The following is a 52,879-nucleotide window of genomic DNA, read 5'->3' on the forward strand; positions in this document are numbered from 1 at the left end:
ACTGCGGGCCGGCGGGCACATCCCGGTCCGACGCGGTACGGCCCGGGCGGGCGCCGCCCTCGACGTCGCCGCCGCGGCGCTCGCAGCGGGCCGGGTCGTGCTGATCTACGGCGAGGGCGGCCTGCCCAAGCGCAGGGATCCCCGGGACACCGAGCCGGGTGCGTTCCGGACCGGCCTGGCCCGGCTCGCGGCAGCGACCAACGCCCCGGTGGTGCCGCTCGGCCAGTGCGGCGCCCGCCGCCTCAGCTCGGGCAGCACCGCCAAGCAGCTCGCCGGCTTCGCCACCGCCCCGCTACGCCGCCCCGCCCTGCATGTGCACCTCGGCACCCCGATCCGCCTGGCGGGCGACATCTCCGAGGCGACGGCCGCCGCCCACCGTGCGGTCACCCTGGCCTGGCACACCGCCGAACAGCACCTGCCCTGACCTCGGCCCGGTCGGCCTGAGCACCCGTCAGCCGGCGAGCGGCAGCACCCGCTGAGCCGGCCGTTACTGCTCCTGCGCTTTTCGGCGTGCGCCTTCATTTCGGAGGACGGACCATGAAGCCGACGAGCGGAGTAACTGTGAGCAACGAAGATCCCACCGCCGGCACGGGCGATCTGGTGGTGCTGAGCAACGTCAACAAGCACTTCGGCGAGCTCCATGTCCTCCAGGACATCGAGTTGACCATCGCCCGTGGCGAGGTCGTCGTGGTGATCGGGCCTTCGGGGGGCGGGAAGTCCACCCTGTGCCGGGCCATCAACCGCCTGGAGACCATCGACTCCGGCGAGATCGTCATCGACGGCAGGCCGCTGCCCGCCGAAGGCCGTGAGCTGGCCGCACTGCGGGCCGATGTGGGCATGGTCTTCCAGTCCTTCAACCTCTTCGCGCACAAGACCGTGCTGCAGAACGTGACGCTCGGTCAGGTCAAGGTCCGCAAGAAGGACAAGAAGGAAGCCGACGAGCGGGCCCGCCACCTGCTCGACCGGGTCGGTGTCGCCTCCCAGGCGGACAAGTACCCCGCACAGCTCTCCGGGGGACAGCAGCAGCGCGTCGCGATCGCCAGGGCGCTGGCCATGGACCCGAAGATCATGCTCTTCGACGAGCCGACCTCGGCGCTCGACCCCGAGATGATCAACGAGGTGCTGGAGGTGATGCAGCAGCTCGCCCGGGACGGAATGACCATGGTCGTCGTCACCCACGAGATGGGCTTCGCCCGTTCGGCTGCCAACCGCGTGGTGTTCATGGCGGATGGCCGGATCGTGGAGGAGACGACGCCCGATCAGTTCTTCAGCAATCCGCGCAGCGAGCGCGCCAAGGACTTCCTCTCGAAGATCCTTCACCACTGACCGACCCCACCGCACTAGGGATGAACACCATGAAGCTTCGCAAGGCCACCGGCGCGACCGCCGCTGCGCTCGTACTGACCCTGACCGCCGCCGGCTGCAGCTCCGACGGTGGCGGCGACAAGAGCGGCGAGAAGATCACCGTCGGTATCAAGTACGACCAGCCGGGCATCGGCCTGAAGACCCCGGACGGCAAGTACACGGGGTTCGACGTCGACGTGGCCACGTACGTCGCCAAGCAGCTCGGCCACGATCCTGGCGACATCGTCTGGAAGGAAGCCAAGAGCGCCGACCGCGAGACACTGCTGCAGCGCGGCGACGTCCAATTCATCGCCGCCTCGTACTCGATCACCCCCGCGCGCTCGGAGAAGGTCGACTTCGCCGGGCCGTACCTCCTGGCGCACCAGGACGTGCTGATCCGGGCGGACGACGAATCCATCAAGACGCCGACGGACCTGAACAACAAGAAGCTCTGCTCGGTCACCGGCTCCACCTCGGCACAGAACGTCAAGACGAAGATCGCGCCGAACGCCCAACTCCAGCAGTACGGCGGCTACTCGGAGTGCCTGACCGGCCTGGAGAACAAGGTCATCGACGCCCTGACCACCGATGACGTGATCCTCGCCGGCTACGCCTCGCAGCCGGAGTTCAAGGGCAAGTTCAAGCTCGGCGGCTTCAAGCTGAGCAACGAGAACTACGGCATCGGTGTCCAGAAGGGCAGCGAGCTCAAGGCGAAGATCAACACCGCTCTGGAGAAGATGGTCAGCGACGGCTCGTGGGAGGCGGCCGTCAAGAAGAACTTCGGCTCGGCCAACTACCAGCCCGAGCCCGCCCCGAAGATCGGCGTCATCGTCAGCTGAACCGGACGACCCACGGCGGCCCGTGGGTCGTCACTGCTGCGGAAGGGCCGGGAGACCGTGTTCGACTTTCTTGAGGGTTACGACCTGCTCGGGGCGTTCTGGGTGACGGTGCAGCTCACCTTCTACTCCGCCATCGGCGCCCTGATCTGGGGGACCGCCCTGGCGGCCATGCGCGTCAGCCCGGTACCGCTGATGCGCGGCTTCGGTACCTCCTACGTCAACGTGGTCCGGAACATCCCGCTCACGGTGATCATCGTCTTCACCTCGCTGGGCCTGTTCCAGACGCTCGGCGTCACCCTCGGCGCCGACAACTTCACGACGATCAACTTCCGGCTCGCCGTACTCGGTCTGATCGCCTACACCGCGGCGTTCGTCTGCGAGGCGCTGCGCTCCGGCATCAACACGGTGCCTCTCGGTCAGACCGAGGCGGCGCGAGCCATCGGCCTGAGCTTCCCTCAGGTGCTGCGGCTGATCGTCCTTCCGCAGGCCTTCCGCTCGGTGGTGGGTCCGCTGGCGAACGTGCTGATCGCGCTGACCAAGAACACCACCGTGGCGGCCGCGATCGGTGTCGCCGAAGCCGCGTCCCTGATGCGGGAGATGATCGAGAACGAGGCTCAGCTCATCCTCATCTCCGCCATCTTCGCGTTCGGATTCATCTGCCTCACCCTGCCGACCGGGCTGTTCCTCGGCTGGGTGAGCAAGAAGGTGTCGGTGAAGCGATGAAGTCCGCGTCCACCCTGTACGACGTCCCCGGGCCGCGGGCCAAACGGCGCAACGTACTGCTCACGGTGCTGTTCCTGGTCGCCCTCGCCGTCGTGGTCTGGTGGGTGGCGCAGAGCCTCTCCGACAAGAACCAGCTCGAATGGGTCAAGTGGCGGCCTTTCTTCACCAACTCCGGTGCCTGGGAGACGTACCTGCTGCCGGGGCTCAAGAACACGCTCATCGCCGCCGCGCTCGCCATGGTCATCGCGCTGCCGGCCGGCGCGCTGTTCGGCATCGCCCGGCTCTCCGAGCACAGCTGGGTGCGGGGTGCGGCCGGCACCGTCGTGGAGTTCTTCCGCGCCATCCCGGTGCTGATCCTGATGCTCTTCGCGAACGCGGCGTACGCCGAGTTCACCGACGTCAGCCCCGACAGCCGACCGCTCTACGCCGTGGTCACCGGCCTCGTCCTCTACAACGCCTCCGTGCTCGCCGAGATCGTCCGGGCCGGCATCCTGTCCCTCCCCCGGGGTCAGAGCGACGCGGCCAAGGCGATCGGCATGCGCAAGAACCAGGTCATGCGCCACGTACTGCTGCCGCAGTCGGTCACCGCGATGCTGCCGGCGATCGTCAGCCAGCTGGTGGTCATCGTGAAGGACACCGCGCTGGGCGGCGCGCTGCTCGGCTTCTCCGAACTGCTGGCCTCGGTCCGCCCGATGAGCGCGAACTACGGCGCGAACACCATCGCCAGCTTCACCATCGTTGCGGTGATCTTCGTCGTGGTGAACTTCTCGCTCACCTCCTTCGCGAGCTGGCTGGAAGGCCGGCTGCGGCGCGGCAAGAAGTCCACCGGCGCGGTGGTCCGGGCGGACGCGGTCGCGGAGCTGGCCACGCCGGGCGAGCACGTGAGCCGCGACGACCTCGGCGGACCGGGGAGCACCTCCGGCAAGTGAGCGCGGTCCTGCCAGGCCGGTTCGGCGGCGGGCGCTCCCGGCCTGACGCCCCGGAGAAACGCCTGGAGCCCCGGACCACTGCTCGGTCCGGGGCTCCAGGCGTTCGGCGGGCGGTTACTCGACGACGAGCTCGACCTCGATGTTGCCGCGGGTGGCCCTGGAGTACGGGCAGACCTCGTGGGCCTGCTTGACCAGCAGCAGGCCGGACTCGCCCTCGAGGGCGTCGGGCAGCTCGACCCGGATGACCACGGCCAGGCCGAAGCCGGCGCCGTCCTTGCCGATCGAGACCTCGGCGGTGACCGAGACCTCGCTGGTGTCCACCCGGGCCTGCCGGCCGACCAGGCCGAGCGCGCTGGCGAAGCAGGCCGCGTACCCGGCGGCGAAGAGCTGCTCGGGGTTGGTGCCCTGACCGGACAGCGGTGTACAGCGCGTCCATGGTGACCCGTCCCTTCGTACCTCGGCGGCCGGTGTCCGGCTCGCCCTCTGCAGAGAATCATTGCACACAACTCAGTTGTGCACAATTAGACTGCCCGCGGCTATTCTGGAGACATGACCGAGCTCACCGAGGTGTCCGACGCCGAGCTGCTGCGCCTGGACCGCCAGATCTGCTTCACCGTGCAGGCCGCCTCCCGGGCCTTCAACGGCGTGTACCGGACGCTGCTCAAGGACCTCGGGCTGACCTACCCGCAGTACCTGGTGATGCTGGTGCTCTGGGAGCACGGCGACCTGCCGGTGAAGCAGATCGGCGAGTACCTGCGGCTGGACTCCGGCACCCTCTCCCCGCTGCTCAAGCGCCTGGAGACGACCGGCTACGTACAGCGCACCCGCAGCGCCGAGGACGAACGGTCCGTCACCATCCGCCTCACCGACACCGGGGCGGGCCTACGCGACCAGGCGCTCTGCGTACCGCGCGGCATCATCGAGGCCAGCGACCTCTCCGCCGCCGAGGCCGCCACCCTGCGCGCGCTCCTGGTCCGGGTCACCGGCTCGCTGGACGCCGCGGTGGACACGCCGGGGGCGGCTGCGACCGCGGGATAAGCGCCGCCTAGGCTGACCCTCGAAGCAAAACGGACGAACCGGACCCGCAGAGCGGCCCGGCCCGACCGGAACTGACGAGGGAAAGCAGGACCCGCCGATGGGCGACGGCATGACCGGGATGCACCACCACGGCGGGATGGCGCCTCTCGGCCCGTTCACCGCCGACTCCGCGCTGACCTGGTCGCCCGACTGGCCGTTCCTGATCGGCTGCCTGGTCGCCCTCGGGCTGTACGGCGCCGGCGTGGTCCGGCTGGTCCGGCGCGGCGACCGCTGGCCGGTCGGCCGCAGCATCGCCTGGCTCCTCGGCCTCGGCACCGTCCTGCTGGTGACCTGCACCGGGCTGAACGACTACGGCATGGTGCTGTTCAGCGCACACATGATCCAGCACATGGTGCTCTCCATGCTCTCCCCCATCCTGCTGCTGCTCGGCGCCCCGATCACACTCGCCCTGCGCGCGCTGCGCCCGGCCCGCAAGGGCAGCGGCAAGGGCCCGCGCGAGCTGCTGGTGGCACTGCTGCACAGCCGGTACGTCCGGGTGATCTCGCACCCGGCCTTCACCATCCCGCTGTTCGTCGCGAGCCTGTACGCGCTCTACTTCACCCCGCTGTTCGACTTCCTGATGGGCTACCGGGTCGGGCACATCGGGATGATGCTGCACTTCCTCGCGGTCGGCCTGCTGTTCTTCTGGCCGATCATGGGCGTCGACCCGGGCCCGCACCGGCCCGGCTTCGTGATGCGGATCATCGAGCTGTTCATGGGGATGCCGTTCCACGCCTTCTTCGGCGTGGCGGTGATGATGGCGACCAGCCCCCTGGTGACCACGTTCAAGACCCCGATGGCCCCGCCCGGCACCGACCTGATCACCGATCAGAAGCTCGCGGGCGGCATCACCTGGGCGTTCGGCGAGATCCCGACCGCGATCGTGCTGATCGCACTCACCCTCCAGTGGGCCAAGTCGGAGGAGCGCCAGGCCCGCCGCCGCGACCGGGCCGCCGACCGGGACGGCGACGCCGAGCTGGTCGCCTACAACGCCTACCTGGCCTCACTCGACAAGCGCGGCGCCAAGGTGGCCGACGCCGGCTGACCCACCACCACTTACGGAGCCCCCGCCTCGGCGGGGGCTCCGTACTTTCCGCCGACGCTCTGTCAGACCCGCCGTCAGACCCGCCGGGCCAGCCCGGCCACCAGGATGTCCAGGCCGAACTCGAACCGCTCGTCGCCGACGTCCCGGGTCAGCTCCCCGGCCAGCGAGACCACCAGCGGGTAGCGGTCGGCGGGCACCGCCTCGAAGAACGCCCGAATCCGCTCGCCATAGGCGGACGCGTCCTCGGCGGACACCTGCCACCGGCTGCTCTCCTCGAAAGCGGTGGCGGTGACCAGCAGCGAGAGCACATCCACGCCGTACGAAGCGGTCCGGTCGTCCAGCCCGCCGGCCTTGAGCAGGCCGAGCACCGCCTCGGCGCTGTCCAGCGCGTGCGGGGTGACGGGCACGTTGGCCGCCATCGCGGCCCGGGCCAGGTCGCCGTGGCTGATCAGCACCTTGCGGGCGCGGCGCATGTGGTCCTTCACCTGCTCCTGCCAGCGCGCCGGATCCGGCGTCTCGATGGTGATCTCCGAGTAGACCAGGTCGAGCACCTGTTCCAGCAGCTCGTCCTTGTTGCTGATGTGCGCGTAGAGGCTGGCCGCCCCCGTTCCGAGCTCCTGGGCGACCCGGCGCATCGAGAGCGCGTCCAGGCCCTCGGTCTCGATGATCGCCAGCGCGGTCGCCACGATCCGCTCACGGCTGAGCGGCTGCCGCCTGGGCGCGGGCTTCTCCCGGCCGGGCCAGGTCTCGGGCCAGCTGGTCATGCGGAACCTCCGGAGTAGGCGACCGTCGAATCCTACCTTGACACGAACGCCGTTCCAGTCGTAGAACAGTGTTCGTCACAACAAACACTGTTCGCCAAGGCGAACATCGTTCCACCGAGGGGATCCGCCATGACCGCCGTGCTCGACGCACCGACCGAACGACCACTCCACCGCTACCGCTGGGCCGCCCTCGGCCTGATCCTGCTGGTCGAGGCGATGGACCTGCTGGACGCCACCATCACCGGCGTCGCCTCCCCCGCGATCCTGCGCGACCTGGGCGGCAGCGAGTCCCAGATCCAGTGGATCGCCGCCGCCTACACGCTGGCCTTCGCCATGCTGATGGTCACCGGCGCCCGGCTCGGCGACATCTTCGGCCGCAAGCGGCTGTTCCTGCTCGGCGTCGCCGGGTTCACCCTCGCCTCGGCCGCCTGCGCCGCCGCGACCGACCCTGGCCTGTTGATCGGGGCCCGCGCCGTCCAGGGCGGATTCGCCGCCCTGCTGATCCCGCAGGGCCTCGGCCTGATCCGGCTGATGTTCCCGCCCCAGGAGATCGGCGCGGCCTTCGGCCTGTTCGGTCCGGTGCTCGGCCTCTCCTCGGTGCTCGGCCCGACCCTGGGCGGCTTCCTGGTGGACGCCGACTGGCTCGGCGCCGGCTGGCGGATGGTGTTCCTGGTCAACCTCCCGCTCGGCCTGCTGGCCGTGCTCGGCGCCGCCCGGCTGCTGCCCGCCAACCGGCTGACCCGGGCGGACGGCGCCGTCCGGCTCGACCTGCCCGGCATGCTGCTGGTCGGTCTCGCCGCGCTGCTGCTGGTCTTCCCGCTGGTCCAGGGCCGCGAGCTGGGCTGGCCGCTCTGGACGTACCTGAGCATGGCCGCCGCCCTGCCCGTCCTGCTGGTCTTCGCCCGCTACCAGCAGCGGTTGAAGCGCCGCGGCGGCTCCCCGCTGGTCGAGCCCTCACTCTTCGCCCGCCGCGCCTTCACCGGGGCGCTGGCCACCGGCGTGGTGTTCTTCGGCGCGGTCGCGGGCCTGATGCTGGTCTTCACTCTCTACCTCCAGCTCGGCCTCGGCTGGACCCCGCTGCACGCCGGTCTGACGATGATTCCGCTCTCGCTCGGCCTGGTGGTCGGCGCGATCCTCTCCGGCGCGGTGCTCGGCCCGCGGTACGGCCGCCGGGTGCTGCACCTCGGCCTCGCAGTCGCCATCCTGGGCTCACTCACCCTGTGGGCCACCCTCGAACACGGCGGCGCCGAACTGACCAGCCTCCAGCTGATCCCGGCACTGGTCCTCTCCGGTCTCGGGCTCGGCCTGATCATGGCGCCGTTCTTCGACATCGCCCTGGCCGGCGTCGAGGAGCACGAAGTGGGCTCCGCCTCCGGCGTCCTGAACGCCGTTCAGCAACTCGGCGGCTCGGTCGGCGTCGCCGTCCTCGGCACCTCCTTCTTCGGCTGGGCCACCTCCGACGGCTTCCGCCCGGCAGCCGGCTGGACCCTCGGCCTGACCGCCACCGGCCTGCTGCTCGCCGCCGGGCTCGCCTTCCTGCTCCCCGAGCGGGCCCGCCCGCAGGAGGACGGCGAGTCCTGACGGCCTCAGCTGGCAAGCTCGTCCACGACAGTCGCCGCCGAACCAGAGGGGGATCATGAACCACGCCGCACACCGCCCCGTCCATGGCGACGAACGCTTCACCGGCCTCGAGGTCAAGTCCAGTGGGCTGGTCCAGGCATGGCCGACGCCGAAGAAGCCCACGCCTCCCTCATGGCCCATCGCCCGGACCGTCCCGTACGACGTCATCCCCTACAACGCGGCCGACGCGGCGTTCCAAGCCGATGTGTACGTTTTCGCCCTGCACGTCGAACCCGACCCGGAGCGCTATGACGCGCTGGACACGACTCAGTGGATCTTCCACGTCCTGACCGGGGCGCAGGTCGCAGAGCTGCCACGCGGCGCCAAGGGCCATGCTCTCGCCACGCTGCGCCGGGTCCAGGAAGCCGCTCAGCCGGTCACCTACCAGGACCTGCGCGCCACCATCGAGAGCGCCGCCCGGGGCTGACCCCGTGTCAGCCGATGCCCTGGCGGTCCGGGGCCAGGGCGAAGGCACGGTTCGCCGGGTCCGGCACGTTCTCGGCCACCGCCCGTTCCAGCAGCGCCCGTTGGGCCAGCAGGGGCGGGCGGCGGTCCTCCGGGGTGATTCGCAGCAGGTCGTCCATGGCGGCGGCCAGCCGCCGGGAGACCTGCGGCTGGCCGCCACCGCAGATCCGGATCTCGGTGAAGGCCAGGTCGATGGTGCACTGCCAGTCGGGGATCGGCTGGACCAGCCGGACCTTCCCCTCCCGGTCCCGGTAGCGCAGCTCCCCGAACGGGTAGCCCGCCAGCATCGCCAGCAGCTGGTGGATCCGGTCGATCGCCTGCACCGCCGTGGTCGGGTCGTTCACCGCCGGAGAGAGCGCCCGGATCGCGATGTCCACCAACTGCCGGAACCCGAAGCTCAGATCCTGGTGCATGGTGCGGTCCACCCCGATGTTCAGGGCAGAGGTGATCCGGTGCGGACGGGGCAAGCTGCCGCCGGCCACCACCACGGTCGGGGTGCCCGGGGCGATGAAGTCGCCTATCCGGGGCACCAGGTGGAACACCGCGTCGTGCCGCCGGGCGGCCCGGACCAGCCGGGCCAGGTTGACGTCCCGCAGCACGCCCGAGTTTCCCGCGTGCAGCAGCGTCACGCTGCCCTCCGGTGGCTCCATCCGGGGGCCGGTCTCGGGCGCCATCCAGCGGTACGTGGTGAGCACTCCCACCGACTCCCGGGTCACCCGGTCGATCACGTGCGGCACCCGCAGCAGCCGCTGGGTGGACTGCACGTACAGCACGAACAGCGTGAGACTGAGCAGCACCAGCAGCACCGCCACCGCGGTGGACACCAGCGGGACGGAGGTGACCTTGGTCGGGTCGGTGGTGTCGTCGTAGCCGAGCTGCACCAGCAGCGTGAACAGGAAAGTGGCCAGGCAGACCGAGAAGGTGGCCTTGGTGATCCGGCTCCGGACGTACAGTCGCAGCACCCGGGGGCTCATCTGACTGGCCGCCATCTGCAGGGCCACCAGCGAGATCGAGAAGACCACACCGATGAAGGTCAGCATCGCCGAGCTGACCGTGGAGACCACGGACTTCGCCCCGCTGCTGAACGCCAGCAGGTCGGAGGCGTCGCCGGTCTCGGCGATCTGCTCGYACACCACCTCGGCGTCCAGCCAGGTGGTCGCCCCGGCCATCAGCACCGCCGCCAGGCAGGTCAGCAGCGGGGCGAACCAGAACGAGTCCCGCAGGTGCTCGCGCAGCGGAGAGAGCGGTCGGTGGCGCAGTCGCTTTGGCCTCGGCGGCTGACGGTCGGTCATCTCGCCAGCCTAGGTCCGCGGCTGCACCCGGTCGGCGTGCCGTACGGCCGACCGGGTGAGACGGTGCGTCAGAAGCTGATCGTCCGGCCCTCGGCGGCGGCCTGGCGCGCGGTGTACGAGACTCCGTGCACCTTCAGGCCCGCCGGGTCGAGCAGGGTGATCACGCCCCCGTGGTTGCCGAGCTCGAAGCCGCGGCGGCCGTTCACGGTGAGCAGGGCGCCGGGGGCCAGCCGGGTGGCCGGGATCGGCAGCCGGTGCTTGGCCTGGTCGGCGAGCTGCCAGCCGGTCAGGTCGACCGGGACGGCGGAGGCGTTGAGCAGGGTGACGGTCTCCCGCTCCGGGGCCGGACCGGCCGGGTTGACCAGGGCTGCGACGATCCGTACCGCCTGGTCGTGCGGTTCGGTCGGGCGGCCCGGCGTGCTCGGCAGGGTGTGGCCGGTGGCGTCGTCGGTGTGCCAGCTCTGCGACTGGAAGGCCAGGAACACCGCCACCCAGCGGTTCTCGGCGGGCAGGTGGATGATCAGCCCGCCGTCCTGGTGGACGCCGTCGTCCTTGCTGAACCGCCCGCTGTTGCCCTGGTTCATGTGGATGTCGTGGACACCGTTGCCCGGCAGGAAGCCGAACACCTTGTCCGGGACCTTCGCCTCGGGGCCGAAGCGCTCGCCGATCAGGTAGACCGCCGCGGCCGGGTCGCCGATCGCGCGCTGCACGTAGTGGTCCAGCAGGTCGGCCAGGTCGTTGTCCACGCCCGGCAGTTCGGGCGGCAGGGTCCGCAGCGCGGCGGGGTCGAACAGGTTGCCCCGGATGAAGTCGAGGGCAGCCGTACCGGGCTTGGACGCCAGCTTGGTCCACCCGCTGCCGGCTGCGGGCAGAAGGCCGGTGAGCGGGTGCCGGAAGTCGTCGACCACCACGTACAGCAGTTCCGAAGGCGCCTGCTGCGACTGGACGTTGACGGCGGCCCGGTAGTCGGTGCCGTGCGCGTCCCGCAGGTGGATCTGGTAGTGCGGCGTGTCGGTGGCGCCTTCCCGGCGCCGGTCCACGGCGGTGGCGGCGAGCACGCCGTAGTTCTTCAGGGGCATCGGTGGGGTCCTTCGGTCGGCTGCGTGGTCCCCACCGTTATCCCGTACCCGACCGCCGCCGGGCCCTGGCATCATCGGATGTTCACCCCACGGCCACCGGCCGACTCAACCTGCCGCCGGGACCTTCCACTCCTGGAACTTGTTACCGGGCGTGCAGGTCTCCATGGTGACCGCCTTGCCGGAGCCGTTGTCGGTCAGGCAGGTGGAACTCATGTACTCGCGCAGGGTCACGTTGCCCGACGCGGCACTCACCACCGTCCACCTGGTCGTGAAGCTGAATCCCGTGGACAGTGAGACGCCCTTGTTGTCCGTGTTCTGCACCAGCACCGGCTTGCTCAGGCTGCACGGGGAGAAGGTGTACCACTGGCCCGGGTCGGGGGCCGAGCGCGCCCAGCCGTACGCGGTGTATCCGCCCATCACCGCCGCCGTGCCCCCGGCCATGCCCGCGCTGGCCAGGCCGAGCCTGATCCCGCTGCCCACGCCGGTGATGTAGCCCCAGCCGTCGCCGCCGCAGCCCTGCGGAACCGGCGGATCGGGGGTGGGCGTGGTCCGCGTCGGCGCCGGCGCCGGAACGCTGCCGCCGCCCCCGCCACCGGGTGTGCCACCGCCGATCGCGGCTGCACCGCCGGCCGCCGCCGCTCCGCCGTTGTTGCTGGTGCCGGTGCCGGTGCCGGAGCCGGTGCCCGTGCCGCCCGCGTTGCCGCCGCCGGTGTTGGGGACGGTGCCGCCGCCCGGCTGGTTCGCGGTGCCCTGCCCGGCGTTCGGGTCGGCCGCCGGTGCGCTTGCCGGGGTGGACGGCGTGGTGACCGCCGAAGCAGATGCCGAACCTGCCTGCGTGGAGCCGGAGTTCGTCCCGCTGCTCACCGGGGCGGACGGGCTCGAGCCTGACCCCTTGGCCCGGCTGTGCAGCGCGCCCTGGTCGATCAGCACGACAGTGCCGGCACCGGCCGTGATGACGATCGGGATGATCAGGGGTATCAGGACCCGGGAGCGCCGCCGCTTGGGCTCGATCTGGGTACGGCGCTCGTCCCGTACCGCGGCCACCACCGTGACGGGCGTGGCCATCAGCGCCGGGGGCAGGCCGACGGCGGTGGCGGGCACCGTCGCCGGTCCGCTGGTCCCGCCGATGGCGGCCCGGGCGGCGGCCGCCATCGCGGCGGCATCGGAGTGGCGGTGCTCCGGCTGCTTGGCGAGTGCGGTCGCGACGAACTGACGGACCGCCGGGGAGAAGTTCGGCGGCAGCCCCGGTGCGGGCTCCCGGACGTGCTTGAGCACGATCTCGAACACCGACTCACCACCGAACGGCACCTGACCGGTGAGCAGTTCGTAGCAGACGACGCCGATCGAGTACAGGTCGGAGAGCGGCGTGGTGACCGCGCCCTCGGCCTGCTCGGGGGCCATGTACAGCGCCGTTCCCAGCACCGCATGCGACGATGTGATCTTCGTGCTGGTAGCAGCCGTGGCGATACCGAAATCGGTCACCACCACCCGGTCGTCGGGGCGCACCATCAGGTTGGACGGCTTGATGTCCCGGTGCACGATGTCCCGCTGGTGCGCGGCGTGCAGCGCGTCCAGCGCACCGGCGAGCAGCCCGAGCGTGCGCTCGGCCGACATCGGACCGTCCTCCGCCAGGACCTCGTTCAGCGGGCGGCCGTCGATCAACTCCATGACGATGTAGGCGACCTGGCCGCCGGGGCCGTCCGCGCTCTCGCCGTAGTCGTGCACGTCGACGATGCCCGGGTGGCTGAGCGCGGCCAGCAGCCGGGCCTCGCGCCGGAACCGCTCGGCGAACTGCTCGTCCTCCAGCAGCGCCGCATGCAGCACCTTCACCGCGACCTGACGCTCCAGCACCCCGTCATCGGCGCGCCAGACGTCGCCCATACCGCCGCCACCGATGCGCTCGGTCAGCGTGTAACGACCACCGAGAACGGTCCCCCGACCCCACATGCCCCGACTCCCTTGTCATGCCCGGCCCCAACGGACCGTCAGTCGGGCACAGTCTGCCAGAGCCCTCCGAGAGGTCCAGACCCCGGGCCCGGGCCGTTACCTCCCTGGTGCAAGCTCCGTACGTACCGGAAGCCTTGACGCTCCGTCGGCGGCTAGGGGACCCGCCACTCCTGGTTCTTGTTGCCGGGCGTGCAGCTTTCCATGGTCACCCGGTTGTTCGCACCGTTGGCGGTCAGACAGAGCTGCTCCACGAAGTTCCTGAGCTGGACGGCCCCCGCCGTACTCGCGGACGCCGCCCGCCAGCCCATCGGATAGCCGAACCCACTGAAGAGTTGCACCTCGCCGGTCATCTGCGACTGCTCCAGTTCCGGCTTGCTCGCGTTGCAGGGATAGAACTTGATGACCTTGTCCGAAGTGACGCGCAGCCAACCGTAGGCGGAGTACCCACCCATCACCACGGCGCCTCCCCCGACCGGGCCGTCGACCGCCAGGCCGAGCCTGAGACCGCTGCCCACGCCGGTGATGTAGCCCCACCCGGCACCACCGCAGCCCGCCGGGACGGTGCCGACGGGCGCCTGCGTGGCTGCGGGCGCCGGCGTGGCTGCGGGCGCGGTGTGGGTCGGGGCAGGCGGCTTGGGCGCCGGGGTGGTGACGGTCCCGGGGGCGGTGGCCTGACCGCCGCTGCTGGGTACCGTGCCGCCCGACGGGCTCCCGGAACTGGCAGCGGGCGCGGCAGATGTACTGCCACCGAGCTCCGTAGTCTGCGCAGCCGGCGACGAGGCCGGGGCCGAACCGGACGGTGAGGCAGTGGAGTTCAGCTGTTCGGACCTGGAGACCGACGGAATCGGACCGCCGGATCTGGCGTCGGACTGCCAAGGTTGCCAGTCGGCCAGCAACGCCGTACCCGCACCCGCACCCGTGGTGATGATGACCGGGATGATGACGGGCACCAGGGTACGGCGCCAGTTCCGGCGCGGTTCGCGCTCGATCACGACGGTCTTCGGCTCGTCGGTACCGGGCGGGACGACCGGCTCGGCCACCGGCACGACGACCGGCACCGGGACTGAGCGCGGCCCGGGCGGCGGCCGCCATCGCGGCGGCATCCGGGTAGCGGTCCTCGGGCTGCTTGGCGAGCGCGGTCGCGACGAAGTCACGGACCACCTGGGGGAACAGGCCCGGCAGCTGCGGCGCCGGCTCCCGGATGTGCTTGAGCACGATCTCCAGCACCGTCTCACCGGTGAACGGCGGCTGTCCGGTGAGCAGTTCGTAGCAGACCACCCCGACCGAGTACAGATCGGACAGGGGTGTGGTCGCACCGCCCTCGGCCTGCTCCGGGGCCATGTACAGCGCCGTCCCCAGCACCGCGTGCGAGGCGGTGATCTTCGTGCTCGCAGTCGAGCGCGCGATCCCGAAGTCGGTCACCGTGACGCGGTCGCCACTCCGCAGCATCAGATTGGAGGGCTTGAGGTCACGGTGCACGACGTCCCGCCGGTGCGCGGCATCCAGTGCGTCCAGCGTCTGGGCCACCAGGGCGAGCGCCCGCGAGGGCGGCATCGCCCCCTCCGCCGCCAGGATCTCGTGCAGCGGCTGCCCGTCGATCAACTCCATGACGATGTAGGCGCGTTGCTGGTCGGAGCCGGGATCACCCTCGCCGTAGTCGTACACGTCGACGATCCCGGAGTGGCTGAGCGCGGCCAGCAGCCGGGCCTCCCGCCGGAACCGCTCGGCGAACAGCGCGTCCTCCAGCAGCGCCGGATGCAGCACCTTCACCGCGACCTGACGCTCCAGCACCTCGTCGTCGGCCCGCCAGACGTCACCCATCCCGCCACCGCCGATCCGCTCGGTCAGCGTGTAACGCCCACCCAGAACGGTCCCCCGACCCCACATGCCCCAGGCCCCCTTGTCATGCCCGACCCCAACGGGCCGTCAGCCGGGCACAGTCTGCCAGAGCTCCTGGTCGGCTCCACCCCCCTGCACCCGAACCGTTGCAGGGATCGTACGTGTCAAGAAGCTTGGCCCGCCATCAGTCTGCGCAGCACCAGCGCGTCGGGTGCCAGCGCGGTCAGCAGCGCGGCCCCCTCCCCCGGCAGCGCCAGCAACGCGGCATCCCCGGTATCCGGCGCCGCCTGGGCGGGCAGCCCGACCGTGAGCAGCTGACCGATCGCGCGGTGCCCACCCAGGCAGGCCGGGCCGTCCCAGCCGGGGGCGCCGGGGCCGAGGTCGGTCTGCTGGTCGAGGATCACCCGGCCCGCCTGACGTACGGTCAGCCTGGAGGTCAACCGTCCAGGACCAGTACCCCGGGTCCAGTCGTGCAGCCGCCCGAGCACCTGCTCCTCGCGGTACCGCAGCCGGGCACCGGCGGCCAGGTCGATCCGGGTCGTGAGCACCAGATGACTCCCGGCAGCGGCGATCACCGGCTCCGGCGACCAGTCCAGCAGGGCTCCCGCACCCACCGTCAACCGCTGTTCGTAGTAGGCAACTTCGGTCTCGGTCCCCGGCAGGCTGATGGTGGCCGCCGCGCTGGTCAGCCGCAGCTCGGCGCCGGGGCGGACCTCGGCGTGCACGGCGAGCCGGTCGCCGCCCAGCGGGGCGGCCATCGAGCCGATCAGCACCACGTGCGCGCCGGTTCCGGCGCCCAGCGTGCGGCGCAGCGCGAACGGTCCGCCGCCCGCCAGTACGGGAAGGGCCGTGCCGCCCCGCCCGTCCGGCTCGGCGGTGACCCGGGCGGCGGCCGCCAGGGTGGCGGTCAACGCACCTGCCAGTCCGCCAGCCGCTCGCGGACCCAGGCGACCACGGGGGCGATGCCGTCGGGGGTGGAGAGGGCGGTGAAGACGGTGGGCAGCGCACCCCGCTGGGCCTTGGCGTCCCGGGCCATCACCGCCAGGTCGGCGCCGACCAGCGGGGCCAGGTCGGTCTTGTTGATCACCAGCAGGTCGGAACTGGAGACGCCGGGGCCACCCTTGCGCGGGATCTTGTCGCCGCCGGAGACGTCGATGACGAAGATCTGGTGGTCCACCAGGCCCCGGCTGAAGGTCGCGGTCAGGTTGTCGCCGCCGGACTCGACCAGGATCAGGTCGAGCGGGCCGACGGCGGCCTCCAGTTCCTCGACGGCCTCCAGGTTGGCGGAGATGTCGTCCCGGATCGCGGTGTGCGGGCAGCAGCCGGTCTCCACGGCGGTGATCCGCTCGGGCGGCAGGACGGCATTCCTGAGCAGGAACTCGGCGTCCTCGGTGGTGTAGATGTCGTTGGTGACCACCGCGAGCGAGAGCTCCTCGCGCAGCACCCGGCACAGCGCGGCGACGGTGGCGGTCTTCCCGGAGCCGACCGGCCCGCCGAGGCCGATCCGCAGCGCGCGCGGCTGCGGTGCGGTGTGGGTGTGCTGGACGGAGACGTCGTAGGGGTCGACGTGGTCACGATGCAAAGAGTCGTACCTTCCAGGAGCTGTGCTGCTCGGCGTAGATGTCGAGCAGCGGTGCGGAGGCGGCGGGCAGCTCGCCGGAGCGGGCGGCGTCCACCGCCCGGGCGGTGACGGCGTCCAGCGCCGGGGCGAGCCGGGCCAGTTGGGCGGTGACCTGGTACGGGTCCAGGCCGAGCAGCCGTACGCAGGCGGTGGCCGGGCCGTTGACGCTCTCGTACGCGGCGACGGCCGCCGCGTCGGCCGGGGTGAGGCCGGCGGCGTGGGCGGTGGCACCGAGGACCACCGGCTGGTGGGCGCCGCCCGGGTGACGGGCCTTCAGTTCGTCCAACAGCGGGTGCGGCCAGGTGGCCCGGGCGGCCCGGAGCAGTTGGCGGCCGAGCCGGCGGCTGGCGGCGCGCTGGGCCGGGGACGGGGTACGGGCCTCGGCGGCCTCGTCCACGGCGTCCAGCGCTTCGGGGTTCAGTGCGGCGGCCGCCGCGAGGGCGGCGGTGGTCAGGCCGGTGGTGTGCAGGCGGCCGGTGAGGAAGGCCGCCATCGACACGTGGTCGTGCACCCGACCCGACTTGACCGCCGCCTCGGCCCCGCCGGAGTGCGCATGGCCTCCGGCGGGGAACCGTCCATCGGCGAGCAGGAGCAGCGTTGCCGACATGGTCAGAACAGGAAGTACCGCTGGGCCAGCGGCAGTTCGGCAGCAGGGGCGGGGGTGACGGTCTCGCCGTCGATGGTGACGGTGAAGGTGTCCGGATCGACCCGGACGTCCGGCCGGGCGGTGTTGTTGACCAGGTGGTCCTTGGTGACGCCCCGGGTGTTGCCGATCGCGGTGAACGGCTTGGCCAGGCCGAGCCGTTCGGGCAGGCCGTGCTCGATCGCCGCCGGGGCGGTGAAGTTGAGCGAGTTGGCGGCGGGGGCCCGGCCCCGGGCACCGAACATCGGCCGGGGCAGCACAGGTTGGGGAGTCGGGATGGAGGCGTTGGCGTCGCCCATCTGGGCCCAGGCGATCTGGCCGCCCTTCACCACCAGGTCGGGCTTGACCCCGAAGAAGGCCGGGCTCCAGAGCACCAGGTCGGCCAGCTTGCCGGGCTCCACCGAACCGATCTCGTGGTCCATGCCCTGGGCGATCGCGGGGTTGATGGTGTACTTCGCCACGTACCGTCGGGCCCGCTGGTTGTCGGCCCGGCCGTCGCCGGGCAGCGCGCCCCGGCGGGCCTTCATCACGTGCGCGGTCTGCCAGGTGCGCATCACCACCTCGCCGATCCGGCCCATCGCCTGGGCGTCGGAGCTGATGATGGAGATCGCGCCGAGGTCGTGCAGGACGTCCTCCGCCGCGATGGTGGCGGGCCGGATCCGGGACTCGGCGAACGCCAGGTCCTCGGGCACGTGCGGGCTCAGGTGGTGACAGACCATCAGCATGTCGAGGTGCTCGTCCACCGTGTTCACGGTGTGCGGCCGGGTCGGATTGGTGGAGCTGGGCAGCACGTTGAGCTCGGAGACCACCGTGATGATGTCCGGAGCGTGCCCGCCGCCGGCGCCCTCGGTGTGGTAGGCGTGGATGCCCCGCCCGGCGATCGCGGCCAGCGTGTCGGCGACGAACCCGGCCTCGTTCAGGGTGTCGGTGTGCAGCGCCAGTTGGGCGCCGGACTCCTCGCAGACCCGCAGGCAGGCGTCGATCGCGGCGGGGGTGGCACCCCAGTCCTCGTGGATCTTGAAGCCGAGCGCCCCGGCCCTCAACTGGTCGTGCATCGAAGCGGTGTTGACGGTGTTGCCCTTGCCGAGCAGCCCGAGGTTGAGCGGCACGCCGTCCATCGCCTCGAACATCCGGGCCAGGTGCCATGCACCCGGGGTGATGGTGGTCGCCTTGGTGCCCTCGGCCGGGCCGGTACCCCCGCCGACGATGGTGGTGATGCCCGAGGAGAGCGCCTCGTCGGCGAGTTGAGGGCAGATCAGGTGCACGTGCGCGTCGATCGCGCCCGCCGTGAGGATCTTCCCGTTGCCCGCTATCACCTCGGTCTCCGGGCCGATCACCAGCCGGGGGTGCACACCGTCCATGGTCTCCGGGTTGCCCGCCTTGCCGAGCGCGGTGATCCGGCCGTCCCTGATGCCCACGTCGGCCTTGACCACACCCCAGTGGTCCAGCACCACCACGCCGGTGATCACGGTGTCCGGTGCGCCCTCGGCTCGGCTGGTCCTGGCCTGGCCCATCGACTCCCGGATCACCTTGCCGCCGCCGAACACCGCCTCGTCCCCGCCAGCGCTCCGGTCCTCCTCGACCTCGATCAGGAGGTTGGTGTCGGCCAGCCTGATCCGGTCCCCGACCGTCGGGCCGTACAGCGCGGCGTACCGCTGCCTGCTCAGCCGCAGTGCGTACTCAGACATCCAGCCCACCCCCGGTTTCGCCGCGCAGCCCGTACACCTCGCGCCGGCCGCCGATCGGCACCAGCTCGACCTCGACCGGGATGCCCGGCTCGAACCGCACGGCCGTCCCGGCCGGGATGTTCAGGCGCAGCCCGTACGCCGCCGAACGGTCGAACTCCAGGCCGGGGTTGGCCTCGGCGAAGTGGTAGTGCGAACCGACCTGGACCGGTCGGTCGGCGCCGTTCACGGCGGTCAGCGTGGTGACCGGCAGTCCGGCGTTGAGGCCGATCTCGCCCTCGCCGTACAGGACTTCACCGGGCCTCACTGGATCGGCCCGTGCACGGTGACCAACTTGGTGCCGTCCGGGAAGGTCGCCTCCACCTGGACGTCCGGGATCATCTCGGCGATGCCCTCCATCACGTCCTTGCGGCCGAGCACCTCCCGTCCCGAGGCCATCAGTTCGGCGACGGTCCGGCCGTCCCTGGCGCCCTCCAGCACGTGCGAGGAGATCAGGGCGATCGCCTCGGGGTGGTTGAGCAGCAGGCCGCGGGCCTGCCGGGAGCGGGCCACGTCGGCGGCGACGTGGATGAGCAGGCGTTCCTGCTCATGGGGGGTGAGCCTCATGGCGCGCACCTCGGGGGAGTTCGGGTGGTGCGGGCACAGCACTGTGCCACGGGTGGGGTTTTCGGCACGGGGTCGCGGTCCGTCCGGCACACCGTAGCGGACCGGCCGGGCACGAAGCGGGTGCCGGTCCGCAGCCTTCCGGGCCATTTTTGACGACTGTTTTCCGGGTGGTTTCCGCAGGGTTTCGGATCATCCCGAAACGGTGGATTCCGACCACTCGTACGAGGCCGTCCGGGCGTGGCCTGTTTCGGCGCTGTCCGCCGGAGCTTTCCGTAAGGTTCGGCGGACGGCCACCGCACAGCGTCCCCCTTGCTCCTACCGTACGGACGGTATGCACACCGCGCCGACCCGGGAGACGACATGACGGACCATCACAGCCCTGCGAGCACCGACGCCTCGCGCCGCTGGTTCCTGCGCACCAGCGGCGCGCTCGGCCTCGGGGCCGCCGCGCTGAGCACCGCTGGTGTCGGCGAGGCCCTGGCGGCCAGCGACGGCGACGGTGAGGGCGCCGCCGCCGAGCGCCGCCCCACTGGCACCCGTCCGCCGGTGCGCACCGGCACCGGCCTGGACCGGCTGCCGCACCCGCTGGTGGTCGGCCACCGGGGTGCCAGCGGCTACCGCCCGGAGCACACCCTCGGCTCGTACCAGCACGCGCTGGACCTCGGCGCCGACGTGATCGAGCAGGACCTGGTGCCGACCAAGGACGGCCACCTGGTGGTCCGGCACGAGAACGAGATCGGCGGCACCACCGACGTCGCCGACCACACCGAATTCGCCGCCCGGAAGACCACCAAGACCATCGACGGCAAGTCGGTCACCGGCTGGTTCACCGAGGACTTCACGCTGGCCGAGCTGCGCACCCTGCGCGCCAAGGAGCGGCTGCCGCTGCAGCGTCAGCACAACATGCTGTACGACGGTCGCTGGGCGGTGCCGACCTTCCGCGAGGTCGTCGAGTTCGCCCAGCAGCGGGCCCGGGCCGCCGGCCGCGAGGTCTGGCTCTACGTCGAGACCAAGCACCCCAGCTACTTCCGCTCGATCGGCCTGCCGCTGGAGGAGCGCCTGGCCACCGAGCTGCGCCGGGCCGGTCTCGCCGGGCGCAACGGCCGGGCCATCCTGCAGTCCTTCGAGCCGAGCAGCCTCCAGCGCCTGGCCAAGCTGGTCGACAACCCCCGGATCCAGCTACTCAGCGACCGGGGCACCCAGCCGTACGACTTCGTACTCGCGGGCGACAAGCGCACCGTCGCCGACCTGGTCACCCCGGACGGCCTGCGCTGGATCGCCGGCTACGCCCACGGCCTCGGCCCCACCACCAACCTGATCGCCCCGGTCGACCCGGCCACCGGCAAGCTGCTCCCCGTCACCACGCTGGTCGCCGACGCCCACGCCAAGGGCCTCCTGCTGCACCCGTACACGCTGCGCAACGAGAACGCCTTCCTCCCCGTCGACTTCCGCCGCGGCACCGACCCGAACGCCTACGGCGACTCGATCGCCTGGGCCCGCTTCCTGATGGAGCAGGGCGTGGACGGCTTCTTCACCGACCAGGCCGACACCAGCGTCCTGGCCCGCGCCGACTTCTGGGCCGCCCACCACACCGACTGACGACCGGTCGGCCCAGCCGACCGCCTCGGGGCCCGGCACTCCATCGCCGGAAGCTGGGCTCCCGAGGCGACGGCGCACCGGAGTTCCTCCGCCCGCCACCCTCGCCGGCCTGGCGTGCGTAAGGTCAGACCGGTGCGGTCAGGGCGGGCACTCCGGCACGGTCCAGGAGCCAGTGCATGTCCTCGGCCGGGAGCTGCGGACTGCCTGCGGCGGCAACGGTGGTGTCCGAGGCCTCGATCAACTCGCGCAGCCTGGCCAGTGGCAGCCGCGGGTGCCTGGCCGCCGTACCTCGCGTCTCGGGGTCACGGCTGAGCCGGTCCAGGACCTCCGGCTCCATCTCCGGATCGCGCAGCGCCAGTCGGCGACGCTCCGGATCGGCCGAGTCGGCGAACCGGGCCGCCAGCCCCGCCGAGGGGAAGCGCTCGTGGACGACGAGCATCCGGGCGGCCCGGTGGCCGCCGCCCAGGTACAGGTCGAGCAGCAGCTCGGGCGGCGGCTCCGGATGGAACTCGCACAGCAGCAGCCGCACGGCGAAGTCCTCGTCCTCCGCGAGCCGTTCGACCAGGTCCGGCGGGAGCGTGGGGCAGACGGCGGCGCTGCGCCGCAACCACGGATGCGCGGAGGTCGCGCACCGCCGCAGCACGTCCGGGTCCTCGCGAGCCCGCCAGACCCAGTCGAGGGTGCCCAGGCGGGCCTCGGGATCGACGGCGTAGTCGATCGAGGCACGTTCCGATTCGCCCAGCTCCGCCCGCGCCGAGATCCGCAGTCGCACCTGCGGGTCCGGGTGGACCGCCAGCCGCGCCACCAGGTCCGGCGGCAGTGAGGGGTTCGCGGCAACCGCGGACAGGCGCTCGCCCTCGGCGACCAGCCGCTCGGCCAGCTCGCGGCCGAGCCGTCCGTGCTCGAGCACATCGGACAGCTGCCAGGATCCCGCGAGTTCCTCGACCAGCTGTGCGGTCAGCCCCTCGTCCTCGGGGCACGCGCGCAAGGCGGCGGCCTGCCGTACCTCCGGCTCCTCGTCCCGCAGAAGCGCCTCCCGCGCGGAGTCGGAAAGTGACCCCCAGGCCCGGCAGGACGCCCGGCGCAGGAAGGCCTCCGGACTGCTCACGAGGCCGGCCAGTACGTGCTCCGGCACGCTGCCCGAGACGGCCGTCTCACCGCGAACCAGCTCCCGGGGATGCGCGAGCAGCCGTTCGTAGGCCCAGTCGGGCAACGGCTCCACCCGGCCCCGGTACGGAGTCGGCCCGATCGCGAGCATCAGAACCGCCCTGGGTGACGGATCGTCAAGGAGCCGGGCGCGCTGGGCCGGGTCGGCGCGCTCACTCTCCCCGAAGTTCAGCCGGACCTTCAGGTCCGGGTGCGCGAGGATCGCCTCGACCACGTCCACCGGCAGGTCCCGGCGCCGCGTCACGTTCTGCCGGACGTACTGGTGTTCCTGTCCGAGCAGTCGCAGCAGCACGCCGCTCGGTGAGGCCTCGTTCCCGGACAGCGCCATGAGCACGCCCACCCACCAGTCGTCCATCCCCGCCCCGTTCCGTCGTCAACGAACGCGCAATCTATCAATGCCACGTGTGCGACGGCGGATCGGACGGTGAGCGCCCCGGCCGCCTGCCGCAGGGCAGGCGGCCGGAGCCGGGCTCAGAACTGCTGGACGAAGTACGGCTCGACAGTCATCCAGCCGTTGCCGCGAGCCCCGTTGAGGCGGCCCGAGCTGGTGCGGGCGAGGGTGTACCAGGACTCAACGTAGTCCGGGTCGTCGGTCCACCACGACTCGGGCAGAGCAGCCAACACGGCGTTCACCAGCGGGATGTAGGCGCCCTGGTCGGCGATGGTGAGCAGGACGGCGGCGACGGCCTGGGCGAGGGCGAGGTAGTTGGTGTCACCGTCGTCCTCCATCAGGACGACGTCCGCCAGGTTGTACTTGTAGCTGGACCAGTTCACCAGGATCTGGTTCGGGTAGTAGGTGGTGCCGTCGTACTGGAGGTACGGCATGGCGACCGAGTCGACCCGGACCTTGCCGTCCTGGCCGAAGCCACTCACCAGGGCGAACATCTCGGCGGCGCCCTTGAACCAGGGCTCCTCGTCGTCGTTCACCCGGACCGAGGTGATCTTGGTGCCCCACCAGCCGCCGGCCGCCTGTGCGGCGGCAGCCCCTTCCGTGGACGCCGCCGGCGTCGCGGCACCGAGCCCCCGGGCTCGCAACTCCCGCTGGAGCACGTCGATTCCGGCCGTCAGGGTCTTGGCCACGTCGAGGTCGACCAGGTAGACCGGCCGGGCAGGCAGAGTCCCGGTGTCGAGGGTGTGCACCCGGCCCGTGGTGTCGTACGCGCGCACAGTGCGGGCGTGCTCGTCGGTGGCGGCGGTCGCCACCAGCGGTGCGGCACCGGCATCCACGGCGGCCCGCATCGAGGGGTCGGCCAGCTGGACCCGCAGCAGCGGGCCCAAGTCCGAGCCGAGCCCCTTGGCGGTGGCGATGCCGCGGTCGGCCCGCGCGGTGCTCTCGGCGAGCCTCCGGGCGGCGGGGCCGGGGACGGCGGCGGCCAGCGGGGCGAGCGCAGTGGGGGCGCCGTCGGCGGTGGTCGTGGCGCGCAGCCGCTCGCGCAGGGCGGGGTCGGCGAGGGCGGTCGCCAGGGTGCGGGCGACCTCGTCCTCGATCACCGACACCCGGGTGGCGACCGGGGCCTGACCGACCGTGGCAGGAAGCGGAGCAGGTTCGGCCAGGGCCTGACCGGTGCCGAGCGCGAGAAGGGGCAGGGCCACGAGGGCGACGATGGTGCGCCTCAGGCGGAAGTGGGGCATGCGGGATCTCCAGACTCGTCGGGTGAGGTGTCGGAGCATCGGAACGCGGTGCGGTGGAGCGTGCGGAACAGCGCCGTCGCGGTCAAGTCGCGTCGGCGCCATGACAAGTGAAGGGCCTCCCCGGCTCCGGATCAACCCCCGTACGGCGAACTGCCGGTCCGTACCGCGTGAACGCAGCGCGGCCGCCGCCGGGCCATCAGCACCGACCCCGGCCGCCCGAGCCCGATTGACCAGAATATGCAGACCGGTCTATTCTCCCTGCCATGGGAGCCAAGGGTGATGAGACGCGGGCCCGACTGGTGCGTGCCACCCGGGATCTGTTGGAGGCTCAGGGGTACGCCGCCACCGGGCTGAATCTGGTGCTGGCCGAGAGCGGGACACCACGCGGCTCGCTGTACTTCCACTTCCCCGAGGGCAAGGACCAGTTGGTGGCCCAGGCGCTCACCGAGGCCGGGCGCGAGGTCGGCGACCTGATCGAGCTACTCCAGGACACCCGGACGGCGGGGTCGGCCCAGGTGATCAGCGCGCTGATCGGCCTGCTCGCCGACCGGATGGAGCAGTCCGACTACCGCAAGGGCTGCCCGCTGGCCACCGTCGCCCTGGAGGTCTCGGCCTCGAACGAGCCGCTCCGCCGCCTGTGCGCCGACACCTACGCCGCCTGGCAACAGGCCCTGGCGGGGCTGCTCGTGACGGAGGGTCACTCCCCCGCCCGAGCGGATGCCGCCGCCGGCGGCGTGCTCTCCCTGCTCGAGGGCGCCCTACTGCTGGCCCGGGTGCAGCGCAGCCGCCTGCCGCTGGACCAGGCCGCCCGCTCGGCCGAGCTGCTGCTCGCCTGAGCCCGCCCCGGGCCACCACCCGCGCACCTCCCTGTCCATAAATTATGTAGACCGGTCTATTCAAGGAGAACGCATGACCGCGACCACGCTCGTCCTCGGCGCCAATGGCTTCATCGGCCGCTGGCTGGTGCGCGAACTCCTCGACCAGGGCCACCCGGTGGCCGTCGGCGTCCGGGCCGGCCGGGACACCGAGCTCCGCCACTGGCTGAGCGGGCACGGCACCGCGACCGACACCCTCAGCACGGTCACCGCCGACATCACCCGCCCCGACCTCGGCCTCTCCCCCGCCGACCTCGAACAGCTGGCGGACGTCCGCGACATCCACAACCTCGCCGCCCGCTTCCGCTTCGGCCTCCCCCAGGACGAGGCCCGCACCGCCAACCGGGACGGCGCCGTCCACGTGCTGCGCTGGGCCGCCGCCCGGCCCGCCACCCGCCGCCTGGTGCACCTCTCCGGCTACCGGGTCGCCGGCCACCCGTCCCCCCTGCCCCCGGCCCACGCCGCCCGCCTGTACCGCCGACTCGGCGCGTACGAGGCGTCGAAGATCGAGGGCGACAGCGCCGTCCGCGCCCTCGCACCCGAACTCAGCGTGCCGCTCAGCGTGGTCAGCCCCAGCACCGTGATCGGACACTCCGTCACCGGCGAGGCGGGCCAGTACATCGGCCTGGCCCCGCTGGTCGAGCAGCTGTACCGGGGCCGCCTCCCCGCCCTCGCCGCGCCCGCTTCCTGGCCGCCGTCCCGCAGCACGACCACGGCCCACTGCACCAGCACACCGTGCTCGACCCGGCCACCCCCGAACTCCCGGCCCTGATCGCCCTGTTGGCCGACCACCTGGGCGTCCGCGCACCCCGCCTGCGAGTCCCGGTCGGCGTGGTCCGACGCCTGCCCCGTGCTCTCACCGGCGCCGACCCGGAGACCCTCTCGTTCCTCTCCGAGGACCGCTACGACACTGCCTCCGCCGACCGGCTCGCCACCACCGCCGGACTCAGCCACCCACCGGTCGCGGACGCCCTCCGCCGCTGGGCCGACCGCCTGGTCGCCGACGACTTCGGCCACAACTCCTGATCCCCAAGTACGTACCTGACAGTAGGTCTAGTTCAAGCCGAGTTCATCGAATGCTCTCCCGACGTCTTGAAGCACGTGAACAAGCCCGAGTTGACTAGCCAACACCTCGTCGCTTGACGAGCCCCCGTCACCCTCATTCCGGAGCTTCGATGCCCCACACGTCCGTCCGCCGCGCGGCCGCCCTCGCCGCGGCCGCCCTGCTCGGCTCGCTCGCCGTCGCCCCCGCCGCGCAGGCCGAGCAGGCGCCCGTCACCGTCGCGCCGCTCAAGGTGCTGACCTACAACACCTTCCTGATGAGCACCAGCCTCTACCCCAACTGGGGCCAGGACTACCGGGCCAAGGAGATCGCGGCGGCGTCGTTCTTCCAGGGCAACGACGTGGTGGTGCTCCAGGAGGCGTTCGACAACGCCGCCTCGGACAAGCTGCTCTCGCTGGCCAAGGCGGCCTACCCGTACCAGACCCCCGTGGTCGGCCGCTCCACCAGCGGCTGGGACGCGACCGGCGGCAACTACAGCTCCACCACCCCCGAGGACGGCGGGGTGACGCTGCTCAGCAAGTGGCCGCTCCTGCGCAAGGAGCAGTACGTCTTCAAGGACGCCTGCGGCTCTGACTGGTGGTCGAACAAGGGCTTCGTCTACGCCGTACTGAACGTCAACGGCCAGCGCACCCACGTGCTCGGCACCCACCTGCAGTCCACCGACACCGGCTGCTCCAGCGGCGAGCCCGCCACCGTCCGGGCCGCCCAGCTCAACGCGATGAAGACCTTCGTCGACAACAAGGGCATCCCGGCGAGCGAGCCGGTGATCATCACCGGCGACCTCAACGTGAACTCGCACGACTCCGAGTACCCGTCGATGCTCAGCAACGGCAACCTGGCCCCGGCCACCAGCCGGACCGGCTGGGTGAACTCCTTCGACACCGTCGACAACTCGATCGCCGCCTACCGCTACCCGGGCGAGCCGAAGGAGGACCTGGACTACGTGCTCTACCGGGCCGACCACGCCCGGCCGCAGAGCTACACCAACGAGGTGCTGCGCTTCCACAGCAAGCCGTGGACGGTCAGCAGCTGGGGCAAGAGCTACACCTACAGCGACCTCTCCGACCACTACCCGGTGATCGGCGGCTGAACAGCCCGCTGAGACCGACCGCCGGTCGGGCCGCCCACCACCACACGGCGGCCCGACCGGCGCCCCGGCCCCTGGGCGATGCCGTGAGGTTCCGAGGACGAGCTGGGGAGATCGTGCTCGTCGATCCGGCCGTCGGGGGTGATCCGACCGATCCGGTTTGCCCCCCACTCGGTGAACCAGCAGGCCCCGTCCGCACCGGCCACGATGGCGTGCGGACGTGCCGCGCGGTCGGGCAGGGCGAACTCGTCGATCCTGCCGTCCGGCGTGATCCGTCCGATCTGGCCGGCCCCGATCTCGACGAACCACATCGCGCCGTCGGCACCGGCGGTGATGCCGACCGGGGCGCTCGCCGGGGTCGGGATCGGGTAGACGGTGACATCACCGTCGGTGCCGATGGCGCCGATCGCGTTCGCCTGGTTCAGCGTGAACCACATCCTGCCGTCCGACCCGGCCGCGATGGCCGACGGGAAGGCTCCCGAGAGCGCCAGCGGGAACTCGGTGACGTGGCCGTCGGGCGTGATCCGGCCGATCCGGTCGACGTTGGCTTCGGTGAACCACAGCGCGCCGTCGGGGCCCGTGACGATCCCGAACGGCCCGGCATCCGGCGTCGGCACTGGGAAGAACGTGACGTCCCCGGTGGTGGTGATGCGGCCGATCCGGTGACCGCGGAACTCGGTGAACCACAGGGCGCCGTCGGGTCCCGCTGTGATGACCGACGGTCCACCGGTGGCCGGTTCGAGCTGGTGGGAGGAGACCTCACCGTCGGCCGTGACCCGGCCGATCCGCCCGTGGTGGACCATGGTGAACCACAGGGCGCCGTCCGGTCCGGCCGTGATTCCGTACGGTCCGGCCGCGCGGTCGGAGACCGGGATCTCCGCGATCGAAACGGTCGGACGGCGCGGCATGGGCAGGTCCCTTGATCGGTGGAGGACGACGGAGCCGCCCCTCCATCCGGACGACCCGTCCGGCGTGCAGGAGCAGGGCTCCCAGCCTACGGTGCGTCAGGAAGGGGCACAGTCCTCGAGTGCGCAGCCCGGCCCAACGCCCCTCCACTGCAGGGCTGCATTGGATGCTCGATTCCAAGGGGCAGTGCAGACAAGCCGTCACGCCCGTCAACAGTCGAAAACCGACCAGCAGATCTCGTTTCGCAACCGCTGGTCATCCAGGACGAGTTCACGAATCACATCCGGAAGCTGTTCGCGCTGCCAACGACACTCGAGCCTGCCGGCGCTCTCGCCCTGGTGTCCGGGGGCCGCCGCACGCACGGCCTTGATCGCGTAGGCCGCAGCGCCAAGCTCGTGTGCGGCGACATGCGCCACCACCGCCGCCTGGCCGGCAGCATAGGCAGCGTGCCGAGCGGCTCCACTCAACTCTCTTGCCGCAGCCATGGCATGGCCACCCGCAGCTCGGGATCGGGACATCATGATCTCGCCGCGCGTCCATGCCCGAATCTGCTCGATCGCCTCGCGGGGTCGCGGGTCCGAGGGCTGTGCCGACTCGAACAGGTGCAAGACGTGCTCCGCGCACGTGGCAGCCCACAGAGCGAGGAGCCGATGGTCGGAGTCCGTAAGCGTCCCCCCACGGCGGATGGTGATGAAGCGGGGGTCACGATCTTTGGGAAGGATCATGGTGTTCCAGGTGATCGGCTGCGCGTATAGGACGAGAGCGTCCAACGTCGGTGTGTGAAGACGCAGTTGGACACCTCGCAACCGCACTCTACCGAAGGCGTCTCCAGTGAAAACGGCCTCGGCATCAGCCACGGTGCGCGGGGCACTGCTCCTCGAAGGCTCCCTGTCGGCGGCGAACTGCTCGTTTCGCAGAGGACACGGGTACACAAGCCCACCGCGGGCAACCGCGCGACCCACGGCTCGGTCCCCGACTTCGCGGACCGTTCATGGCGCGGCCCGTCGACGCGCTCGTTCTCGGGCCTTCCCTACCGCTTCGGTTTTCGGGGTGCGGCTGGTGATCTGGACACCGTCGTACCAGGTCTGCACGGCGGACTGTCCCGCGTACGGGCTTGGGCCGCAGCAGCATGGAATCCCAAGGGGGTCGATGTCAGTGCAGCCACGTACGGTCTGCCCATGGATGATCAGCGGTCGCCTTCATTCTCGATAGACGACGTCAGAACCTTGGATCCCGCCCTACGGTTCCGGGAGGCCAGCAACCCGGGCGGACGTGCTCCTTCCGTTGGGGATCTCGCATGAGCGAAATACCGGCGCACGGGGCAGAGGACGTGGGCCAAGCGTGGGGCCGAATCACCAGCTGGCTCGAACAGAATGCTCCCGGCGTCTTCGCCGGCCTTGGCGGCCCGGGCAGCCCGACAGCCATCAGCGATGCCGAAGGGCGCATGGGCCTGAAGCTGCCGAGCGACATGCGACAGTGGCTGATGGCGAACGACGTCGGTGCTGGGAGGCAACCCGACGTGGGCTCGTGCCTGGTGGCGCTGGGATGTGCGGGAGTTCTCTCCAGCGGCGGCCTCCTTCTGGGACTCACGGACATCGAGCGTGTCTACCTCCACAAGATGGGCATCGAGGAGATGGAGCCCTCCGAAAACCCGGACTGTCCGTCCTGGCGCCGTGAGTGGGTGCCGATCGCCGCAGAGAGTGACGGCTTCTACGGACGGTTCCTGAACACGCGCACCGGAAGCATCGGGTCCTGGAGCGAGGGCTCCGACCCTGAAGAGGGAAGGTTCACCTCGTTGTTCGCCTTCTTTCAGGATGCAGCGGACCATCTGGAAGGGGTCTCCTCGAGCAACGCACGGGAGACCGCCGGGGGCCATATGCACGATCGCGGTTCGGAGGACGAGGCGATACGACTCTGGGCCCGCGCAAACGGCTTCCTCGTCAATGACAGGGGACGCGTCCCTGCCTCCATCCGCGAGGCGTATGAAGCATCCCTGTGAACCCCACGGCCGCGAAGCGGCTGACCAGGACTGCGGCTCACAAGCGGACCGGTGCCCTGGGTGGCTCCTGACGCCGTCAGTCCGCACCGTCCTCGTCGGCTTCGAGTCCCGGTCCGTCCGGGCCGCGCAGGGGCCGCAATGTGCCGACGGCCAGGGGAAGACGGTGAAACCCCCGGATCTCGTGACCCTCTGCGCAGAGTTGTGGCGCGACTCCTGCACGGTGAGCTGCCGGGGCTGCGTACAGCGCTGGGCCCGCCCAGGCGGACTACCCGGCCTCGCGCTTCAGCTCGACCAGCAACGATGACCACGACTCAGTGCCCGGGTGTCGCGCGCCTCGATCGACGAGGACCGCGGCTCGCATCGGTGACAGCACCCCGATAGCGGAGCCGGACGTCAGCAGCCGCCCGAGCGAAGTCTCGGCGGGGTAGTCGAGGCCAAGCAGCGTGGCCGGCAGGACATCGAAGGCGGTGCCCTCGGGCAGCCCGCCCGCGATGCCGGGCCTGTCGCCGTCGGAGTGAGCGTCAGCACGGCGTCGTCCGGGTCTGCGATCCCGGTTCGGACCGGGACTTCGTGGTGGTCTCCGTGCAGGGTCAGGTGGACGGCCGGGGGGCCGGCGGGCCCGCTGCTGCGGGTTCTGGCTGGTCGGCTAGTTCCGTGGGCGAGGCGCGGGCTTGTCCGGCTCAGGCCGCCATGGCTGGTCGGGCGGCTCCCCCGGGTCCTCTCGCCGCTGGCCTGAAATCTGACGCAGGATCGCGCGATTCGAAACCTGGCGCTCCCGTTCAGCAGTGCTGCCGTACGGATCGGATGGTGGCAGGGGCTGCTGCGCGGGGCGCGGTGCTGCGGACAGCCGAAGTCCCTGACCGCAGTGGTCCTGCGCCTGGATGATGCGAGGCGGGGACGGCGGTTCGGGCCAGATGCTGATCTGGTAGTCCTCGACCGGCTGGCTGACGACCGCATCGAAGGCGTTGTCGCGCCCGCGCGCCTGAACCAAGATGCGGTACCAGCCCGCTCCTTCCGGTGTCAGCAGCGGGAGTTCGAGGGTCGGGCCGTTGGCGAGCGAGTCGACGCGAAGGCTTCCGTTCGGGGCGTGGATGCTGGCCTCGACGATCTCCGTCCAGTCATCTGCCGGCAGCTGGGTCTCCGGCGGGCGGGCGGCTCGAACGGTGACGGCCACTGCCACAGGTCCGCTGTCGATGCCGGTGTGGATGCGGGTGCCGGCGGTCATGATGACGATCAGTCCGGTCGAAAAGTCCTCCGGACCGGAAGGGATCATGCCCGCGTCGAGCAGGCCGAAGGAGTGGTCCGCGACGCGGACCAGCACCGGGTTGCTCGTCATCCTGGGCCCCCAGCGCCGTCATGTCCCCACAATGTCCCCACAGCGACGCCTGCTCCATATCCGGGAGGCATTGCCAACCTGAGTGGGATCCACCCGGATGCTTGATCTGGCATGCGACATAAGGGCTGCCAGCCTACGGTGCGTCAGGAGGGGGCGTACCTACCCGAGAGGTGAAAGACCCATGGCAGGGAAGTTCGAGCTCTACACCGACACGTCGGGCGTGCACCGGTTCCGACTCAAGGCGGCCAACGGCGTGGTGGTGATCACCAGCGACCCGCACGAGACCAAGGAACAGTGCATGAAGAGCATCGATTCGATCAGGAAGCTCGCGCCCTACGCGCAGGTGCAGGAGTCCGCACCGGCTCGGGCCTGAGCGCCCTGACCGCCCGGAGGGCCGACCCCACGCGAGGCGGGGTCGGCCCTCCGCGCTGCGCGGACGGTCCGTCAGCGGGGTGGACGGTCCGTCAGCAGGGATGTACGGGCTCGTCAGTAGACGCTGACCCCGTAGGCACTGAGCGCCTCCACCACCGGCTGGAAGAAGGTGGTGCCGCCACTGGAGCAGTTGCCGCTGCCGCCCGAGGTCAGGCCGTGGGCGGTGTTGCCGGAGTACAGGGCGCCGCCGCTGTCGCCCGGCTCCGCGCAGACCGTGGTGCGGATCAGGCCGCGTACGCTGCCCTCGGCGTAGTTGACGGTGGCGTTCAGTGCGGTGACCTGGCCGCTGTGCACCTTGGTGGTGCTGCCGCTGCGGTAGACGGTCGCCCCGACGGCGGGGGTGCTCGCGGCGGTGATCCGCCGGGTGGTGCCGTTGTACAGGTCGACCGAGGACGGCGGGATCGACCCGTTCGTGTACCGGACGATGGCGAAATCGTCACCCGGGAAGCGGGAGTTGGTCGTGTTGCCGAGCTTGGTGGTCTGGCTCTGGCTGGTGTACCAGGAGGACACCGCGTTCCCGCAGTGACCGGCCGTCAGGAACGAGTACGTGCTGCCGCTGCGCACGTTGAAGCCCAGCGAGCAGCGGTAGCCGCCGCCGTAGATCGCGTCGCCGCCGGCCAGCTTGGTGCTGAACCGGCCGGCCACCTGCTCCACCCGGACGGCCGCGCCGAGCCGCTGGGCGGCCTCGGTGACCTGGGTCAGCTTGGCGCCGTTGACGCTCTCGTCCACCGAGAGCAGCACCTGGTTGCTCACCGGGTCGACCGACCAGGCGGTGCCGGGGACGGCGGCGGAGCGGTCCAGTTCGGCGGTCGCGGCGGCCAGCTGCGCGCCGCTGCGGCTCACCAGCTGGGCCACCGCGCCGGTCGCCCTGACCTGCTGCGCGGCGGACTGGTCCGTGACGGTGACGACCAGTCGGCCGCTCCCGTCCAGGTACGAACCGGCGCTGCGCTCCTCGCCCAGCGACTGCTGGAGGGCGGTGGCCACGGCGGCGGCCTGCTCGCCCACCGGGGTGGCACGGGCGACGGCGGCGGACGGCAGGGCGAGCGCGGAGCCGGTGACGAGCATCGCGACGGCGGCGAGCAGGACGGCGGGACGGCGGTTCCTCATGGGCTTCTCTCCCGGTGGGGGCTGGGGGACTTGCTGCTGAGCACCACCTTCCGACCACCCCATGTGCACGTCAACCGGAACGTTCCTGCCAACCTTTCCGTCAACTCCACTGCCAGGCGTCCGACTTGCCCATAAGACCGACCGGCAAATGGTGGGCGGGTGAAGGAGCGGCGTCCGGGCCGAGTCTGGGCGGTGCCGACGAGGGAGTAGCAGCGGAGCTGCGGCGACTGAGNCTGGACGGCTTCTCCTCAGTCGCCGCAGCTCCGCTGCTACTCCCTCGTCGGCACCGCCCAGACTCGGCCCGGACGCCGCTCCTTCACCCGCCCACCATTTGCCGGTCGGTCTAAGCACCGGATCTCTCCGAAAGCCTCACACCTGGCATCTGTCGGCCGTTCGTGTGCCATGCCTAGGGTCCAGCAATGGACTACTGCGCCCCCTGCCGCCGACACCTCAACGGCGCCCTGTCCTGCCCAGGCTGCGGAGCCCCGGCCTCGGCCACCGCGCCCGCCGCCGCGCCGCGTGACTCCGCCCCCACGGTGGCGCCGCGTACTGCCGCCCGTCGCCGACGACGCCGACGCGGCCCTGCCGTCGCGGCCACCGCCCTCGCCCTGGCCGTCGGCGGCGCCGGAGTGCTCGCGCTGCTCCCCGGCCCGTCCTCGGTCGAGCCCACACCCCGTCAGGACCGGCCGACCGCTGCTGCCGCCACGCCCAGCACCACCACCCCGACAGCGGTACCCAGCATCAAGCCATCCCCCTCGGCCACCGCCCGGCCCAGCAGCGCCCGGCCGAGCGTCAGCCCGTCCACCGCCCCCGCCTCCTCCACTCCCCCCGCCGCCAGCACCGTCACCACCCCAGCGGCCCCGGCCCCGGCCCCGGCCCCGTCCTCGGCCGCCCCCAGCCCGGCCCACCCGACGACACCCCCGCCCTCGCCCTCGCCCTCCCCCACCTGCAACCGCTTCATCTTCTGGTGCACCTGAACCCACGTGCGACTCCGGAACGGCCGCTGATACCTTCGCCCGAGGTCACCGCGCTCTTGCGCTGAACCGACCCAGGGGGATCTCCATGACAACTGACACACCATCGGCGCCGGTCGCGGCCGCACCGCCCGGCCACCCGTCCGGCAAGGGCGCCAGGAGCGCCGGCCTCCAGACCGCCACCGCCGTGGCACTGGCCGCCGCCGTCCTCGGGGGCATGTGGGGGGCGGGCCTGTTCCACCCGACGGCCACCGACGACAAGCCCGCCGCGTGCAACCCGCCCAAGGCCACCGACGCACCCGAGTACCCCGCCCTCTGCGCCGCACTGAACCGCCCCGACCTGCCGACACTGCTCGGCACGCCGGACACCCACGTGTCGATCGCGCAGTCCGGCGGCGGCCCGATGACCTTCGCGGACGGGACGGTGGAGTACGACGCCTCGGCGCAGGTGCAGCTCGGGACGACCCATGTGGAGATCACCGACAACCACCTGCTCTCGGTCAGGACCGCCACCGCCTTCGCGAGCCTGCTGCCCCAGCCGACCTCGCTGCTCGGCCACCCGGCGGCCACCTACTCCGACCACACCCTGGCGCTCAACTTCAACGGCGCGAACACCACCACCGGGACCGGTGGCATCGCCCGGCACCTGGTGGTCGCGAAGGGCCCCGACATCAACGGCGGGTCCTTCGAGATCACCATCTGGCGCCAGGACCGCGGAGCCCCCGACGAGGCCGCGCTGTTCCGGATCGCCGCCCAGGTCTTCCCCACCCTCCAGGGCTGGGTCCCCGGCCCGTAACCGGCCTGCCCACCCGCCTGCCCACCACCTGCCCACCAACCTGCCCACCCGCCTGACAGAGTGCAGGACCGGGCCCCGGGTGCGTGGCACTCTGTCCGTGGTCCTGACCTTCCGTCGGACGATAGCCTCCCGGGCAGGTCACCGAGTGAAGGCAGGTCCCCGTGGGCTCCAACGGCAGCAGTCCCGTCGTCAACGGCGGTGTGTCGTTCTGGTATTCGTCGATCGGACTGCCCGCGCCACGCCCCGGACTGCCGGGCGGTACGGACGTCGACGTCTGCATCGTGGGCGGCGGCTACACCGGGCTGTGGACGGCCTACTACCTCAAGAAGGCCGACCCCGGCCTGCGGGTGACGGTGCTCGAGCAACGGGTCTGCGGCTACGGGGCGTCGGGCCGCAACGGCGGCTGGCTGTACAACGGCTTCGCCGGTCGCGGTGCGTTCGCCCGCCGGTACGGCGCCGCCCCGGCCCAGGCGATGCAGCGGGCGATGGACGACTCGGTACGCGAGGTGGTGGACACCGCCGCCGCCGAGGGCATCGACGCCGACATCGCCCTGGGCGGCGTACTGGAGGTGGCCAGGACACCTGCCCAGCTGACCCGGATGCGGGCCTTCGCGGCCGAGGAACACGCCTTCGGCGAGAGCGAGTTGGCCGTACTCTCGGCCGCCGAGGCGACCGCCAGGGTCCGGGTGGACGGCGTGCTCGGCGGCACCTGGACGCCGCACGGCGCCCGGATCCAGCCCGCGAAGCTGGTCCAGGGTCTGGCCCGGGTGGTGCAGGAGCTCGGCGTGGTGATCCACGAGAACACCGAGGTGACGGCGATCCACCCGGCCGGGCCCGGCCGCCGGGCCCGGGCGGAGACGGCCGCCGGGACGGTCACGGCCGACTACGTGCTGCGCGCCACCGAGGGGTTCACGGCCGGGCTGCGCGGCGAGCGGCGGACCTGGCTGCCGATGAACTCCGCGATGATCGTCACCGAGCCGCTGCCGGAGTCGTTCTGGGCGGCGACCGGCTGGCAGGGCCACGAGGTACTGGGCGACTTCGCGCACGCCTACATGTACGCACAGCGCACCGCCGACGGCCGGATCGCGCTCGGCGGACGCGGCGTGCCGTACCGCTACGGCTCCCGCACCGACACCGACGGCTCCACCCAGCAGCGGACGGTGGACCAGCTCCGGGACATCCTGCACCGGTTCTTCCCCGGCGCCGGCGAGGCCCGGATCGACCAGGCCTGGGCCGGGGTGCTGGGCGTGCCCCGGGACTGGTGTGCCACCGTCGAGCTGGACCGCGCCACCGGCCTGGGCTGGGCCGGCGGCTACGTGGGCAGCGGCGTGACCACCACCAACCTGGCCGGCCGTACCCTCCGCGACCTGGTGCTCGGCGACCGCACCGAGCTCACCGCACTCCCCTGGGTGGGACACACGGTCCGCCGCTGGGAGGTGGAGCCGCTGCGCTGGCTCGGGGTGCACAGCCTGTACGCCGCCTATCACGCCGCCGACCGCCAGGAGGCGGCCGGTCGCGCCACCACCTCCCCGATCGCCCGCCTGGCCGACCGGATCTCCGGCCGCTGAACCGGCCGCCGAACCAGTGGCGGCAACCGGCCCCGACCGGCCGGGGTACGTGACGCGGGCAGATCAGCGGACCAGAATGGAGGGGCGCACCGAGGGGCTGTGTGACGATTCGCGTCGGACAGCCCTGGCTCCAGGAGGCACCGGATGACCGAGTCGATCGCCGAGCTACTGGCGGGCCTTCAGGTCCAGCGGGTCCGGGCCGGCACCGGCCTGCGGCTGGAACTGAGCGGGTCGGTCACCGTCCTGGTCGACAGTGACTTCCGACTGCTGGCCGCCGGGGGCGTGGAGCACTTCTACCCCCAGCTCGGCACCGGCGTGAGCGGCGGCCTGGCCGTGCTGACCGGCAGCCGCCTGACCGGCGCCGCGGTCAGCCCGGCGGGCGGGCTCGAGCTGGCCTTCGACAGCGGACGCCGGCTCGTCGTGCCGCCGGACACCGCCGAGCACCCCTGGCAGATCATCGGCCCCGACGGCCCGCTCTTCACCGCCGAGCCCGGCGGCTACCTGACGGGCTGAGCCCACCCGTACCATGCTCCCGGACCACGATCACAGGGGGACGGGAATGTTCGGGATCATCAGACCATGTCGGCACAGCCTGCCCGAACCACTGCGCGCCGCCTGGCTCGCACACCTCTGCGGGCTCTGCCTGGCCCTGCGGGACGGCCACGGCCAGTTGGCCAGGACGGCCACCAACTACGACGGCCTGGTCATCTCGGTGCTGGTCGAGGCGCAGTCGGCGGCGTCGCCCAGCCGCCGCCAGGCCGGTCCCTGCCCGCTGCGCGGCATGCGCGGCGCCCAGGTGGCGGACGGCGAGGGCGCCCGGCTGGCGGCGACCGTCTCGCTCGCACTCGCCTCGGCCAAGGTGCGCGACCATGTCCTGGACGGCGACGGGGTGTTCGCCCGCCGACCGGTGGCGAGCACCGCACGTCGGGTGGCCCGGCGCTGGGACCGGCAGAGCGGCCGGGCGGGTGACACGGTCGGCTTCGACACCGCCGTCCTGCTCGAAGCAGCGGACCGCCAGGGCGAGTTGGAGCGCACCGCGACGGCAGGCAGCCCGCTGCTGACCCTCACCGAACCGACCGAGACCGCCACCGCTGCGGCCACCGCCCACACCGCCGTACTCGCCGGACGCCCGGGCAACGCGGCCGCCCTGCACGAGGCGGGACGGCTCTTCGGCCGGCTGGCCCACCTGCTGGACGCCGCCGAGGACCAGGCCGAGGACGACGCGAACGGAGCCTGGAACCCGCTGACCGCCACCGGCACCAGCCGCGCCGAGGCCGAACGGCTCTGCCGGGACGCCGTCCACGGCATCCGACTCGCCCTGGCCGAAGTGGAGTTCACCAACCAGGCACTGCCGCACCGGCTGCTGGCGCACGAGACCCAGCGCGCGGTCGACCGGGTCTTCAACCAGATCGACCACGAGACCCCGGCCCCCGAGCAGCCCCGCCCGTCGCGCGACCCGCTGGGCGCCTGCGCGATGTGGGCGCTCCTCGCCTGCAGCTGCCAACTGCTCTGCTGCGAGCACGAGGACCCGTGGTCCGGCGAGCGACGTGAGGGCTTCTGCAGTAGGAACAACTGCTGTGACGGGTGCGACTGTTGCAGCGGCTGTGACGGCTGCGACTGCTGCTGTGACGGTTGCGGGTGCGACTGCTGACGAGGCGTCACCGGACGCACGACACTGCCCGGCAGTGATCCCTGAGGATCAACTGCCGGGCAGTGGAAGGGCGGTGTCGGAGATCAGAACTGGGTGCTGACGGTGACGCCGCTGAAGCCGGTGCTGGTGTACAGGCTGAGGTAGCGGTAACCGGCCGTCGGGTTGGTGACGGTGATGCTCTGCGTGGTGCCGGGGTTGGTCGAGGACGCGGTGAACGCGCTCGGCGAGGCCCAGGTGTTGGCGTTGTAGTAGAGGAAGGCGTCGCCGGTGCCGCCGGAGGTGGTGACCTTCAGCGTGCTGACACCGGCCGGCAGGTAGACGTACAGGTAGTCACTGTTGCCGGCCGTCGCCGCGCGGTTGGACCGCGAGCAGTTCTGGCCCATCGCGTCGGCGCGCGCCTCGGTGCAGGTCGGCAGGGTGACGGGGCCGCCACCGGTGAGCACGGTGACCGAGGTCGGGGAGGTGGCACTCCGGCCGTTGCTGTCGGTGGTGGTCAGGGCGACCGTGTAGGTACCGGCGGCCGCGTAGGTGTGGCTCGGGTTCTGCACGTTCGAGGAGGTGCCGTCGCCGAAGGTCCAGTTCCAGGCGGTGATCTGCCCGGGGCCGGTCTGCACGGACCGGTCCGTCAGGCTGACCGTGGCACCGTTCACCGACGGGGTGAACAGGGAGGTCGGGCCAGTCGCGTAGCACGCGCCCGCCGCGCAGGCGGTCAGCCAGGCGTCGAAGTCGGCGTCGTAGCCGGTGCCGACGTTGTTGTAGACCGCGTAGCCACCGGCGTAGTCACCGGCCCGGAAGCGACCGAGCATGGTGTAGACGTCGCTCGGGTGCTTCTCGAACATGTAGCGCACCGCGAGGTAGCCCCACGGGTAGACCCGGGTCGAGTCCGAATTGCCGTACGTGTTCTGGAAGATGGTGCTGAGCTTGTAGGTGTGCTTGCCCGCCTCGGTCATCGCGTCGGTGTCCGTCGCGCCGCGGTAGGTGAAGGAGACGTACTCGGCGACACCCTCGACCCACCAGATGTCGGGAACCGACGTCTGGGTGCTGAAGTTGCCCTTCATGTCGTGGATACCGTCGAGGTAGTGGGTGTACTCGTGGTTGAGGTTCCACACCCGGGCGGTGTCGTTGAGGTTCCAGGACTTCTGGTACATCACCGTCACGGCCTGGTTGTTCGGGTCGGTCGGGTTCATCACGGTCTGGCCACCGTTGTCGGTGGAGTTGCCGTAGATCGCCCACGAGTACGTGGTGTAGTCGGTCTTGTTGGCGAAGATCCCGAAGATGACGGTCTTGTTGTACTGGTTCGGGATCGGTCCGTTGTCCTTGACCAGGTTGTGGAAGAACGTGTCCTCACCGCGCAGGCTGGTGCAGACGGCGGCCAGCTCGGCGGCCGAGAGCGCCTGGGTCTGGAGCGTGCGGTTGTCGCAGACCAGCTGGTTCGGCAGGACCGCCGCGGTCAGCTTCGCGGGCAGGTTGCAGGTGTTGTAGTACGAACACTGGCCCGGGTCGTAGTAGTTCGCCTGGTACGCGGTGCCGACATACAGCGGGCCGGTCTTGCCGAGGATCGGGCTGGCGTCGAGCACCCGCTTCACCGACGGCTTGACCGCGGTCTCGACGGCGGCGCCGGTGCCCGCCAGCCGGGACAGGTCGTTGCCGGCGTTGACGTCGAGCGCGCCGTTCGGCCCGCCGAGCAGGTCCTGGTGGTTGATCGCGAAGTCGGCCAGGGTGGTGGCGATGCTCGGGTCGGCAGCGACCGCCTGGACGAAGTCCGGGTTCCAGCTGCCCCGCCAGAGCGCGTACCGCAGCGGGGAGTTGACCGCGCTGACCATCGAGGGGATGGCGTTGTACGAGTTGTTGTACGCGTTCAGGACCTGCTTGTAGACGCCCAGGTAGCTGCCCTGCAGGTTGGCGCTGTCGGTGAAGGTCAGCACCTGCTTGAGGATGTTGCCGTTGGCGTCGGTGACGTCCTTCCAGCGCGTCCCGGCGAAGAAGGCGTCCATCCCCGCCTTGGAGGCGGCAGTCAGCGTGGCGTCGTAACTGCCCACCGCACCGGCGTTGTTGGACTGGACGTAGTAGCCGGCCCGCAGGAACAGCACCAGCTGCAGGATGCTGTTCGAGTTGTCACCGGCGTAGGCGGTGGCCCGGTTCTTGAAGGCGGCCGCGACGGGCAGCATCTGCGACTGCTTGAAGACACCGGCCGCAGGGGTGCCCGTGATGTCGAACAGCGTGCTGACGCAGTCCGTGGTCGAGCTCTCGATGAAGGCGACCAGGTCGGCGCCGGTACGGGTGGTGAAGTCGGCCGGGGTGCAGCTCTGCGCGACAGCGGCGGCGGCAGCCAGACCCGCCTTCTTCTCCGCCGGGCGGGAGGCGGTGTTCGGCACGGCTGCCGTACCGACCGGCTCGCGCATCGCGGCCTGGCTGAGCTGGGCCGCCGACAACGGGGCGGCGGGCGAGGCGAACTGGTCGGAGTCGGCCGCGAAGGTGGCCAGACCGGCCGGCTTCGGGGCCGCAACGGAGGCTGCGGAGGAGGCCGCGACTGCCACCGGCTTGGTGGCGGACGGGCCGGGCGCGGCGATCGCGGAGGCGGGCAGCAGAGAGGCGACCGTGGCGACGCCGGCTATGACGCCGGCTGCGAGGGTGGATATCGGTAGACGCAGGCGCACTGCCAAGTCCTTTTCCTGTGGGGGGCACTCACTGAGCATCAGGCGGGACAAGCGGGGGACGTGGCGTGCATCCTGCCACCGAATGACCGGCAGAACAATGTCACAGGTCATATCGCACGACTACTGATGGCCATCCGGTTACTTCATCTGCATTTCGACCATTCCGTCCGGCCCATCTCCTCGACTGCAACGGGACGTTGGCCGTACGGAAACGGCTGGCCCGACCCGCCGACGGCCTGCCAGACTCACCCCGTGCAGATGATGATCATCAAGGAGATGGCCGACCGCCTGTCCCAAGTACCGGGCGTCGTCGGAGTACTGCTCGGCGGCAGCCGGGCCCGCGGCGAGCACCGACCAGACTCGGACTGGGATCTCGGCGTCTACTACCGCGGCGAACTCGACCTCACGGCGCTACGCACTCTGGCCGGCCCGGAGGTGGACGTGGCCGGCCCGGGCGACTGGGGACCCTGGGTCAACGGCGGCTCATGGCTCCGGGTCGATGGCCTGCAGGTCGACTGGATCCTCCGGGACCTCGACCGGGTCGAGCAGGTCTGGGCGGACTGCCTCGATGGCCGGTACGAGGTGGGCATCCAGGCCGGGCATCCACTCGGATTCTGGTCCCCCTGCTACCCGGGCGAGGTGGCACTCGGTCAGATCCTGACCGACCCGACCGGCGAACTGACGACCCTTCAGCGCCGGACCGCGACCTACCCCGAGCCCCTGCGCGACGCCCTGACAGCGGGTGCTTGGGAGGCCGGGTTCCTCCTCGACGCCGCAGCCAAGGGCGCAGCCCGCGCCGACGCCCTCTACGTCTCCCTCTGCCTCTCCCGAGCCCTGGGCGTGCTCGTCCAGGCGATGTACGCCCACGACCGCCGCTGGTGCCTCAACGAGAAGGGCGCCCTCCCCACCGCCGAAACCCTCCCGAGCACCCCACCCGACTTCGGCCCCCGAGCCCGCCGCCTGCTGGGAGCCCCTGGCGAGACACCCGAGTCCCTGACCGCCACGGTGACCGAAGCCCGCGCCCTCGTCACGAAGACCCGGGCCGCACTCGGCTCCCGCACCGACTGACAACCCGACGCACCTACGCCGCCGGCCCACTCCAAGCAGCCTGAACACCCCTCCACAAACGTGCGCAGCAGCACTAGGCTCACGGGCCGAAGGTGATCATGGGCGAGGGCGGGGGTCAGCGATGCAGCAGCGAGTCGCAGTGGTGTCAGGTGGCGGGACGGGCATCGGTAAGGCGATCGCACGCGAGCTCGCCGCAGCCGGGAGCCGGGTGGTCATTCTCGGCAGGCGCCTCGACGTACTGGAACGAGCCCGAGCCGAGATCGACCGCGCGGTGGGAACTCCGCGTGTGGTGCCGATCGCGGCCGACCTGACCATCCCAGCCCAGGTCAACGACGCTGTACGCGCGATCGCGGACATCGGCCCGGTCGATGCCCTGGTCAACAACGCGGGAGGGGTGGTCACCCAGCCCGCCGATGGGAGCCTCGACGCGCTGGCCAACGCCTGGCGACGGGACCTGGACACCAACCTGCTGACCGCTGTGCTACTCACCACGGCGCTGCTCGACCACCTGCGCCGCCCAGGCGGACGGCTGGTCGTGATCAGCTCGGCCGCCGCACAACGCGGCGGCGCCGGCCCGCACTCGGCCGGCTCCTACGCAGCCGCCAAGGCCGCGCTGCACGGCTGGGCGTTCGGCCTGGCGCGGCAGCTGGGACCGGACGGCATCACCGTCAATGTGCTGGCACCCGGCTACGTGTCGGACACCGAGATCTTCGGCGCGGACTGGACCCCGGAGTTCCACGCGAGCAAGATCGCCGACACCTTGGTCGGCCGTGCCGGCACCCCCGCAGACGTCGCCACCGCCGTCACCTACCTGACCTCCCCTGCGGCCGGCTACCTCACAGGCCAGGTGATCGGCCTCAACGGCGGCGCGGTACTGGGCCGCTAGCGCCCAACTCGTTCAGTGGGTCAGGAGCCGCTGGTAGTCGTCCTGCGGCCAAGGCGGCGTCTCGGACTCCCGCCGTCGGATCTGACGCGTGCTCACCATGATGTGATCCACGCCGAGTTGACGCGGCGGCGATAGGAGCTGGGTCCCGACGAGCAGGGCCGACCGAGCTGGGGCCCGCGCGACCAGCTCACCGGCAACCTGGTCCTGCGCAGACGAGCCTTCCGGGGAGGGACACTACTCACGCCTGCCGCGACATGCAACGCATCAATGAAAGTTTTCTACACCAACGTCATTCTGCAGTTGCAAGTCAGCAGTTGACCCCAGCCCGCTCGCACCGCTCCAGGCGTGTTCACCCCGCCCCGGCCGCCCTGCCCGAGCGGGCGCCATCCGGCCGTGTCACACCGCTGACCTGCCGATACGCGATGCCGTCCGCCTCAACACCATCAACTCCACCGCGTCGAGACAGCGCACCTGAACCGAGAAACGCGACCCGCACACAAGCGGGCCCGGCGCGATCGGCCCGACCGCGACTCTTGACACCGCTTCGCCGCCAAGTACTCAATAGGCAACACAGTTGAACTTCTTCCAACACGGCGAGCAACGAAAAGCCGCGCGACAGACCAACCTGAGCGACCGCAGAGCCGGCCCAGGCGACCTCCTCCGCCAACCAGCCGTCGGCACCGTGCTGCCCAAACGCGTCCCACACCCCCACCGCTGGACGGTCGAGTTCGACCGCCCTCCTACAAGAACGCCCCCACACGAAAGGATCGACGGCACATGCGTCGTCTTGCCTGTGCACTGTCTGCCGTACTCGCAGCAGTCGGCACCACAATCGTCCTGCCCAGCGCACCAGCGACAGCAGCGGCAACGCCCTACGTGTTCGAGGTCGAGAACATGTCGCTGACCAACTTCGCGACGGACACCGTGAGCCATACCTGGAACGGCACGTCGGTCGACACCGTCACGTACGCCCGGGGCGTGGCCGGACAGACGAGCATCGCCGGCAAGGCGTTCAACGGCGCTGACGGAACCTACGACCTCATCACGCGCTACAACGGCAAGACCGCCAACGGGGTGACCTACAAGCTCTCCGTGAACTCCGTCCCGGTGGACACCTGGGCCACGTCCCAGCGGTACGGCACCGACTACACCGACCCGAAGAACATCGACACCCGTACCTCGAGCAAGGTACAGCTCAAGGCCGGTGACACCATCGAGCTGACGGCCACGTCCGCCGGCGAGGTGCCGCGCATCGACAGGATCACGATCCAGCCGTACGTCGGGCCGCCCACCAGCACGCTGACCATCAACTCGCCGAACACCACGCTGAACGACGGCTTCAACTGGGGCAAGGACCGGGCCCTGGGCATGACGTTCTACCCGGGCAACCCGATGATGGGGCACGAACCCGAGTGGTGGCGCCTCAAGAACGCCACCCACCCGGCCGTGGAGCCCGGCTACTGGGGTGCGTACACCAACCGGGAGTCGTACTACAACCGGGACATCTCCCACCAGTCGGACGGTGCGCACGCGCTCGGCCTGGATGCCGAGACGCTCAGCATGCTGAAGACCTTCGCCGCCGATGCCGACGATCCGGGTCAGAACGGCTGGCCGCTGTGGGCGCACAGTTCCTCCGGGGCGATGTACTACATCGACGGCACCGGATTCCGTGAACTGCCGTCGCCGTTCAACCTGATGACCAAGGCGTACAAGCAGTACCAGTGGACGGGCAACGCCGACTGGATCAACGATCCGGCCCTCTCCGCCTACTACGACTCGACGATGGGTCAGTTCCTGACCAACCACGAGGTGGTCTGGAACGACGCGAACCCGGCCGCCGAGCAGCCGGTTTCGAGGAAGCAGGCCGGTGAGTACACGGCAACGTTCTTCGAGTTCCCGAACGAGAACCTCGTCTCCGCGGCCGACTCGCTCGGGTACCAGTACCAGTCGATGCTGGCCTACTCGGAGATCCTGAAGGCGAAGGGCGACAACGCCAACAGCGTGAAGTGGGCCGACCGTGCCCAGCGGGTGCGCGCTCAGTTCGAGGCGAACTGGTGGGATGCGTCGAACAACCGGTACATGCGCGGCAAGGACGCCGCCGGTACGGGCTACAGCAGTTGGGGCCACGAGGCCAGCTTCCTGATGATGCTGACCGGGCTGGGCGACCACGGCAGCAGGACCAGCAGCTACCTGGACTTCATCGCCGCCAACGACGACGCCCTGAACGTCGAGGCGACCTCCTACCTGCCGGAGATGTACTACCAGTACAACCGGTCCGACGAGGGCTGGGCGTGGCTCAAGAAGCTGATGACCGGTAAGAACACCTACCCGGAGATCTCGTTCCTGGCGGTCAGCAGCACCGTCGACGGCATGATGGGCGTTCAGCCGGATGCCCCGCACGACAAGGTGGCGACCGTCTCGCGGCTGACCTCCGAGACGCCGTGGGTGGAGATCGACCACCTCAAGGTCGGTGACAACGACCTGAAGCTCAAGCACACCGGTACGACCGCGTCCACGCTGACCAACAACTCCGGCGGCACCGTCAGTTGGGAGGCGCAGTTCTACGGCGCCCCCGCCACGATCACCGTGAACGGCACCGCCCAGACCCCGCAGACCAGGTCGCTGTACGGCAAGACGGTCTCCTACGTGACCGTACCGGTCGCCGCCGGTGCGTCCGTGACCGCGTCCACCGGGCCTGCGGCCGGCGACACCACGGCCCCCACCGCGCCGACCAACCTCACCTCGAGCAGTGTGACGTCGAACAGCGTGGACCTGAAGTGGACGGCGTCGACCGACGACGTCGGCGTCACCGGCTACAACGTCTACCGCGGGACCACGCTGGTCGGTTCGTCGACGGGTACGAGCTTCACCGCGACGGGGCTGTCCGCCGCGACGCCGTATACCTTCACGGTCAAGGCGGTTGACGCCGCTGGGAATCTCTCCGGGGCCGGCAACACCCTCTCCGTCACCACCGCCGCCACCGGCGGAAGCGGACAGACGGTCGATCTGAGCGATCTCGCCTGGAGCAACGCCAGGAGCGACTTCGGCACCGTCCAGAAGAACAAGAGCATCGATGGCAACCCSATCAGGCTGAACGGCACCGCCTACGCCAAGGGCATCGGCACCCACGCCAACAGCACCGTCACCTACACCCTCAACGGCGCCTACGCACGCTTCCGCTCCGACGTCGGCATCGACGACGAGGTCAACGCCAACGCCACCGTCAAGTTCGAGATCTGGGGCGACGGCGTCAAGCTCTACGAAACCCCGGCAGCGATGACACCCTCGAGCGCCACCCAGTCCATCGACATCAGCATCACCGGCGTCAACTCCCTCGTCCTCAAGGCGACCGACGCAGGCGACGGCATCAACAGCGACCACGCCGACTGGGCCGGAGCCGCTCTGGTGCGGTAGCACCTACCGGACCCACCAGGTGAGCCGGGGTGAGCGGGCTGTGGCCCGCCCACCCCGGCAGTTGTCACTTCAGGCCGTTGTCGAGCGCCGTGATCAGGGCCCCGCCCGGCGTGTCACCGGACATCTCCCAGATCATCGCGCCCAGCAGGCCCTTGGACTTCACGTAGGCGGCCTTCTTCCCGATCGACCACGGGTCGTCGAAGGTCCACCACTGTCCACCGGCCGAGGTGTAGGCGTACGCCGACACCGACTGCTCGTCGTGCAGCACCGTCAGTCCCGGGAAGGTGGTCAGCAGGTTGTTGTACCCCCGCGTCCCTGCCTCCTCCGCGAACTGGCCCGGCGCCGCACCCGTCGCCGTCTGCCATTCGCCCTTCATGCCGCCATCGGTGACGCCCTGCCAGCCTCGCCCGTAGAACGGCAGGCCGATGGTGAGCTTGCGCGGGTTGACCCCGGCGTTCAGGTAGGCCTGGACTGCCGCGTCGGTGCTGAACTTCACCCCGTACGGGTCCTGGGCGTCCGGGTAGAGGTTGGCCTGGTGGCCGGTCCGGTTCGGCTCCCAGGAGTTGTCGCTGCCGGCCCCGTGGAAGTCGTAGCGCTGGACGTTCGCGATGTCCAGGTAGCTGAAGATCCTCGACAGGTCCCAGCCTTGGTCGATCTTGGCCGGGTCGGCGGGGGTGAAGGCGGTGAGCAGCCGGTGCGAACCGCCCAACGCGTCGAGCTGCTTCCTGAACTCGGCCAGTAGCGCGGTGTTGTTGGCCTTGTCGCCGGCGCTCCAGTGGTTCCCGGGGTGGCCGTCGGGCGAGCCCGGCCACTCCCAGTCCAGGTCGATGCCGTCGAAGATCCCGGCGGCCACGCCGTCGCCGCCCGCGCCGTTGTAGGCGGGCAGGTTGCCCTTGATCCAGACGTCGATGCAGGACTTGACGAACTTCTGCCGGGAGGCGTCGGTGGCGGCCACGTCGGAGAAGTACTTGGAGTAGGTCCAACCACCCAGCGAGACCACGACCTTGAGGTGCGGGTACTTGGCCTTGAGCTTCTTCAACTGGTTGAGGTTGCCCCGGAGTTTCCCCCAGCCGTCGTCGGCCACCCCGTCCACCGACTGGGCCGCACTGAACGGCCGCCCGTAGTCGGCGTCCGCGTCACCGGCGCCGGTGCCCTGGTCGGGGTCCTGCGGGTTGGCGGTGGTGCCCTTGGTGACACCGGCCAGGCAGGTCAGGTTGACCGGGTCGATGTTCTCGAAGGCGTAGTTGATGACGTCCAGCTTGGCGGCCGTGCCCGAGGTGTCCAGGTTCTTCACGAAGTACTGGCGTCCGTAGATGCCCCACTGGGTGAAGTAGCCGACCCGGGTGTACTTTCCGGCCCCGGCCAGGTCCCCGGTGGTCACGGTCAGCGCGGCCGACGGCGGCGACTGGTTGTCGACCGCGTCCCTCGCTCGCACCGTGAAGACGTAACTCGTTGCGGGTGCCAGCGAGTTCACCGTGACCGAGGTGCCAGTCACGCTCTGCACCGGTACGCCGCCCTGGTAGACGTCGTACGAGACCACGCCCACGTTGTCGGTGGCCGCGTTCCAGGCCAGCGTGACGGCGGCCGAAGTGACCGTGGTGGCCCGCACGTTGGTCGGCGCGGTGGGCGGCACCGGGTCACTCGCCGGGTCGGTGGTGGTCACCGCGACCGCCGGACTCACCGGCCCGAGGTTGCCCCGGGCGTCCTTGGCCCGCACGGTCAGGCTGTACGCCGTGGCCGGACTCAGCCCGGTCGCGGTGCCCGAGGTGCTGGCCGAAGTGCCGACCACCGTCGCGCCGTTGAGGATCTCGTAGGAGGCGACGGGGTGGTCCCCGGCACCGGCGGCGGCCCAGCTCAGCGCCACCGAACGGGTCGTCACGGCCACCACCGACGGCTTCCCGGGAGCACCGGGCGGCACATCGGGGGTGCCGTCGCACTTGTCGCCGTTGACCGTGCAGCCGGTGGGGGTGGCGATCGGGCCGGTGGCGACGAACCAGAAGCTGTAGGGCTCGGTGGTGCTCTTCGCGGCGACGGTGGCGTTGTAGTACGCGTTCCTGGCGACCACATGGCGGCCGGTCACGGTCGCCTCGCCGTTGTAGCTGCTGCTGATGGTGACGCCGGCCGGGAGGTCGAACTCCAGGGTCCAGCCGGTGACAGCGGTCGCGTTGTCGTTGCGGACCACCAGAGTGCCTTTCCACCACGAACCGTTGTCCGCCGAGCTGAACGCGGCGGTGAGCTTCCCGGCCGCATGGGCGGGCGGGGCGGCGAGGGCGGTGAACGCGGCCACCGGCAGCAGTAGTGCGCCGAGCAGGGCGGGCAGCCGACGTCTGAGGTATCCGGACATGGTTCTCCTGTTGGTGTGGGGGTTATGAACTGCTGGGGGTTGAGGGTGTTTTGGCGCCCACGAGTGCATTTTCGATCATGGTCTGTTGGGTGGCCGGGTCGGCTGTCGGTGGTGTGTGTGAGGGTGGTGGCACCGGCTGGGAGGGAGATGACGTGGCTGGGCCGAAGGGGAAGATCCGGCGGATCGACGCGCCGTTCGTTTCCCTTGGCCCGTCGGGTGTGACGATCCGTGACCGGCTCAAGGGGCTCACCTCCGGGGATGAGAAGGTGCTGCGGCTGGTCGGCGCGCATATGGGGGCGCTGGCGTCGGGGGACCTGAAGGCGCGCTGCGCGGACGGCCTGGAGCACGGCAACGAGACGTGGGCCGCGCGCAAACGTGACCTGACGGTGCGGTCGTCGTCGCGCTGGGCCGGGAGTGTCACCAAGACCACGCACGACCAGTGGGCACTGTCGCGTCGCGGCCAGGTCGCACACCTGGACTCGTTGGACGCGGGTATCCGGATGCTGCGGCAGCGCCTGTCGCTGCCGGTCGGGGAGAAGGGCACCAAGCGCGCGCCCGGTGGCTACCGCTCCAGGCACGAGTGGTTCGTCAAGTCCCGTCGCCTGCACCTCCTTGAGGAGCGGCGCGCTCAGGTCGCCGCCGACCGTGAGAACGGCATCGTGCATGTGGTGCGCGGCGGACGGAAATTGCTGAACACCCGGCACAACCTGGCTGTCGCGAACCTGACCGAAGCCGGGTGGCGCCGGCGGTGGGAGGCGGCGCGGTGGTTCCTGTCGGCTGACGGGGAGTCGGGCAAACGGTTCGGCAACGAGACGATCCGGGTCGCCCCTGACGGCGAGGTGAGCATCAGGCTGCCCGCCCCGCTCGCGGAGTACGCCAACGCCAGGAGCGGCCGGTACGTCCTCGCCGCGAAGGTGTCGTTCCCGCACCGAGGCACCGAGTGGGCCGACCGGATCGAGGGCAACCGGGCGGTCGCCTACCGCATCCACTACGACGTCGCACGCGGCCGCTGGTACCTCGACGCCTCCTGGACCCGGCCCGTCGTCCAGACCATGCCGCTGGCTATCGCCCGCGCCCAGGGCATGGTCGGCGTGGACACCAACGCCGACCACTTCGCCGCCTGGCACCTCGACGTCCACGGCAACCCCGTCGGCAACCCGCGCCGCTTCCCCTACGACCTGAGCGGGTCGGCCGATCACCGCGATGCTCAGATCCGACACGCCATCACCCGCCTCCTGCACTGGGCCACGCACCGCGGCGTCGCGGCGATCGGCCTGGAGAACCTCGACTTCACCGCCGAGACCACCCGTGAGAAGCACGGCCGCAACAAGCGGTTCCGACAGCTGATCTCCGGCATCCCGACCGGCAAGCTCAAGGCCCGGCTCGTCTCGATGGCCGCCGAAACCGGTCTGGCCATCGTCGCGGTCGATCCCGCCTACACCTCCCAATGGGGCGCGCAGCACTGGCAGAAGCCACTGGCGACCCCGCGACGCACCACCACCCGACACGATGCCGCGAGCATCGCTATCGGACGACGCGCCCTCGGACACCCGGTCCGGCGACGGACGGCACCGCCCCGTGCACACCAGAGCGATGCGCACGGGCATCGGACCGTCCAGGCCCAACCAGGTAGCCGGGGGCGTGAGGAAACCCGCCGCCCTGTCACGGAGCGTGCACACGATGCACGCAGCCGGACGGGGACAACGAGAACGCGGGCGACCAGCGCACCCAAACCCGTTCGGGACGCGCGCAGTGCCAAGACGTGGGTCCAAGACTCACTCCTGCCCACTGATTAGGAACGGTGCCTGACAGGTGATTGCAGAACCGTGCGGGCCGTCCGGTCGGGGGGCGGCGGTTTTCCAGGTGCCGAGATTCGCAATGTAAGAGGACTGGACCAACGAGTCAACAGGTCCATACCATTTGGCGCGGTGCCGTCCTGCCGACGGGCCCGGCCCCAACCGGGCTCGCACTCCCATCGGCTGACGCTCCGTCAGCGACGTACCCACCCATCCCCCACTGGAGGTACTCCTTGCGAACCCGATCCCGGCTGCTCTCCGGCCTGGGCGCCACGGTCCTGGCCGCCGCCGCGGCCCTGACCGCCCCCACCACCGCGCAGGCCGCCAACCTGCTGACCAATCCCGGCTTCGAGACCGGCACGCTGTCCGGATGGTCCTGCACCGGCGGTCTCGGCTCCGTGGTGAGCAGCCCCGTGCACGGCGGCTCCAAGGCCCTGGCGGGCGCCGCGAGCGCGAGCGACAACGCCACGTGCACCCAGACCGTCACCGTCCAACCCAACACCGCCTACACCCTGAGCGGTTGGGTCCGGGGCAGCTACGTCTACCTGGGCGTCACCGGCGGCACCTCGACCTGGACGCCGTCCGCCACCGCCTACACCAAGCTCAGCGTCTCGTTCACCACCGGGGCGAGCCAGACCAGCGCCCAGATCTACCTGAACGGCTGGTACGGGCAGGGCACTTACTACGCCGACGACATCAGCCTGGACGGCCCGGGCGGCAGCAGCGACACCGTGGCGCCGACCGTCCCGGCCAACCTGGCCTCCACCGGCAAGACCTCCTCCACGGTCTCGCTCTCCTGGTCCGCCTCCACCGACAACGTCGGCGTCACCGCCTACGACGTCTACCGGGGCGGCACCCTGGCCACCACGGTCGGCGGCACCAGCACCTCGGCCACCGTCACCGGCCTCAGCCCCGCCACCGCCTACTCCTTCACCGTGAAGGCCCGGGACCTGGCGGGGAACGCCTCGGCCGCCTCCGCCGCGGTCTCGGTCACCACCGACAACGGGACCCCGCCGCCGCCCGGCTTCAAGCAGGCCGCGCCGTACCTCTACCTCGGCTGGGGCGAGCCCCCGGCGCCCGCCACCGTGATGAGCGCGACCGGTATCAAGTGGTTCACCATGGCGTTCATCCTGGCCCAGAACGGCTGCAATCCCAGCTGGGACAGCCAGCGTCCGCTGCTCGGCGGTGTGGACCAGTCCACCATCGCCGCGATCCGGGCGGCGGGCGGTGACGTCGTCCCGTCCATCGGTGGCTGGAGCGGCAACAAGCTCGGCCCGAACTGCTCGACTCCCGAGGCGCTGGCCGGTGCCTACCAGAAGGTGATCGACGCCTACGGCCTGAAGGCGATCGACGTGGACATCGAGAACACCGACGAGTTCGAGAACGCCACCGTCCAGGACCGGATCATCAACGCCCTGAAGATCGTCAAGAACAACAACCCGGGCCTGCGGACCATCCTCACCTTCGGCACCTCGACCACCGGGCCGACCTCCTGGGGCAACCGCCTGATCGAGCAGTCCAAGGCGCTGAACGCCAACATCGACGTCTTCACCATCATGCCGTTCGACTTCGGCGGCGGCGCCGACATGTACGGCAGCACCGTCAACGCGGCCGAGGGCCTCAAGACCAAGCTGAAGTCCGTCTTCGGGTGGGACGACGCGACCGCCTACGCCCACCTCGGAATCTCCGGCATGAACGGTCTCAGCGACCAGCAGGAAGTGACCAGCGTGGACACCTGGACCAGGATCCGCGACTGGTCCAACTCCCACCACACCGCCCGGCTGGCCTTCTGGTCGGTCAACCGTGACCGGCCGTGCCCCGGCGGCGGCGTGGTCGAGAACTGCTCCGGAATCGCCCAGAACAACTGGCAGTTCACCTCGATCACGGCCGGCTTCGCCGGCTGATCACAAGGCGCCTCGGGCCCGCCGTCACCCGCTCCGAGTGACGGCGGGCCTCACAGCTGCTCCACCCGGGGCTCCTCGGTGCTGACCACCCCGACCGCCGCACCGTGCCGCTCGTCCACCCAGTCCAGCAGGTGCAGGTCGCCGTACCGGCTGCGCAGCGGCGAACCGTCCAACTCCAGTGCGGACAGGTCGATTTCGGTCAGCGTGTCGAGCGTGGTCCGCCCCAGTTTGACCATCGCCTCCTTGCGCACCCAGAGCCGCAGGAACGCCCGGTCCGGGTCGGCGTGCTCCCGGACCCGCCGCAACTCGCCCGCGCTGAGCACCCGTTCCATCACCTCGGCCGCCGTCCCCCCGGACGACTGCTCGACGTCCACCCCGACCGGGTGCAGTCCCGCCGCCGCGGCCACCACGCCCCGGCCGTGCGAGAGACTCACCTGCGCCTCCGGGTGCTCGGCCAGGTAGGGCTTGCCGTGGTCGTCCCGCGCGCAGTCCGGGCAGCGCTGAAGCAGCGTCAGTCCCGCCACCGGACGGCCCATCAGCCGGGCCGCGCACTCCCGTACCAGCAGGTGCGCCGCGACGAAGTCGGCCCGCGAGGACGCCAGCCGGAACCGGTCGGCCCGGGTGCGCTCCAGGTCCGTCAGCAGGTGCTCCCCCAGGTCGGGCCGCGCCAGTACCTCTGCGCTGCCCGCCATCATCACCAGCGGCGTCATCCGGTCCTCCACCCTCGCTGCGGTCCGGCCGAGCCTACCCTCACGCCTCCGCCCCCTTCTGCCGCCGGTAGTGCCTGGCCACCCGGGCCCGGTTCCCGCAGCGGGCCGCCGAGCACCACTGCCGCCGGGGGTTCATCGGCCGGAACAACAGCACACAGTCCTCCGCCGCGCACTCCCGGAGGGCCGCCAGCTCCACCGGATCGGCGATCAACTCGGCCACTGCGGCCGCCAGTTCGGCGGCCAGCCGGTCGGCCGTCCGACCTGCCCGGCGCTGCCGGTACGTCAGCTCCGCCCCGTCCAGGACCAGTTCCCCGACCACCGGCGCAGCGCCCAGCGCGGCGTTCAGGCCGGCCAGCACTGCCGCCGGCACCGGCTCACCGGCCCGCGCCC

At 70.8% G+C, this 52,879-nt stretch carries 48 protein-coding genes and 2 pseudogenes; 26 read left to right on the plus strand and 24 right to left on the minus strand.

The genetic code is table 11. The annotated features are described in order from the left end of the window. The 5 genes from ASC99_RS40935 to ASC99_RS22920 all read left to right on the plus strand — a co-directional run. Positions 1-424: 1-acyl-sn-glycerol-3-phosphate acyltransferase (locus ASC99_RS40935; protein WP_235583097.1), on the plus strand; the 424-nt coding region annotated here is incomplete at its 5' end. Between the two features lie 113 nt (positions 425-537). Then, positions 538-1,326, plus strand: coding sequence for an amino acid ABC transporter ATP-binding protein (locus tag ASC99_RS22905; RefSeq protein WP_057235022.1), 789 nt, complete (start codon positions 538-540; stop codon positions 1,324-1,326). A 29-nt stretch (positions 1,327-1,355) separates the two neighbouring features. Further along, entirely contained in the window at positions 1,356-2,183 is an 828-nt protein-coding gene (locus tag ASC99_RS22910) for a glutamate ABC transporter substrate-binding protein (RefSeq protein WP_057235173.1), read from the plus strand. 57 nt (positions 2,184-2,240) lie between these two features. Next, complete coding sequence (locus ASC99_RS22915; RefSeq protein WP_057235024.1) at positions 2,241-2,906, plus strand: amino acid ABC transporter permease; 666 nt, start codon at positions 2,241-2,243, stop codon at positions 2,904-2,906. Then, on the plus strand, positions 2,903-3,835 hold the full coding sequence (locus ASC99_RS22920; protein ID WP_057235026.1) for an amino acid ABC transporter permease: 933 nt from the start codon (positions 2,903-2,905) through the stop codon (positions 3,833-3,835). Before ASC99_RS22915 ends, ASC99_RS22920 begins: the two co-directional genes overlap by 4 nt. A gap of 114 nt (positions 3,836-3,949) precedes the next feature. Here ASC99_RS22920 and ASC99_RS22925 read toward each other — a convergent pair whose 3' ends face one another. Beyond that, on the minus strand, positions 3,950-4,339 hold the full coding sequence (locus tag ASC99_RS22925; protein WP_082598550.1) for an Ohr family peroxiredoxin: 390 nt from the start codon (positions 4,337-4,339) through the stop codon (positions 3,950-3,952). A 45-nt stretch (positions 4,340-4,384) separates the two neighbouring features. On the opposite strand from ASC99_RS22925, the gene ASC99_RS22930 reads away from it, so the two are divergent. Further along, a complete protein-coding gene (locus tag ASC99_RS22930) occupies positions 4,385-4,873 on the plus strand; it encodes a MarR family winged helix-turn-helix transcriptional regulator (RefSeq protein ID WP_057235028.1) in 489 nt (162 codons plus the stop codon). Between the two features lie 97 nt (positions 4,874-4,970). Continuing rightward, complete coding sequence (locus ASC99_RS22935) at positions 4,971-5,957, plus strand: cytochrome c oxidase assembly protein (RefSeq protein ID WP_369824215.1); 987 nt, start codon at positions 4,971-4,973, stop codon at positions 5,955-5,957. Between the two features lie 74 nt (positions 5,958-6,031). On the opposite strand, the gene ASC99_RS22940 is transcribed toward ASC99_RS22935, so the two are convergent. After that, positions 6,032-6,721: a TetR/AcrR family transcriptional regulator gene (locus ASC99_RS22940; RefSeq protein ID WP_057235030.1), complete on the minus strand. Its 690-nt coding sequence runs from the start codon at positions 6,719-6,721 to the stop codon at positions 6,032-6,034. Positions 6,722-6,850: 129 nt separating this feature from the next. On the opposite strand from ASC99_RS22940, the gene ASC99_RS22945 reads away from it, so the two are divergent. Next, on the plus strand, positions 6,851-8,302 hold the full coding sequence (locus ASC99_RS22945; protein ID WP_057235032.1) for an MFS transporter: 1,452 nt from the start codon (positions 6,851-6,853) through the stop codon (positions 8,300-8,302). A gap of 55 nt (positions 8,303-8,357) precedes the next feature. Next, on the plus strand, positions 8,358-8,768 hold the full coding sequence (locus ASC99_RS22950) for a hypothetical protein (protein WP_057235033.1): 411 nt from the start codon (positions 8,358-8,360) through the stop codon (positions 8,766-8,768). A 7-nt stretch (positions 8,769-8,775) separates the two neighbouring features. Here ASC99_RS22950 and ASC99_RS22955 read toward each other — a convergent pair whose 3' ends face one another. The 11 genes and pseudogenes from ASC99_RS22955 to ASC99_RS23005 all read right to left on the minus strand — a co-directional run bounded on the left by ASC99_RS22955 (position 8,776) and on the right by ASC99_RS23005 (position 19,518). Then, entirely contained in the window at positions 8,776-10,098 is a 1,323-nt protein-coding gene (locus ASC99_RS22955) for a DUF2254 domain-containing protein (protein WP_057235034.1), read from the minus strand. Between the two features lie 68 nt (positions 10,099-10,166). Further along, complete coding sequence (locus ASC99_RS22960; RefSeq protein WP_057235035.1) at positions 10,167-11,177, minus strand: DUF2278 family protein; 1,011 nt, start codon at positions 11,175-11,177, stop codon at positions 10,167-10,169. A gap of 105 nt (positions 11,178-11,282) precedes the next feature. After that, the gene (locus tag ASC99_RS22965; RefSeq protein WP_057240982.1) at positions 11,283-13,124 is read right to left on the minus strand and encodes a serine/threonine-protein kinase; all 1,842 of its coding nucleotides are present in this window, start codon (positions 13,122-13,124) and stop codon (positions 11,283-11,285) included. 152 nt (positions 13,125-13,276) lie between these two features. Beyond that, positions 13,277-14,182: an RICIN domain-containing protein gene (locus ASC99_RS40940; protein ID WP_057235039.1), complete on the minus strand. Its 906-nt coding sequence runs from the start codon at positions 14,180-14,182 to the stop codon at positions 13,277-13,279. A 61-nt stretch (positions 14,183-14,243) separates the two neighbouring features. Next, a pseudogene (locus tag ASC99_RS42180) lies at positions 14,244-15,011 on the minus strand (serine/threonine-protein kinase); the annotation flags it as partial. Positions 15,012-15,127: 116 nt separating this feature from the next. Further along, positions 15,128-15,874 (minus strand): urease accessory protein UreD, encoded by a 747-nt coding sequence (locus ASC99_RS22980; protein ID WP_369824216.1) that lies wholly within the window; start codon positions 15,872-15,874, stop codon positions 15,128-15,130. Then, positions 15,871-16,545, minus strand: a complete 675-nt coding sequence (gene ureG, locus ASC99_RS22985; protein WP_057235043.1) for an urease accessory protein UreG — start codon at positions 16,543-16,545, stop codon at positions 15,871-15,873. The genes ASC99_RS22980 and ureG overlap by 4 nt, the downstream gene beginning before the upstream one ends. After that, entirely contained in the window at positions 16,535-17,191 is a 657-nt protein-coding gene (locus tag ASC99_RS22990) for an urease accessory protein UreF (RefSeq protein ID WP_057235045.1), read from the minus strand. The genes ureG and ASC99_RS22990 overlap by 11 nt, the downstream gene beginning before the upstream one ends. Positions 17,192-17,193: 2 nt before the next feature. Further along, positions 17,194-18,915, minus strand: coding sequence for an urease subunit alpha (locus tag ASC99_RS22995; RefSeq protein WP_057235181.1), 1,722 nt, complete (start codon positions 18,913-18,915; stop codon positions 17,194-17,196). Beyond that, complete coding sequence (locus tag ASC99_RS23000; protein WP_057235047.1) at positions 18,908-19,219, minus strand: urease subunit beta; 312 nt, start codon at positions 19,217-19,219, stop codon at positions 18,908-18,910. Before ASC99_RS23000 ends, ASC99_RS22995 begins: the two co-directional genes overlap by 8 nt. Continuing rightward, positions 19,216-19,518 (minus strand): urease subunit gamma, encoded by a 303-nt coding sequence (locus ASC99_RS23005; RefSeq protein ID WP_057235049.1) that lies wholly within the window; start codon positions 19,516-19,518, stop codon positions 19,216-19,218. Before ASC99_RS23005 ends, ASC99_RS23000 begins: the two co-directional genes overlap by 4 nt. A gap of 360 nt (positions 19,519-19,878) precedes the next feature. On the opposite strand from ASC99_RS23005, the gene ASC99_RS23010 reads away from it, so the two are divergent. Continuing rightward, positions 19,879-21,117 (plus strand): glycerophosphodiester phosphodiesterase, encoded by a 1,239-nt coding sequence (locus ASC99_RS23010; protein WP_082598552.1) that lies wholly within the window; start codon positions 19,879-19,881, stop codon positions 21,115-21,117. 124 nt (positions 21,118-21,241) lie between these two features. On the opposite strand, the gene ASC99_RS23015 is transcribed toward ASC99_RS23010, so the two are convergent. Beyond that, positions 21,242-22,639, minus strand: coding sequence for a hypothetical protein (locus ASC99_RS23015; RefSeq protein WP_057235051.1), 1,398 nt, complete (start codon positions 22,637-22,639; stop codon positions 21,242-21,244). Positions 22,640-22,755: 116 nt separating this feature from the next. Next, positions 22,756-23,916 (minus strand): DUF3103 family protein, encoded by a 1,161-nt coding sequence (locus ASC99_RS23020; protein ID WP_057235053.1) that lies wholly within the window; start codon positions 23,914-23,916, stop codon positions 22,756-22,758. Between the two features lie 263 nt (positions 23,917-24,179). Here ASC99_RS23020 and ASC99_RS23025 point away from each other — a divergent pair, with 263 nt between their 5' ends. From ASC99_RS23025 to sph, 4 genes are all read left to right on the plus strand, one after another. After that, positions 24,180-24,752, plus strand: a complete 573-nt coding sequence (locus ASC99_RS23025; protein ID WP_057235055.1) for a TetR/AcrR family transcriptional regulator — start codon at positions 24,180-24,182, stop codon at positions 24,750-24,752. Between the two features lie 73 nt (positions 24,753-24,825). Next, positions 24,826-25,563, plus strand: a complete 738-nt coding sequence (locus tag ASC99_RS23030) for an SDR family oxidoreductase (protein ID WP_200948383.1) — start codon at positions 24,826-24,828, stop codon at positions 25,561-25,563. Then, on the plus strand, positions 25,527-25,817 hold the full coding sequence (locus ASC99_RS39790) for a hypothetical protein (RefSeq protein ID WP_200948384.1): 291 nt from the start codon (positions 25,527-25,529) through the stop codon (positions 25,815-25,817). Before ASC99_RS23030 ends, ASC99_RS39790 begins: the two co-directional genes overlap by 37 nt. A gap of 149 nt (positions 25,818-25,966) precedes the next feature. Continuing rightward, the gene (sph, locus tag ASC99_RS23035; RefSeq protein WP_057235057.1) at positions 25,967-26,944 is read left to right on the plus strand and encodes a sphingomyelin phosphodiesterase; all 978 of its coding nucleotides are present in this window, start codon (positions 25,967-25,969) and stop codon (positions 26,942-26,944) included. On the opposite strand, the gene ASC99_RS23040 is transcribed toward sph, so the two are convergent. After that, positions 26,923-27,849, minus strand: a complete 927-nt coding sequence (locus ASC99_RS23040) for a virginiamycin B lyase (RefSeq protein ID WP_235583098.1) — start codon at positions 27,847-27,849, stop codon at positions 26,923-26,925. The genes sph and ASC99_RS23040 overlap by 22 nt on opposite strands. A gap of 207 nt (positions 27,850-28,056) precedes the next feature. Then, positions 28,057-28,572 carry a putative immunity protein gene (locus ASC99_RS23045; RefSeq protein WP_057235185.1) on the minus strand — a complete coding sequence of 172 codons (516 nt, stop codon included), beginning with the start codon at positions 28,570-28,572 and terminating at the stop codon, positions 28,057-28,059. A 572-nt stretch (positions 28,573-29,144) separates the two neighbouring features. Between ASC99_RS23045 and ASC99_RS41755 the strand changes: the two are divergent. Continuing rightward, a pseudogene (locus ASC99_RS41755) lies at positions 29,145-29,645 on the plus strand (SMI1/KNR4 family protein); the annotation flags it as partial. Further along, positions 29,643-29,846: a histone-like nucleoid-structuring protein Lsr2 gene (locus tag ASC99_RS40950; protein ID WP_235502580.1), complete on the plus strand. Its 204-nt coding sequence runs from the start codon at positions 29,643-29,645 to the stop codon at positions 29,844-29,846. The pseudogene ASC99_RS41755 and the gene ASC99_RS40950, both read left to right, overlap by 3 nt. 646 nt (positions 29,847-30,492) lie before the next feature. On the opposite strand, the gene ASC99_RS23055 is transcribed toward ASC99_RS40950, so the two are convergent. Then, positions 30,493-31,182 (minus strand): hypothetical protein, encoded by a 690-nt coding sequence (locus ASC99_RS23055; protein WP_057235061.1) that lies wholly within the window; start codon positions 31,180-31,182, stop codon positions 30,493-30,495. A 181-nt stretch (positions 31,183-31,363) separates the two neighbouring features. Here ASC99_RS23055 and ASC99_RS23060 point away from each other — a divergent pair, with 181 nt between their 5' ends. Beyond that, complete coding sequence (locus ASC99_RS23060) at positions 31,364-31,555, plus strand: DUF1508 domain-containing protein (RefSeq protein ID WP_057235063.1); 192 nt, start codon at positions 31,364-31,366, stop codon at positions 31,553-31,555. 113 nt (positions 31,556-31,668) lie between these two features. On the opposite strand, the gene ASC99_RS23065 is transcribed toward ASC99_RS23060, so the two are convergent. Both ASC99_RS23065 and ASC99_RS23070 read right to left on the minus strand, forming a co-directional pair. Beyond that, positions 31,669-32,721: a S1 family peptidase gene (locus ASC99_RS23065; protein WP_057235065.1), complete on the minus strand. Its 1,053-nt coding sequence runs from the start codon at positions 32,719-32,721 to the stop codon at positions 31,669-31,671. A gap of 676 nt (positions 32,722-33,397) precedes the next feature. After that, on the minus strand, positions 33,398-33,682 hold the full coding sequence (locus tag ASC99_RS23070) for a hypothetical protein (RefSeq protein ID WP_157531691.1): 285 nt from the start codon (positions 33,680-33,682) through the stop codon (positions 33,398-33,400). A gap of 101 nt (positions 33,683-33,783) precedes the next feature. Here ASC99_RS23070 and ASC99_RS23075 point away from each other — a divergent pair, with 101 nt between their 5' ends. The 4 genes from ASC99_RS23075 (at position 33,784) to ASC99_RS23090 (ending at position 37,710) form a co-directional block, all read left to right on the plus strand. Then, positions 33,784-34,491: a DUF6215 domain-containing protein gene (locus ASC99_RS23075; RefSeq protein WP_063857151.1), complete on the plus strand. Its 708-nt coding sequence runs from the start codon at positions 33,784-33,786 to the stop codon at positions 34,489-34,491. Positions 34,492-34,652: 161 nt separating this feature from the next. Beyond that, positions 34,653-36,059, plus strand: a complete 1,407-nt coding sequence (locus tag ASC99_RS23080; RefSeq protein WP_057235071.1) for an FAD-binding oxidoreductase — start codon at positions 34,653-34,655, stop codon at positions 36,057-36,059. A gap of 144 nt (positions 36,060-36,203) precedes the next feature. Further along, complete coding sequence (locus ASC99_RS23085) at positions 36,204-36,572, plus strand: DUF6188 family protein (protein ID WP_057235073.1); 369 nt, start codon at positions 36,204-36,206, stop codon at positions 36,570-36,572. A 46-nt stretch (positions 36,573-36,618) separates the two neighbouring features. Beyond that, entirely contained in the window at positions 36,619-37,710 is a 1,092-nt protein-coding gene (locus ASC99_RS23090; RefSeq protein WP_057235075.1) for a DUF5685 family protein, read from the plus strand. Between the two features lie 83 nt (positions 37,711-37,793). Here ASC99_RS23090 and ASC99_RS23095 read toward each other — a convergent pair whose 3' ends face one another. After that, positions 37,794-40,367, minus strand: a complete 2,574-nt coding sequence (locus ASC99_RS23095) for a collagenase (protein WP_057235077.1) — start codon at positions 40,365-40,367, stop codon at positions 37,794-37,796. A 258-nt stretch (positions 40,368-40,625) separates the two neighbouring features. On the opposite strand from ASC99_RS23095, the gene ASC99_RS23100 reads away from it, so the two are divergent. From ASC99_RS23100 to ASC99_RS41965, 3 genes are all read left to right on the plus strand, one after another. Beyond that, a complete protein-coding gene (locus tag ASC99_RS23100; protein WP_235502581.1) occupies positions 40,626-41,435 on the plus strand; it encodes a nucleotidyltransferase domain-containing protein in 810 nt (269 codons plus the stop codon). Positions 41,436-41,556: 121 nt separating this feature from the next. Next, a complete protein-coding gene (locus tag ASC99_RS23105) occupies positions 41,557-42,321 on the plus strand; it encodes an SDR family NAD(P)-dependent oxidoreductase (protein ID WP_057235080.1) in 765 nt (254 codons plus the stop codon). A gap of 777 nt (positions 42,322-43,098) precedes the next feature. Beyond that, positions 43,099-45,735 carry an NPCBM/NEW2 domain-containing protein gene (locus ASC99_RS41965; RefSeq protein WP_162257911.1) on the plus strand — a complete coding sequence of 879 codons (2,637 nt, stop codon included), beginning with the start codon at positions 43,099-43,101 and terminating at the stop codon, positions 45,733-45,735. A 64-nt stretch (positions 45,736-45,799) separates the two neighbouring features. Here ASC99_RS41965 and ASC99_RS23115 read toward each other — a convergent pair whose 3' ends face one another. Beyond that, positions 45,800-48,079, minus strand: coding sequence for a glycosyl hydrolase family 18 protein (locus ASC99_RS23115; RefSeq protein WP_057235083.1), 2,280 nt, complete (start codon positions 48,077-48,079; stop codon positions 45,800-45,802). Between the two features lie 152 nt (positions 48,080-48,231). On the opposite strand from ASC99_RS23115, the gene ASC99_RS23120 reads away from it, so the two are divergent. Then, positions 48,232-49,875, plus strand: a complete 1,644-nt coding sequence (locus tag ASC99_RS23120) for a hypothetical protein (protein WP_057235085.1) — start codon at positions 48,232-48,234, stop codon at positions 49,873-49,875. Positions 49,876-50,108: 233 nt separating this feature from the next. Further along, positions 50,109-51,779, plus strand: coding sequence for a carbohydrate binding domain-containing protein (locus tag ASC99_RS23125; RefSeq protein ID WP_235502573.1), 1,671 nt, complete (start codon positions 50,109-50,111; stop codon positions 51,777-51,779). A gap of 50 nt (positions 51,780-51,829) precedes the next feature. On the opposite strand, the gene ASC99_RS23130 is transcribed toward ASC99_RS23125, so the two are convergent. Both ASC99_RS23130 and ASC99_RS37585 read right to left on the minus strand, forming a co-directional pair. Continuing rightward, entirely contained in the window at positions 51,830-52,489 is a 660-nt protein-coding gene (locus ASC99_RS23130) for a 4'-phosphopantetheinyl transferase superfamily protein (protein ID WP_063857157.1), read from the minus strand. Between the two features lie 40 nt (positions 52,490-52,529). Then, positions 52,530-52,879: CGNR zinc finger domain-containing protein (locus ASC99_RS37585; protein ID WP_162257912.1), on the minus strand; the 350-nt coding region annotated here is incomplete at its 5' end.

It is taken from the genome of Kitasatospora sp. Root107, from assembly GCF_001424875.1.
Taxonomy (GTDB): Bacteria; Actinomycetota; Actinomycetes; order Streptomycetales; family Streptomycetaceae; genus Kitasatospora.

What these genes read in the sequence shown, in the direction of transcription:
- ASC99_RS22960 (WP_057235035.1), bottom strand. Translation starts at nt 11,177, where the DNA reads ATGCCCCTGAAGAACTACGGCGTGCTCGCCGCCACCGCCGTGGACCGG.
- ASC99_RS22990 (WP_057235045.1), bottom strand. Translation starts at nt 17,191, where the DNA reads ATGTCGGCAACGCTGCTCCTGCTCGCCGATGGACGGTTCCCCGCCGGA.
- sph (WP_057235057.1), top strand. Translation starts at nt 25,967, where the DNA reads ATGCCCCACACGTCCGTCCGCCGCGCGGCCGCCCTCGCCGCGGCCGCC.
- ASC99_RS23055 (WP_057235061.1), bottom strand. Translation starts at nt 31,182, where the DNA reads ATGACGAGCAACCCGGTGCTGGTCCGCGTCGCGGACCACTCCTTCGGC.
- ASC99_RS22905 (WP_057235022.1), top strand. Translation starts at nt 538, where the DNA reads ATGAAGCCGACGAGCGGAGTAACTGTGAGCAACGAAGATCCCACCGCC.
- ASC99_RS23015 (WP_057235051.1), bottom strand. Translation starts at nt 22,639, where the DNA reads ATGGACGACTGGTGGGTGGGCGTGCTCATGGCGCTGTCCGGGAACGAG.
- ASC99_RS23065 (WP_057235065.1), bottom strand. Translation starts at nt 32,721, where the DNA reads ATGAGGAACCGCCGTCCCGCCGTCCTGCTCGCCGCCGTCGCGATGCTC.
- ASC99_RS23010 (WP_082598552.1), top strand. Translation starts at nt 19,879, where the DNA reads ATGACGGACCATCACAGCCCTGCGAGCACCGACGCCTCGCGCCGCTGG.
- ASC99_RS23025 (WP_057235055.1), top strand. Translation starts at nt 24,180, where the DNA reads ATGGGAGCCAAGGGTGATGAGACGCGGGCCCGACTGGTGCGTGCCACC.
- ASC99_RS22920 (WP_057235026.1), top strand. Translation starts at nt 2,903, where the DNA reads ATGAAGTCCGCGTCCACCCTGTACGACGTCCCCGGGCCGCGGGCCAAA.
- ASC99_RS23100 (WP_235502581.1), top strand. Translation starts at nt 40,626, where the DNA reads ATGATGATCATCAAGGAGATGGCCGACCGCCTGTCCCAAGTACCGGGC.
- ASC99_RS23115 (WP_057235083.1), bottom strand. Translation starts at nt 48,079, where the DNA reads ATGTCCGGATACCTCAGACGTCGGCTGCCCGCCCTGCTCGGCGCACTA.
- ASC99_RS23040 (WP_235583098.1), bottom strand. Translation starts at nt 27,849, where the DNA reads ATGCCGCGCCGTCCGACCGTTTCGATCGCGGAGATCCCGGTCTCCGAC.
- ASC99_RS22950 (WP_057235033.1), top strand. Translation starts at nt 8,358, where the DNA reads ATGAACCACGCCGCACACCGCCCCGTCCATGGCGACGAACGCTTCACC.
- ASC99_RS22940 (WP_057235030.1), bottom strand. Translation starts at nt 6,721, where the DNA reads ATGACCAGCTGGCCCGAGACCTGGCCCGGCCGGGAGAAGCCCGCGCCC.
- ASC99_RS22910 (WP_057235173.1), top strand. Translation starts at nt 1,356, where the DNA reads ATGAAGCTTCGCAAGGCCACCGGCGCGACCGCCGCTGCGCTCGTACTG.
- ASC99_RS23045 (WP_057235185.1), bottom strand. Translation starts at nt 28,572, where the DNA reads ATGATCCTTCCCAAAGATCGTGACCCCCGCTTCATCACCATCCGCCGT.
- ASC99_RS23130 (WP_063857157.1), bottom strand. Translation starts at nt 52,489, where the DNA reads ATGACGCCGCTGGTGATGATGGCGGGCAGCGCAGAGGTACTGGCGCGG.
- ASC99_RS23005 (WP_057235049.1), bottom strand. Translation starts at nt 19,518, where the DNA reads ATGAGGCTCACCCCCCATGAGCAGGAACGCCTGCTCATCCACGTCGCC.
- ASC99_RS22935 (WP_369824215.1), top strand. Translation starts at nt 4,971, where the DNA reads ATGGGCGACGGCATGACCGGGATGCACCACCACGGCGGGATGGCGCCT.
- ASC99_RS22965 (WP_057240982.1), bottom strand. Translation starts at nt 13,124, where the DNA reads ATGTGGGGTCGGGGGACCGTTCTCGGTGGTCGTTACACGCTGACCGAG.
- ASC99_RS23060 (WP_057235063.1), top strand. Translation starts at nt 31,364, where the DNA reads ATGGCAGGGAAGTTCGAGCTCTACACCGACACGTCGGGCGTGCACCGG.
- ASC99_RS22930 (WP_057235028.1), top strand. Translation starts at nt 4,385, where the DNA reads ATGACCGAGCTCACCGAGGTGTCCGACGCCGAGCTGCTGCGCCTGGAC.
- ASC99_RS23085 (WP_057235073.1), top strand. Translation starts at nt 36,204, where the DNA reads ATGACCGAGTCGATCGCCGAGCTACTGGCGGGCCTTCAGGTCCAGCGG.
- ASC99_RS23090 (WP_057235075.1), top strand. Translation starts at nt 36,619, where the DNA reads ATGTTCGGGATCATCAGACCATGTCGGCACAGCCTGCCCGAACCACTG.
- ASC99_RS23030 (WP_200948383.1), top strand. Translation starts at nt 24,826, where the DNA reads ATGACCGCGACCACGCTCGTCCTCGGCGCCAATGGCTTCATCGGCCGC.
- ASC99_RS22945 (WP_057235032.1), top strand. Translation starts at nt 6,851, where the DNA reads ATGACCGCCGTGCTCGACGCACCGACCGAACGACCACTCCACCGCTAC.
- ASC99_RS23105 (WP_057235080.1), top strand. Translation starts at nt 41,557, where the DNA reads ATGCAGCAGCGAGTCGCAGTGGTGTCAGGTGGCGGGACGGGCATCGGT.
- ASC99_RS23075 (WP_063857151.1), top strand. Translation starts at nt 33,784, where the DNA reads ATGACAACTGACACACCATCGGCGCCGGTCGCGGCCGCACCGCCCGGC.
- ASC99_RS23020 (WP_057235053.1), bottom strand. Translation starts at nt 23,916, where the DNA reads ATGCCCCACTTCCGCCTGAGGCGCACCATCGTCGCCCTCGTGGCCCTG.
- ASC99_RS23070 (WP_157531691.1), bottom strand. Translation starts at nt 33,682, where the DNA reads ATGAAGCGGTTGCAGGTGGGGGAGGGCGAGGGCGAGGGCGGGGGTGTC.
- ASC99_RS22995 (WP_057235181.1), bottom strand. Translation starts at nt 18,915, where the DNA reads ATGTCTGAGTACGCACTGCGGCTGAGCAGGCAGCGGTACGCCGCGCTG.